Genomic DNA, 55,046 nt, shown 5'->3' on the forward strand with positions numbered 1-55,046 from the left:
GAACTACCTCTCCGAGGAGCGCCGCCGGTCGTTCCGCCGGCAGGCGATGCGCGAGACGCTGGCTGGGGTGTTCGAGTCCGCCGACGAGCCCGCGACCGTCGAGACGCAGATGCCGCAGTGACTGTACCCGCCGGCGTCGCCCCGGTCCGTGCTCCGCGAGGCGAGCGCGTCTCCGACATCGGTCGTCGTGACTTTTACCCGTGTCGAGGAGTGACCGTCGGGCATGGATCTTCAGGTTACCGGCCTGAACGGTCTCGAAGAACGGGTCGAGAGCGCGTTGAACCGACTCGGCGAACTGCAAGCGGGCACGCGAGTGCAGTCGGACGCGTTCTTCTCACAGCCGTTCATGAGCGACCACACCGAGTTCGATTCGTTTGCCGCGTTCTGCGAACAGAGCCCGTGGTCCCTCGACGACGTCAGCGACGTGCAGGGCGTCTCTCGTGACCGACTCAACGGATACGTCGACGCGACGACCGACTTCGAGACGTGGGAGCAGATGAAGACCCGGGCCGCGGAAGAAGAGCTCATCGACCAGATCGTCCCCTGACTAGCCGACGGTGGGAATCGCGGTCAAGACGTGATACAGGCCGTAGCTGATGAGGCCCGCGCCGAGCATCGAGCCGACCCACGAACCGAGGGTAATGCCGACTTTCCGCGGCGAGACGCCGCTCTCGCCGGACGAACTCGCCGCGAGCCCACTGCCGACGATGCTCGCGATCATCACTTTGTTGAACGAGATGGGGATTCCCAGTACGATTGCGAGCTGAGCGATGAGAAAGGCGGGAATCAGGGCGGCTATCGACCGCCGTGGGCCGAGCGAGGCGTACTCGTTCGAGACGGCTTGCACGAGTCGCGGCCCTCGAATCCACGCGCCGAGGAGAATCCCGCCGCCGCCGAGCGCAAGCAGGTAGATAGACGGGAGTTGGAGGTCCGTCTCGAACACCGCTTCCAGTGGGCCGGTCGCCAGCCCGACCTGCGAGCCACCGCTCGTGAACACGACGATGAGTCCTAGCACGACCAGAAACTGATTGATGCCCGCGGTCTCGTCGCGTCGGAGCAACCCGCGCGTCCCGACGAGCGCAACGAGCCCGCAGAGCGCGCTCACGACCACCATGCCGAGGGTGTACGAGCCGCCGACGACCGTCGGAAGAAGCTGGGACGTCGTGGCGAGGTATCGAGCGACCGACCCCTGTGCGCCGCTCGCGGTCGGGATGACCGTGAGTTGGATGTTGGCCAGCGCATAGCCGACTGCGCCGCCGAGGACGGGGATGCCGACGGTTTCGGGGATGGCGTCGCTTCGAAGCCCGCGCGCGAGGCCGTACGCGAGGACGGCCTCAACGATGGGAATCGCGAACCAGAATCCGAGGATGACGACGTACTCGTCGACGGCGAAGCCGCCGCCGAGGGCGATACCGGACCCGATCATCGCTCCAGTGACGGTGAACGCCGACGGTATCGGATAGCCGTAGGTGTTCCCAATCGTGATGAGGGTCGCGGCGGTCAACAGGGCCGCCGCCGCCGCTATCGGCGTGATTGCCACGCCGGTCACGAGGTCTTTACCGATGGTCTCGGAGATACTTCCCCCCTGGAGAATCGCCCCGAGCCCGGCGACGATGCCGACGAGCAGGGCGGCTCGAAGAACCGACAGCGCGTTGGCTCCGACGGCGGGCGCGACGGGGGCCGAGTTACTGTTCGCTCCGACGGTGAACGACATGAACAGGGCCGCCAAGAGCGCAATCGAGAGCACGAGCAGGACTGACGCCATGCTCACCTCACCCGACGCGGTCTCCGGTGGTGTGGCGTCCGGAACGGTCGACGACGGCTACAGAGCCTCATTTGAATGAAAACCGGCCCACGAGACTGATGAACCCATCGAAATCACGTATATCGGCTGATAGTGAGCCAATCGTCTCCATAAGTAATGCGATGCATACGAGTGCCGAATCCCGCTGATGGTGACGCGGGGTTTAGCGAGTCGCGGGTGACGCGCGAGGGCCCGAAACTCGAAAGCGGTCCGTTTCATCGAGATAGGCGTCTCGACGTTCAGAGGATATCGGAGCCGATAAATCGTATAGCGCGATACGTAACTGAATCACGGCGGACCAAATTCGAGCGCACCACGACCCCGAAACACGTGAGTGGGAACCCCGCCGGTGTTCGACGGCACAGTCCATCGAGACGGACAATTTGCCCGTCAGAGCCGGGAGAATCCGACGGACCGGTCGGTCCATCGGGGACTCGTACGCCCAATAATGACGACGGGTCGACGTTTTTGTTACACAGCTACCCTTGTAAAGTATAGTGACGTTCGTTTCGGCGAACAAGAGACTGTGGAACGTTGAAACGCCGTCCAAGACTCTTCAGACGGGCCTCTCCTGTGACGAACCCGTGTTAAATCGGGCGGGCACAACAGATTCAATCAGCCGAGACTGTGGCGAACCGACCGATGCGCCCGGTTTCCCACAGCCCGACGCCTCCGCCTCGCCGCAGACGGGACCGCGTCGCGCCTCGCCTCCGAATTGGACTCGATGTGGCCACTGTCACGCCCGGACAGACGCGATGGCGTCGTTCGTTCCGAGCTAACCCTAACCTATCCCGCGATTTCCTCGGCGGCGAACGCCTCGCGGAGCCGGTCTTCGTCTTCGGGCGAGAGGTTCGTCTCGATAATCTCGAACTCGTCGCCCGACAGCTCCTCCTTGATTCGGTCCATCTGCGCGCCGCGGGACAGGAGGAACAGCGCCGAGTTCCCGGGTTCGACCGTGTTCGCGACCTCTTTGATGAACGCGTCGTCGATGCCGATGTCGGTGAACTTCCCGCTGAGCGCGCCCGTCACCGCCCCGACGGCCATCCCGAGCCACGGCATCCAGAAGATAACGCCGATGAGGAGTCCCCAGAACGACCCCCCGAGCGCGCCCACGCCGACGAGACTCTGTGCCTGCTTGACCTTCACCTGCCCGTTTTCTTTTCGGACGGCGATGGCGGCGTCCTCTATCGTTATCAGTTCGCGCCGCTGGAGGTGGTACAGCTTCTCCCGCATGTTCTCCGCACCGTCCATCGTATCGAACGCGAGTACGACTAGTGAACTCATCTCATCAACTCACACACACGTAAGCAGGAAACCATAATAAACTGCGTTTACCGCGTCGCTGACTGTCTCGGAGCCAGTAATTCGTCGCGTACGAAACGGTCAGCCAAGTCCCTCGAACGAGTGTCCACTGGCGAGGTCCGAACGCGGCCTCGTTCACCCGCGGCGACCTGCGCCTCTATATTCGTCGCCCGCCAATCGTTCGGTATGACTGACCGGAAGGCGTTCACGCCCGAGGAGTGGCGGACGCTCGCGCAGACGCCGGTCGAGGTGATGTACGGCGTCGTCGTCGCCTCGAACGGTGGCCTGCGACGAGAGCTCAAAACGATTCGTCGGACCCTCCGGCACACGGACGAGTTCGAACCGGAGTCGGAACTCGTCACGCACCTCGCCGGGTTCGTCCGGGTGAACGCCGACCGGGTGCGACGCGACGCGGAGACGCACGATTTCACTCGCGCGGTGGCAATCGCTCGCGCGCACGACTACTGTCGGGAGGCGTCGGGAATCGTCCGAGCGCGAGCGACCGCGGCGGAACGGGCCGAGTACGCGCAGTTCGTCCGTTGGTGCGCTGAACGGGTCGCAGACGCCGGCGTCGAGGGCGGGCTACTGGGGTTGGGCGGCCGGCGAATCAGCCCGGCCGAGCGGGAATTCATCGACGCGATCGGGGAGACGCTCGCAATCGCCGACGGGGAACGCGAGACAAGCGAGTAAGCTATCCTATCAGAGCACTCATGCTTTTTGCACTCTCGCGACGTTGTAGTTCGTATGCGACTCGTTCAGGTGTTGATACCGCAGGGGAGTCGAGAGAGCGTCCTTGAGTCGCTCGACCGACAGGGCATCGACTACGCCGTCTTCGAGGAGGTCGGACGCGGCGAGTTCGAGGCGATGGTGCAGTTTCCGGTCCCGCCCAGCGGCGTCGAGACGGTGATAGAAGAACTGACGACCGCCGGCGTCCGAGACGACAGTTACACCATCGTACTCCCCACGGAGACGGTCGTCTCACAGCGCCTCTCGGCCCTGAAAGAGCGCTTTCCCGGACTCCGAATCTCCCGCGAGGAACTCCACGCGAGGGCGGAGGACCTCGCGCCGGCGAACTCGACGTTCTTCAGCTTCCTGATTCTCAGCACGGTCATCGCGGCAACGGGCCTGCTCCTCGACTCCGCGGCGACGATTATCGGGGCGATGGTCGTCGCCCCCCTGATGGGGCCGGCGGTTTCGGCGTCCGTCGGGGCGATACTGGCCGACAGGCGGATGGCGTCTCGCGGCGTCGTCCTGCAGGTGACGGGCCTCGCGGCGGCCATCGCGACGGCCGCCCTCCTCGGAGTGATACTCCAGCAGACGATACTCATTCCGCCGGGCGTCGACATACAGGCGATACCGCAGGTCGCAGAGCGCACCAGTCCGAACGTCCTGTCGCTGTTCCTCGCGTTGGGGTCGGGTATCGCGGGGGCGATAAGCATCATGCGCGGGTCCGGGTCGACGCTCGTCGGCGTCGCCATCGCCGTCGCGCTCGTCCCGCCGGCGGCGACGTCGGGGCTGGGGCTCGCGTTCGGACTCCCCGCGGTCGCCGTCGCGGGCGCGGTGCTCGTCGTCGTCAACCTCCTCGCCATCAACCTCTCGGCGCTGATTCTGTTCTATCTGTCGGGTTTCACGCCGCTGGACGCCGACGAGCGGGAGGGCGTCAGAGCGTCCGTCGCCTCCCGAATCGCCGTCCTCGGCGTTGCTATCGCCGTCCTCTCGCTCGTCCTCGCCGGCGTGACGTACGCGTCGTTCCAGACCGCGTCGTTCGAGCAACAGACGCAGGCCGAACTCCAGCGACAGTTCGACGAGGCGGACATCGAGGGCGTCGAACTCGTCAGCGTCACGGTCGACTACAGGCCCGTCGACTACCTCCTCGGGAATCAACCGCGGGTCGACGTGCTCGTGGGGATTCCGCGCGACCTGCAAGCGCCCCCCGACCTCGCACAGCGATTCGACGACCAACTGACTGAAGGGTTAGACCGGGACGTGGTCGTGAGAGTCGGCTTCGTCGAGGCGCAGGTCTCCGACGACGCGGCGACGAGAGCTTCGACCGCCGGGCTCGCTCCCGCGGGTACTCCTCTCGACCGACCCTCAGTCCCCCTCAACCGCGTTTCAGTCGTCCTCGACCGACCACCATTCCTCCACGCTCCGGAGGGTCGGCCGTGACCGACGCGTACTACTTCATCAGCGACCTCCACATCGGCGGCGACGAGCAACTGGGGAAGGTCGATTTCCTCGACGAGCTACTGACGTTCCTTCGGACGCTCGAAGCGACCGACGAGGACGCCGAGCTAATCATCAACGGCGACGCGTTCGGGCTGTGGGAGTTCACCGGCGTCGACGGACTCGACAAGTTCGACGCGCTCGTCGACCTCTATCCGGAGCTGTTCGACCAGTTCGAAGCGACGGGCGCGCGAACCCCCATCACGCTCATCCCCGGGAACCACGACTACGAACTCGCGGCCTACCCGGAGTACGTCGACCGACTGGCCGAGTTCAACCTCACGCTCCGACAGGAGGTCTCGATAACCCGGCGCGTCGGCGACGCCGTCGTCTACGTCGAACACGGGATGCAACGGGACCCGAACAACCGGATTCCGGACTTCGGAAACCCCTACGCGAACCCGCCGGGCTACTTCGTCAACAGGCAGGTCACGAGTCGCGCCGGCCGGCTCTCCGAGCGGGGGAAGTTCAACTGGCTCAAAGACGTACAGGCGGTGACGCCGATGACGCAGATTCCGGCGTGGATGCTTTCGAACTACTTCTACCGGGAGATGAGCCCGTGGCTCAGATACGTCTCCGCCCCGTTTCTCCTCCTGTTCAACGTCGGGTTCCTCTACGTGCTCGCGTTCGCGCTCGACGCCGCCGGTCTCTGGTCGCTCCCGATGGACCTCATCGAACGGTTCCTCGGGCTGTTCGGCCCGGTCGGGACGCTGGTCGACCTGCTTTTGACCGCGAACCTCGCCGTCACGCTGTTGTTGCTACTGGTCGCGATACCGCTTTTCGTCCTCGCGCGAGACGTTCGAAAGACGCTTCGGCGGTTCGGCATCGACCGACCGGAGGAACGGGAGTCGTCGGCGGACACCTATCTGACGGCCGCCAGAGAGCTGTTCGCGTCCGACCCGACGGTTGCGGTGTTCGTCTACGGCCACACCCACCGGCCCGCAGTCACCGAAATCGAAGGCGGGGTCGTCGTCAACACGGGGACGTGGCTGAAGCGACTGCGACGCGTCGAGTCCGCGTTCGGCGTCCTCCCGCCCGTGTTCTACTCGTGGTATCAACTCAACTACGTGCGCGTGTCGGCGACGGACGACGGCGGGGTCGCCGTCGACTACGAACTCGTGGAGAAGCCCGCGCCGAACGAGGAGACGTGGTTCCAACGACTCGTCACGTCGACACCGAAGCGAGGGACCGCGATTCCGTCGCGGACGGTCGTCCGGCCGACGACCGAGGCGAGCGAGTCGGTTGCGGCGGAGACCGACGCGAGCGACCGCTGACGGTCCGGACCGCTCTGTCGAGGGGTAACGACATATGGCTCGGCGGCGATGGTTGGACATGACGCAAACGCCCAGAGACCAGGTGTGGACGGTGGTCGACCCGGATTCCGAGAACCGCTGGGGCGAACGATTCGAACGCCTCGTGTTCGTCCTCGCGTCGGCGAACGTCGCCGCCGTCGTCCTCTCGACGGTCGAGTCGCTGTACGAACGGTTCGGAGCCTACTTCGAGGGCCTGCTCGTCGCGTCCATCGCGCTGTTCACGTGCCTGTACGTCGTCCGGCTCTGGGCCGCCGGCTCGGCCGCTCCCGACGCCGGACGGAGTCGGTTCGCGTTCGTCCGCGACCCCATCTCGGTCGTCGACTGCTTCGTCATCGCGACGTTCTGGACCGGGCTCCTCTTCGAGATACGGCTGTTCGAGTCGGGGCTGTTCCGCGTCTTCTGGCTGGCGCGCGTGCTGAACCTCTCGTGGTTCAGACGCTCCCGGCGGCGGTTCAAGCGCGTCCTCGACGCACAGCGCTCCGACCTCGGGGTCGCGTTCACCGGGGCCGGGATGTTGGTCCTCGTCTCGTCGACGCTCATGTACTTCGTCGAGGGAAGCGTTCAACCGGACGCGTTCTCGTCGATTCCGGAGACGCTCTGGTGGGGGGTCGTGACGCTCACCACGGTCGGCTACGGCGACGTCGTGCCCGTCACGCCGCTCGGGCGCCTCCTCGGCGCGGCAACCATGCTCGGCGGCGTCGCCTTCTTCGCGCTCCCGTCGAGCATCTTGGCCGCGGGGTTCTTCGCGGAGCGGACGGGAGAGCAGGCGCGGACCGGCGACGGAGCGCAGACGGGGACACAGACGCAGACGGCCGGGAGACCGAACGTCCAGTGGTGTCCGCACTGCGGCGAGTCGCTCGGCTCGGAGTCGTCTCACGGCTGACCCGAGCCGACCGGGAGACGGGCCACACCCGCCGTCAGCAGGGTTTATCGAACGGGACGTGGTAACAACAGGGATGGACGCAGACGCGAACGCCCACGGTCTCGAAGCGGGCACGGTGGCGACCGACTCGGCGAGCGGGCTGGCGTACTGGGGGCCGGCCGTGGCGGTGAGCCTCGCGATGTTCATCGGGGTCATCGACTCGACGCTGATGAACGTCGCGATTCCGTCTATCGTCGCCGACCTCGACACGACCGTCACGGTCGTCCAGGGCGCGATTTCGTTCTACGCGATGGTCATGGCGGCGCTGATTCTCCCCGGCGGCAAGCTGTCGTCGATGTACGGGGTTCGACGGCTGATGACCGCGACGCTCCTCGTGTACGGGGTCGGGACGACGCTGGCGGCGCTGAGTTGGAACGTCGCCGTGCTCTACGTCGGCTGGTCGGTCGTAGAGGGGGCCGCCGCCGCCGTGTTGCTCCCGCTTACGTTCACCGTCCTCCTCGTCAGCTACGAGGGCGCAGACCGGGCGAAAGCCCTCGGTATCCTCGCCGGCGTGAACGCCGCGGGTGCCGCGTTCGGACCGCTGCTCGGCGGCGCGGTCACGACGTTCGCGAGCTGGCGATGGGGGTTCGGCATCGAGGTGCTAATCGTCCTCGTCGCGCTCGCGTTCGTCAGGTATCTCCCCGAGGAGCCCCTGAGCGAGACGCCGACGAAACTGGACGTCGGCGGCACGCTCCTCTCGGTGGTGGGGACGACCGCCCTCGTCGCCGGCGTCCTCTTGGCCGGGCGGTACGGCTGGCTGTTGGCCCGCCGACCATTCGTCGTCGGCGACGTGCAGTTGGACCTGCTCGGCGCGTCTCCGACCCTCTGGCTCGTCGGCTTCGGGGCCGTCGTCTTCGCGGGCTTCGTCCAGTACGAGCGCCGCGTCGAGCGCGAGGGCGGGTCGCCGCTCGTCCCGGTCCGGCTCCTGTCGAACGGGCAGTTCACCGCCGGCGTCGTCACGAACGCCGCGCGGTCGTTGGTCCTCGCGGGCTTCATCTTCGTCGTCCCGGTCTTCCTCCAGTCCGGGGCCGGCTACACCGCGTTCGAGACCGGCGTCGCGATGCTTCCGTTCTCCCTCGCGACGTTCGTCGCGTCCATCTTCACGACCGGCTGGCGGCGGTTCGTCGCGCCGAAACTGCTGATTCAGGGCGGCATCGTCCTCACGGGACTCGGCGTGCTCGCGCTCGCGTCGCAGACGGCGCTGGACGCGACGGTCGCACAGCTCGCCGCGCCGATGGCGCTCATCGGTCTCGGACTCGGCCTCGTGATGGCACAGCTCATCGACATGACGCTCTCGGCCGTCGAACGGCGGGACTCGGCGGCGGCGTCCGGCCTGTTGAACGCGACGATGATGCTCGGCTACTCGTTCGGGACCGCCATCGTGGGCGCGTACCTGCTCGGGCGCTTTTACGGCGGCGTCGTCGACGGCGTGTTGACCGCCATCGACGCGGGCGTGTCGGCGAGCGAGCGAGGGGCGCTCGTCCTCGCGCTGGAAAACGCCGCCGAGACGGCGACCGAAGAGACCCAACGGGCGTTTCTCGCCGGCCTCACACCGGCGCAACGAGAACTGCTGGCCGACGTGTTCGACGCCGCGATAGTGCAGGCACAGCGGGAGACGCTGTTTCTCCTCGCGCTTTTCGTGTTGCTCGTGCTCCTCGTTTCGACGCTCCTACCGGACGAAGGGACCAGCGGCGACCCGTGAGCCGTGAGCACAGCGTCGTTCGCTGTCGCCGCTCTCATCGCTGTCGTCGTCTCAACAAACAATGCGTTGAGTGAGCAGACTGACGTGAGTCCACCATCCAAAATATTTGTTTTGATAACATCCTCACCAGTAAGTATTGAATGGAAATAGCAATATTGAATTTAGAGGCGACTGAGAAGATTTATCTAAATACCCCGAATCAACCCTCAAAGCCACAAATTCTAGAATTTGTGAAATTTTTTCACATATAGTCGAGTGAGTATTTAACACAACAAAATTGGATTCGAAACTATAGTTTAAAATATTTGTATTCAGAAGTCAGATTTTATTCGGCATCGTTATACAATATCCCCGTTAGTCTGTATCGACCAATTATCGGACGTGAATCCGTATTTGGCAGTAATATGGAATTTAAGGGACTCAGGGGCCACAGCAGGACGGACGGAGAGGCGAACAGTCGATGACGGGAAGGCGCGGAATAACGCGACAGCGGGTGAGCACACTCGTGTTGGCGTTGATGACGGTGATTTCGCTCGTCGCGTGGGTGCCGGTCGGCGCGGCGGCGGTCACGAACGGCGCGGACATCGCGCATTCGAATCTCTCGGTGACGCCGACGACGCTCTACGAGGGAAGCGCCGTCACCGTGAACGTCACCGTCGAAAACACCGGGGCGTCACAGCAACCGTACAACACGACGCTCACCGTCGACGGCGCAGTCGTGGCGTATCAAACCGGGACGCTGAACGCGAGCGAAAGCCAACAGCTCACGTTCACGAAGACGCTCTGGGGGGCGGGGACCTACGACGTCGCCGCCGGCGGGCTCGCCGCACAGACCGTGACCGTCGAGGCGGCCAACGCGAAGTTCCACGGCGGACCGGGCAACCTCGGGTACTACCCGAATCAGGAGGGCCCGCTCACGGAGCCCACCGAGGCGTGGAACATCACCGACTCGAGTCCGCAGGTGATGCAACCGACCATCGTCGGCGACACGCTTTACACCGCGTTCCACAACGGCGGCAGTCTGTACGCGTTAGACCCCGAGACGGGCGCGGAGAAATGGAACGCGACGCCCGGCGGCCTCGACGGGTCGACGTGGACCACACCGGCCTACGCCAACGGCGTCCTCTACCTCGGAAGCAACGACTACAAGCTACACGCGATAAACGCGACCGACGGCACCGAAATCTGGAACTACCAGACGCAGACGAACGTCCGGTCGGCCCCCGCGGTCGTCGACGGCGTCGTCTACTTCGGAAGCAACGACGGGAACCTGACCGCGGTCGACGCCGACACCGGCGAAGAGCTCTGGTACTACACGATGTACCAGCCGGTGCTGGTGGAGTCGAACCCCGCGGTCGTCGACGGCGTCGTCTACGTCTCGGCCGACGACGATAACCTGACCGCGCTGAACGCCACCACCGGGGCGAAACTCTGGAACTACACGCTCCGCGACGAGAGCCAGTCGGACCCGACGGTCGCGAACGACACGGTGTTCGTCGGGAGCGACAGCACGATGGGCGAAACAAGCGGGAACGGAAGCGTGTACGCCATCAACGCGACCGACGGCACCAAGCGCTGGAACTACTCGATGACGGGCGACGTGGATTCGAGTCAGGTGTACGCCGACGGCGTCGTCTACGCCGGGAGCCGCGGGGGCGACCTCGTCGCGCTCGACGCCGCCGACGGAAGCAGACTCTGGAACGCGTCCGGAAACAGCTTCCGCGGCGCGCCGGTCGTCGCGGGCGACGTGCTCTACATCTCGGATTTCGGTGACGACACCGTCCACGCGTTCAACGCGACCGACGGGACGGAGCTGTGGTCGTACGACTCGCCGACGAGCACCCTCTACCCCACGCCGCTCGCGTGGAACGGCTACCTCTACTACGGGAGCGGCAGTCAGTTCCACGCGCTCGCGGAACCGGCACCCGCCGTCTCCGCGGTCAACGCGACGAGCCCCTCGGGGCAGAACCTCTCCGTGTCGTTCGACTCGTCGCAGGCCCTGACGAACGTCTCCGTCTCGGTCTCCGGCCCGAGTTCGACGACGTTCACCGAGGCCGACTTCGCGGAATCGGGGAGCGGGCCGTACACGTACGCGCTCGCGTCGCCGTACGAGACCGGGAGCGACGGTACCTACACCGTCACGGTCGAGACCGCCAAGAACGCCGACGGGCAGGACGGGGCCGCAAGCGAGTCCGACAGCGTCACTATCGACACGGTCGCGCCCGTCGTCGACGCGGGAGCGAACGCGACCGTCGACGAGGACGTCGCGCTCGACTTCAACGCGACGGCGACCGACGCCGTCGGCGTCACGAGCACCTCGTGGGACTTCGGCGACGGCTCCGCGAACGCGACCGGCAAAAACGCCACGCACACGTTCGCCGACCCCGGCACCTACACGGCGACGTTCACCGCCACCGACGCCGCGGGAAACGAGGAAACCGACTCGCTGGTCGTGACCGTCAACGACACGACCGCACCCACCGCAGACGCGGGCGCGAATCAAACCGCCGACGAGGACACCGCCGTCGACTTCGACGGCTCCGCCTCGACCGACAACGGCGTCATCGACAGCTACGAGTGGGACTTCGACGACGGCTCCGCGAACGCGACCGGAGCGACTCCGAGCCACACGTTCGCCGACCCCGGTACCTACAACGTCACGCTGAACGTGACCGACGGCGGCGGTAACGCCGACGCCGACACGCTCGTCGTGACGGTCGACGACGCGACCGCACCGGCCGCAGACGCGGCGCGGACCAGACCGTCGACGAGGACGCCACCGCCGAGTTCAACGCGACGGCGACCGACGCCTCGGGAGTCGCGACCTACGAGTGGGACTTCGGCGACAGCGCGAACGCGACCGGCGAGAACGCCACCCACGCGTTCGCCGACCCCGGCACCTACACCGTCACGCTGAACGTGACCGACACCGTCGGCAACAGCGCGTTCGACACGCTCACCGCGACGGTCAACGACACGACCGCGCCGACCGCCGACGCCGGGATCAACCAGACCGTCGACGAGGACACCGACGTCGACTTCGACGGCTCCGAGTCGACCGACAACGGTGCCATCGACAGCTACGAATGGGACTTCGGCGACAGCGCGAACGCGACCGGGGCGACGCCGAACCACACGTTCGCCGACCCCGGCACGTACGACGTGGTGCTGACGGTGACCGACGGCGGCGGCAACGCCGATTCCGACTCGCTGGTCGTGACCGTCAACGACACGACCGCACCCACCGCCGACGCCGGCGACAACGTGTCGGTCACGGAGGGGACCGCAGTCGAGTTCAACGCCAGCGGGTCGACCGACAACGGCGTCCTCGACAGCTACGAGTGGGACTTCGGTGACGGCGCGAACGCGACGAACGCCACCGAGACGCACAGCTACGACTCGACCGGCACCTACACCGTCACCCTGAACGTGACTGACGCCGCCGGCAACGTCGATTCGGACACGATGACCGTCACCGTGACCGAAGAATCGTCGTCATCGTCGTCCTCCTCGTCGTCGTCATCCTCGTCCTCGTCTTCGTCGGGGACGACCGAGGAGACGGGCGACGACGCGGAGGTCGTCGTCGAGACGGCGAGCGAAGGGACGACAAAGCGGTCGGACGTGGCGGTGACGAACATCGACACGAGCCGCCCCGTCGTCATCCCGCTCGAACCGCCGGCGGGCGACACCGAAACCGGCGGGGCCGAGACCGACGACTCCGGGACCGCCGGCGACTCGTCGTCGTCAACCGACGAGACCGTCTCGGTCGCACAGCTCTCGATGAACGTGAGAAACGGGGACGACTTCTCGCTGGACGTCACGACGTACGAGGCGTCCGAGGACGAAGCCACGAGCGAGCGCTTCCAGCGCGAGACGGGAGCGAGGCCGGCGGGCTACGTCGTTGTCGGCCACACCATACACGACGACGACATCGAGGACGTGACGTTCACGTTCAACGTGCGGAAGCGCTACTTCGAGGAGACGAACACCGGACCGGAGTCGGTCGCGCTCTACCGCGACGAACAGACGCAGTGGCGCAGACTCGACGCCAGTCTCGTCGATGAGTCCGAGATGCGCTACGTCTTCGAGGCGACCTCGCCCGGCCTGTCGCGGTTCAGTATCGGCTCGACCGTCCCCGTCTTCGAGACGACCGCCGCCGATATCACCGAGACGACCGTGTCGGTCGGAGAGGAAGTCGAACTCTCGGTCGACGTGGCGAACCGCGGCGGCGCGGGGGGGTCCCACGAACTCGACTTACTGGTCGACGGCGAGCGCGTCGCCGGCCAGACCGTGGGGCTCGGCGCGTTCGAGAACGGGACGGCCACGCTCAGCTACGCCTTCGACGAGGCCGGAACGTACGAACTCGCGGTCGGCGACCGGGTCGTCGGCAGTGTCACCGTCGAGGACCCAGGCGAGACCGAGACGGCGGCGTCGGTCGACGACTCGACCGCCGGGGCTGACGGCGGCGAGACCGATGGCGGTGCGGCCGACGGCGACGAGACCGGCGACGACGGCGGCAACGCCACCGGATGGACGCTGGCCGTCGTCGCCGTGCTACTCGCCGCCGGTCTGGGCATCGCCTACCGGCGGCGAGAGCGCGACGAGTAGCCCCGAAGCGTCCCGATTTTTCGGCGGCTCGTGAACAGAGCTATTAGCTGGGAGACACGAACAGACGTATGACCGGATTTCGCCCGCCGACCGGCCTCTCGTGGCGACGGCGGTACAGCCTCGTCGGCGGCCTCGTCGCGGCGGCGCTCGTCTCGTGGAGCTATCTGGACGGGCGGTCGGCGATGTCGCTGACCGCGGTGTTCTTCGCCGGCCTCGTCGTCGGCGCGGTGGCGAAGCGACGGCACGGAACGGCGACCGGCGTCGGCGTCCAGACGGGGCTCGTCGGCGGCCTCCCCATCCTGTGGGTGCTGTTCGACGTGCTCGCGTTCGCAAGCGGGCTGTCCGGCCCGACGTGGTTCGTCGTCGCGGGCTGGCTGATGGTGCTCGGCGGGGTCGCCGCGGTCGGCCTGCTCGGGTTCGGTCTGTCGGCGCTCCTCGGCGGCGCGGGCGCGAAGGTCGGCGCGGCGTTGACGGCGTCCGACCCGCCGTCACCGACGGCGACGAGCGAGTGAGGGCGCAGGCGGTGCCGACCTAAAGAAGAACCCGACGTCAGCGCTGTTCGCGCGCGGCTTCGACCGACGCGAAGAAGCCGAAGTACGCGACGACGCCCGCACCCATACAGAGGTAAAAGGCCCACTGCGGCCCGTCGAGAACGTCGAACAGGACCGAAACGACCGTCACCCACACGAGGGCGAAAAGCAGGTCGGTCAGCATACCCGAGCGGTGTTCGCGCACGTGGGTTCGAATCGTCTCCGCGAGGCTCATCGTCGGTCCACCCCGTCGGGAGCCGCGAGTGGCGCGTTCGTCCACGCGTGGGTCGTGTCGTACATGGGTTACGCTTCTGCTTCCGCGTCTGTTTCCGCGTCCTTTTCGTGGACGTCGACGACGAGCACCGGGAGCCGCGTCCGCCGCAGGACGCGTTCGGTCACGCTCCCGAGGACGACCCGGGAGAGACCGGAGCGACCGTGCGAGCCCATCACGACGAGGTCGATGTCGTTGTCGTCGACGAACTTCCTGATGGCGCGCGCCGGTTCGCCCGCGACGACGTGCTCGCGGACGGCCAGTCCATGTTCGGCCGCGGCGTCGGCGACGTAGCCCGTGGCCTTGTCGGCCGCCTGCTTCACTTCGGGCATGTCGTCGAGGCGGCCCTGCCGGATGCGGTCGACCTGCTCTGTCCCAAGCGAGTAGCTGGTGGCGTCGACGTCGACGACGTACAGCGCGTGGACCGTCGCGCCGTACTTCGAGGCGAGGTCGACCGCCTGTTCGACGGCGTACTCCGCCGCGTCGCTTCCGTCAGTCGGAACGAGGATGTGTTCGTACATTGGTTAGTCGTCCGCGGGGGACTGGCCCCCGTCGGCGCTCATGACGACGTCTTCTGCGGACTGTTGCTGGCCCATCGGTTCCGGGCTGTGACACTGCCTGACCATCTTCTTGATTCGCTCGGGCGGTTCGTCCGTCGCCATCGAGACGGCGATGGTGACGACGAACACGAGCGGCGTGCCGACGAGCGCCGCGCCGATGGCCGGCACGAACTCGGCGAAGGCGTCGCTGAAGTGGAAGATGAGGTCGTTGACCACCGCGGCGACCCAGAGCGTGAGGCCGACGCTCATGCCCGCGAGCGCGCCCTGACGGTTGGTGTTCTCCCACCAGAGACCGAGGAAGAACATCGGGAACAGCACGATGGCCGCGAGCGAGAACGCGAGCGCGACCAGTTCGCCGACGAGCGCCGGCGGGTCGAACGCGGTCACCGTCACGATGATACCGAGCGCGACAATGGTCGCCCGACCGACGAACACCTGCTGGCGCTGGGTCGCGTCGGGGTTGATGATGTTCGTGTAGATGTCGTGGGAGACGGCGGACGAGGCGGTGATGAACAGCCCCGCCGTCGTCGCGATGGCGGCGGCGATGCCGCCGGCGGCCACGAGGCCGACGAACCACGTCGGCAGGTTCGAAAGCTGTGCCGCGAGCACCACGATGAGGTCGCCCTCGCCGCCGCTCATGCCGCCGTTGGCCGCGAACGTCGGGCCGTACTGGGAGGCGTCGTAGAGGTCGACGCCGAACGCCGCCAGCGCCGGGGCGCTCCAGTACAGGAGCAGGATGAAAAACAGCCCCCAGACGGTCGACTGCCGCGCCGTCTTCTCGTTTTCGACCGTGTAGAACCGCACCAACACGTGCGGGAGGCCGCACGTCCCGAAGATGAGCGAGAACGCCGTGGCAATCCAGAGGTAGAACCCCGCGTTGGCGAACGGTTCGGAGAACTCCGCGGACAGTTCGCCGATGAGTCGGCCGTACTCGATCTGCGGGAGGACGGTCGAGTAGCCGCCGATGAACCCGACGACGTAGACGGCCGTCAGGAACGCGACGATGAGGATGACGTACTGGACGGCCATGTTCTTGGTCGCGCCCATCATGCCGGAGATGGTCAGGTAGCCGACCGTAATCGCCATCATGACGACGACCATCGTGACGTAGTCGGTCCCGAAGACGTACAGTCCGACGAGGCCCATCCCGCGGGCCTGTCCGACCGAGTAGACGAACCCGATGAGGATGGTCGTCAGCGCGCCGATCGCCCGCGCCGTGTCGGAGTTGAACCGGTCGCCGACGAAGTCGGGGGCCGTGTACTTCCCGAACCGACGCATCTGCGCGGCCAGGAAGATGAGGAGGACGAAGTAGCCGGCGGTCCAGCCGATGATGAACGCGAGCCCGTAGAAGCCCGCGAGAGCGACGAGCCCCGCCAGTCCGAGGTACGAAGCCGCCGACATCCAGTTCGCGCCGATAGCCATCCCGTTTTCGATGTTGCCAATCGACCGACCGGCGACCCACATCCCCTCGGTGTCGGCGACTTTGAACACGTAGCCGATGGCGAGAAGCAGGGCCAACATCCCGACGACCATGACGGCCGGCACGAGTTTGAACGAGATGTTGAGCGCCTCGGGAAGCAGGTCGCCCGACTGGAGGAACACGCTCGGCGTCATTCGACGCGTCCCCCGTCGGCGACGGCGGCCTCACCCTCTCCCGTCGAGCGCGGCGTCGACGCCGCGTGGTCGATGCCGTAGCGCTTGTCGAGCTGGTCGCGCTTGCGCGAGTAGACGAACGCGAGGACGAGCGAACTCGTCGGCGACAACACGGCGACGAGGAAGTAGTGCGCCGGGAAGCCGATGACCGGAAGCTCCGCGGTCATCGTCGCCGGTGCGAAGTAGGTGAGAACCGGCGGGCCGAACGTGAGAAGCGCCCACGCGACGAAACCGGTCCAGATTACTTTCAGGTGGTCTCGCATGAACGGGGTACTCGGTTTCAGCAGGTTCACCTCCCGCGAGAGGTAGTCTATCTCCTCGTGGTCGGAAGCTGTGCTCCGGTCGGCGTTCGGTGCGTGTGAGTCGATTTCTGACTCGGTGGTTTGGCTTGACATAGATTCGCTGGCTGATGATTACACTCGATACGCTCGGCCGGTGAGGGCCGTTCAGTCGCTCTGTGCGCGGACCTTCGCCGCGATTTCCTCGACGACCGCCGGGTTCCGGAGCGTCGAGGTGTCACCCAGTTCCGCCCCGTTCGCCACGTCTTCGAGCAGGCGGCGCATGATTTTGCCCGAGCGCGTCTTCGGCAGTTCGGGCGTGAACACGACCTGTTCGGGGCGAGCGATGGGACCGATGGCGTCCTCGACGCCCTCGATGATTCGCGCCCGGAGGTCTTCGCCCTCCTCGTACCCGTCTTCGGTGATGACGTAGGCGTAGACGGCCTCGCCTTTCACCTCGTGGTTCCCGCCGACGACAGCGGCCTCGGCGACGCCCTCGACGCCGACGATGGCCGATTCGATCTCCATCGTCCCGAGGCGGTGGCCCGAGACGTTGATGACGTCGTCGACGCGCCCGAGCACGGTGACGTAGCCGTCGTCGTCGACTTTCGCGCCGTCGCCGGTGAAGTAGTGCCACCCGTCCACGTCGAACTTCGCCGCGTCCTCACCCCACCGGTGGCCGCGTCGCAGTGCGAGCGGCATGCCGGGCCACGGGCGCGTGAGGACGAGATACCCGGCCTCGTTCGCGGGCACTTCCTCGCCGCGGCCGTCGACGACCCGAGCGCCGACGCCGGGGAGCGGCGGGCCGGCGGAACCGGGTTTCATCTTCTTGACGCCCGGCAGGGTCGTTATCATCATCCCGCCGGTCTCGGTCTGCCACCACGTGTCCACGACCGGGCAGGTCCCGTTGCCGACGTGTTCGTAGTACCACTTCCACGCCCGCGGGTCGATGGGCTCGCCGACCGTCCCGAGCAGGCGGAGACTCGACAGGTCCCGCGACTCGGGGAGCGACGTGTCCCACTTCATGAACGACCGAATCGCCGTCGGCGCGGTGTAGAACACGTCGACTGCGTTCTCCTCGATGAGGTCCCAGATGCGGTCGCGCTCCGGGTAGTTCGGCGTCCCCTCGTACATCACCGCCGTCGTCCCGAGCGCCAGCGGCCCGTAGACCACGTAGGAGTGGCCGCTAATCCAGCCGATGTTCGCCGTACAGAGATACGTGTCCTCCGGCTTGAGGTCCAACACCGCCTGCGACGTCCACGTGACGTGGGCGAGGTAGCCGCCGGTGACGTGTTCGACGCGCTTCGGTTCGCCCGTGGTCCCCGACGTGTGGATGAGAAACAGCACGTCGTCGGCCGCCCGCTCGACCGGGGCGACCTCCGCGCCGGCGTGAGCCTCCACCAGTTCGTCGTAGGTGTGCTGTCCCGCGCCGAGGTGTCCGGTCTCGCCGAGGTGCTCGACGACGACCATCTCTTCGAGGTCGTGAGCGGCCTTGAGGCGGGCGTCGTCGGCCTTGCTCTTCAGGAAGATGGCGCTCCCTCGCCGGTAGTAGCCGTCGCAGGTGACGAGGAACCGGGAGTCCGCGCTCTCCAGCCGCGTCGCCAGCGCGTCGGCCGACAGCCCCGCGAAGACGACGTTGTGGGGCGCGCCGATGCGGGCGCACGCGAGCATGGCGATGGGAAGCTCCGGAATCATCGGCATGTAGAGCGTGACCACGTCGTCCTCCTCGACGCCCTGCGCGCGGAGCGCGGCCGCGAACTCGTTGACCTCGCGGTAGAGGTCCTGATACGTGTACGTCCGCGTCTCGCCGAGGTGGCTCTCCCACTTGATGGCGACGCGGTTTTTCGCCCCGGCTTCGACGTGGCGGTCCACGCAGTTGTAACAGGCGTTCAGCGTCCCGCCGGCGAACCACTCGAACGGAGGTTCGTCGTCCGGGAGGACCGACTCGTACGGGTCGAACCAGTCGAGCGTCGCCGCCGCTCGGTCCCAGCAGTCGGGCCAGTTCACCTCGAACTCGTCGTAGACCGAGTCGTCGGTGACGGTGGCCTGGTCGACGAACTGCGGCGGAGGCGGAATCTCCTCGTCTCCGGCCATCCTCGTTTCGAAGTCCGGCCCGCGACGGTTCGACATACAGGTGGTACGTCGGCCTCATCGCATTAAAACGTTCGTCGGGAGAGGCGACCCGGGGCGTCGCGTCGAGCGCGTCCGCCAAGCTTCTTGTGTCAGCCAGTCCCAGCCCACGTATGCCGACACCGTCCCCCTTTTCCCGACGCATCGGGAGCGAGCGCGTCGCGGGAACCCGCGAGTCCGTCATCCGGGAGATGACCCGCGAGGCGCACGAACACGACGCCATCAACCTCTCGCAGGGGATTCCCGACGAGGACGAGACCCCGGCGAGCGTGAAGCGCGCGGCGAAAGACGCCATCGACACGTCGAGCCAGTACACCATCACGTGGGGCCTGCCGGAACTCCGCGAGGCGGTCTCGGAGCGCTACGCTGAGTGGAAGGGCGTCCGCTACGACCCCGAAACTGAGGTCACCGTCACCACCGGGACGAGCGAGGCCGTCGTCTCGACGCTCCTCGCGCTCTGCGACCCCGGCGACGGCGTCATCTACTTCGAGCCGACCTACGAGAGCTACATCCCGGCCGTCCAGTTCGCCGGGGGCGAGCCGATGCCGCTCGACATCACAGACGGCCTCGAACTCGACGCCGACGCGCTGTGGGACGCCGCCGAAGAGGCGTCCATGCTGATTCTCAACCACCCGCACAACCCGACGGGCACCGTCTTTTCGCCCGCCGAACTCGAACTCGTCGCGGCGGTCGCCGCCGAGGAGGACCTCGTCGTCGTCACCGACGAGATATACGAGCATATCGTCTACGCGGACGACTACGTCAGCCCGGTCGAAATCGACGGCCTCGCCGGGCGGACCGTCGTCTGCACGGGGCTGTCGAAGACGTACTCCGTGACGGGCTGGCGCGTCGGGTTCGCGCTCGCGCCCGAACCGCTTTCGGCCGAGTTGCGGAAGGTCCACGACTACACGAGCATCTGCGCGCCGACGCCGTTCCAGCGGGCGGGCGTCGAGGCGCTGTCGCTCCCGGCGGACTACTACGACGACCTCTCGGACTCCTACGAGCGCCGCGGGGAACTGCTGTACGACGGCCTCCGCGAAGTCGGCCTCGACCCCGTGAAACCGGACGGTGCGTACTACATGCTGACGCGCTATCCGGGCGACGCCGACGACACCGAGTTCGCCCACAGGCTCGTCCGCGAGGCCGGCGTCGCCGTCGTCCCCGGGAGCAGTTTCTACACCGAGGGCTCCGCCGACTGGGTCCGCTTTACGTTCTCCCGCAACGAGGCGACCGTCGAGGAGGCGCTCCGACGACTCGACGAGAACCGGTTTTGGTAGCTGGCGGCGGTCCAGTCGCGGCGTGGTCGACCGTCGTCAGGCATCGTCCGACGACGCCGCGTCCGCCTCCTGTGCCGAATCCTCGGCGCGCCCGACGCCGCGAACCACGAACCGCGCGCCGGCGTCCGGGGCGTCCTCGTAGCCGACTGACCAGCCGTGGGCCTCGGCGATGGACTCGACGATGGCGAGGCCGAAGCCGGTGCCGTCGTCGGCCGTGGTGAAGCCGGACTCGAAGAGCTTCGGGCGGTCGGCCGGCGGCACGCCGGGGCCGTCGTCCGCGACGAAAAAGCCGTCGCGGGTCGCGCCGACCGTGACCGTCACGCCGTCACCGACGTGTTCGACCGAGTTGCGAAACAGGTTCTCGAACAGTTGGAGGAGCCGGGTCCGGTCCGCGGCGAACGACGCGCTCCCCGCGGTATCGAGCGTGGCGGTGCCGGTTTCGACGTTCGTCCACGCCTCCGCCGCGACGGCGTCGAGCGAGACCGTCTCGCGCTCGTCGACCGTCCCGCCGCGGGCGAGCGCGAGCACGTCGGCGATGATTTCGCCCATGCGCTCGTGGGCCGCCTCGATTCGCTCGACGTGGTCCGGGTCCGGTCGGTCGGCCTCCTTCACCAGTTCGAGGTAGCCCTCCGCCACGTTCAGCGGGTTACGCAGGTCGTGAGAGACGACGTTGGCGAACGTTTCGAGCTGTTGTTCGTGCTTCCGTCGGTCGGTCACGTCCTGGGCGTTGACGACGACGCCGCCGACGACGGGGTCGTCGAGGAGGTTCCGACACCGCACGCTGAAGACGCGCCACCCGCGGGTCGAACTGCGGAACCGGAGTTCGGCGGTGGCGTCCTCGTCGGGGCGCTTCATCGACTCCCGGAACGTCTCGACTGCGGCGTCCTCGTCGTCCGGGTGGAGGAACCGCGCCAGCGACCCCACCTCGCTCGGGTCCTCGTCGGCCCCGAGCGTCTGGGCGGCCGAGTCGCTCAGGTAGGTGACCGAGCCGTCGGCGTCGAGGACGAAGATGAGGTCGGAGGCGTTCTCCGTGAGCGCGCGAAACCACCGCTCGCGGACGCGGCGCTCGGTGATGTCGTGGAGGATGTGCAGGTGTCCGCGCACCGCGTCTCGGCCGTCGGTCACGGCCGACCGGTCGACCTCGAAGTGCCGCGCCTCGCCGTTGTCGTCGACGACCCGCAGTTCCCCGCCGGCTTCGAGCGCCGACGCGGTCTCGGCGCCGAACACGTCGGCGACGGGGGAGCCAAGCGACGAGGGAGAGCCGTCGAAAAGCGCCCTCGCCGCCGGGTTGCTGTCGGCCAGTCTGCCCTTTCTGTCGACGACGACGACGGGGTCGGCCATCCGTTCGATGACGAGGTCGCGCGCGATGGGGCTGATGTCGAGGATGCGGTACCGCGAGAGGCCGACCGCGAAGAGCGACGACGTGACGGCGAACGAGACGGCGATGGGGTTGGCGGGCATAAACGGGCTCAGGAGATAGGCCGAGCCGACGACGGCGGGAGTGAGGATTGCGACGAACAGGACGAGCGCCTGTTTCCTGTATATCTGTCGGCTCCGGAGACAGTGGATGCCGAGGACGACGAGCGCGGCTCCGATTGCGACGTAGCTGTAGGCCACGTCGACCCAGAACAGCGGCCCGGGAACGACCTCGGTCGCGGTGATTCCGCCGACGGTCGCAAACGACAGCGACTCCCACAGGAGCGCGTGGACTCCGAGGGCGTTCGTCGCCACTCCCGTGATAACCAGCACGGGCCACACGGCGAGAAGCGCGGCGGTCCACCGCGAGACCCACCGCTCGTAGCCCGCGGTTTCGAGGGCGAAAAGCAGGGTGAAAAACACCGACCACTCCGCGGGAACCGACTCCAAAACGAACCACAGGAACCGGGCGTCCGGCGAGTCGGCGAGGAGGAAGAGCATCTCGAAAAGCGACCAACAGCCGGCACTCACGGTGAGGGCGATGAACCAGCGTCCGCTCGGCTCGTCTCGGTACCGCCACCCGTAGCTCGCGACGCCGGCGGATAGCACGGTCGCGAGGACGAGCGCGCCCACGTACGGTGACGGCAAGAGAGACACGTGTACTCGGGTACCCGATTCGGGTACTTAGAAACACCGGCAGTCGGGCGGGGTGAGACGCCCCCACAGAGCCGTTCGCGGTCCAAAGCCTCTTAACTGACCAGTCAGTAAGTCGGGGCAGAAGATGGACGGAGAGACCAGAGCCGAGATACTCGATGCGACCAATCGGGCGCTCTGCGAACACGGGTACGCCGGCCTGACGGTACAGCGAATCGCGGACGAGTCGTCGATGACGAGCGCCGCGATTCACTACCACTTCGACACGAAAGAGGAGCTCCTGAACGCGTTTCTCGACGACCTCATCGAGCGGTTCGAGTCGAAGCTACCGTGCGGCGCGGCCGACCCGCGAACGCGTCTCGACGGGGTTCTCGACGCGGTTTTCAGTCCGAAGGACCCCGACTCGGACGGCTTTCCCGTGGCTATCATGGAGCTGAAGGCGCAAGCGCCCTACCACGAACTGTTCCGCGAGCGCTTCCTCGACTTCGACGGCGTGATGCGCGGCGTCGTCGCCGACATCGTCCGAGACGGCGTGGCGGCCGGGCACTTCGACGAGGCCGACCCCGAAGAGATTGCGCGGCTAATCACGACCATGAGCAACGGCGCGCACGCCCGCGCCGTCGCACTCGACGAACACCCCGCGGAGACCCGCCGGGTCGTCGAGGACGCGCTGGAGCTCCACCTCGGCTGGACGCCGGGTGAGGGGGCGGACGAATGAGCCTGTTCAAGGGACAAGAGGAACTCAACCTCACCGAGGGCGGCATCGTCAGGCCGCTTCTCTACCTGTCGCTTCCCATCGTCGTCACGAACCTCCTCCAGACGGCGTACAACCTCGCGGACACGTTCTGGCTCGGCCAGTATTCGACGGAGGCGCTCGCGGCCATCTCGTTCGCCTTCCCGATGGTGTTCCTGCTCATCTCGCTCGGGATGGGACTGTCCGTCGCCGGGAGCGTCCTCGTCGCCCAGCACACCGGGGCCGAGGAGACGGACAAAGCCGAGTACGCGGCCTCGCAGACCGTCACGTTCGCGTTCCTCGGGTCGGCGATACTCGGCGGGCTCGGCTACCCCGCCGTCCGGCCGTTCCTCGACTTCCTCGGGGCCTCGCCGGACGTGTTGCCGGGCGCGACGGCCTACATGCAGGTCATCGCGCTCGGCCTCCCGTTCATGTTCGGCTTCTTCGTGTTCATCTCGCTGATGCGCGGGGCGGGCGACACCATCACGCCGATGCTCGTGATGTTCGGGACCGTCGTCCTCAACGTCGTCCTCGACCCGTTTTTCATCAACGGGTGGGCGCTCGGACCGGTGCAGTTCCCCCAGCTCGGGATTCAGGGCGCGGCCATCGCCACTGTCATCTCGCGGGTCCTCGCGATGGTCGTCGGCATCGCCATCATGGTGTCGGGGAGCAGAGGCATCCAGATTCACCTCGCGGACATGCGGCCGGACTTCGAGTACCTGCGGAAGATTCTCCGCATCGGCATCCCCGCCAGCATCGAGGGGACGGGTCGCGCGCTCTCTATCAACGCGCTTCTCATCGTCGTCGGGCTGTTTTCGACCTCCGTCGTCGCGGCGTTCGGCATCGGGACCCGCGTGTTCTCGGTCATCTTCCTCCCCGCTATCGCCGTCGCCCGCGGCGTCGAGACGATGTCCGGCCAGAACATCGGCGCGGGGAAGTACGACCGCGCGGAGCAGGCGAACTACGTCGCCGCTAAGGGCCTGTTCTTCGTCCTCGGCCTGCTCGGCGTCGCCATCTTCCTCGTTCCCGAACCCATCGTCTCGGTGTTCACGACCGACGCCGAGGTGCTCGAAGTGGGCGCGGAGTTCCTGCGGTACGTCTCGCTGTCGTTCGGCTTCATCGGCATCATGCGGGCCTTTTCCGGCGGCTTCCGGGGCGCGGGCAAGACCCTCATCGCCGCGGTGATATCGGTCGTCACCCTCGCCGGCATCCGGCTTCCGGTCGCCTTCGTCGCGTCGCAGGGACTCCTCCCGACGGACTTCTGGTTCCTCGGGACCACCGACGTTCGGGGCATCTGGATCGCCTTTTTCGTCTCGAACATCGTGGGCGCGACCATCGCGTGGCTCTGGTTCCGCCAAGGAACCTGGCGCGAGGGCGACGTCCGCGGGTCGCCGGCCGGCGGCGAGTTGGAGAACGACGACGTGGAGCTATCGAGCGGGATGGACTGACCCGGAAAAAGAGCGGTCCGAACCCGCTACTCCGCCGAGATGCTGAACCCGGAAAGCGAGTCCTTCGCGTCTTTGACGAACGTGTGTTTCCCCGTGATGCGGGCCGACCCGGTGATGAGCGGTGTCGTCAGCGTCACGCCGTCACGCTCGTCGGCCGCGACGAGTCTGCCTTCGAAGCGCGTACCGACGATGCTCTCGTGGAGGTACGACTCGCCGATATCGAGCGCGCCGGCGTCGTGGAGGAGCGCCATCTTCGCGCACGTCCCGGTCCCACAGGGCGAGCGGTCGACCTGTCCCTCGCCGAAGACGACGATACTTCGGTCCACCTCGTCGGGCGTGCCGTATATCTCGGTGATCGAGACCGACCCCTCCTCGCCGGTGAGCGGGTGGACGATATCGAGGCGCTCGTTGACGGCGTCGCGGATTTCGAGGCCCCAATCGACGAACGTCGCCGCGTGCTGTGGTTCGACGGGTCGGTCGAGTTGGTCGCTGTCGACCAGCGCGAAGAAGTTGCCCGCGTAGACGACGTCGACGCGGAGCGGCAAGTCGAGAAACGAGACCGGGACAGTCACCTCGTCGTAGACGAAGGACCGAACGTTCTGTATCGTGACGCGCTCGACGCCCCCGTCCGGCGCGTACTCGGGCGTCGCCTCGACGAGTCCGGCCGGCGTCTCGACGCGGACGGTCTCGCGCCGGTCGAGTCGACCCAGTTCGAGGAGGGCGGAGACGACGCCGATGGTCCCGTGGCCGCACATGTCGAGATAGCCCCGACTGTCCATGAAGAAAACGCCCACGTCCGCGTCGGGACGGGTAGACTCGACGACGACGGCCCCGAACATGTCGTCGTGGCCGCGGGGCTCTCGCATCAGCAGGTCGCGCACCCAGTCGTGAGTCTCGGCGAACGAGTCGCGGCGCTCCCGGACGGAGTCGCCCGTGACCGCCGAGCGGTCGATGCCGCCGACGACGATACGGGTCGGCTCGCCCTCGGTGTGCGTGTCGATGGTCGTGAACGACGCGTCCGTGGTGAGTTCGTCGAACGCGAGGTCGTCGCGCGCGCGGACGAACTCGGCGTCGGCGTCGGTTTCGGAGCCTGCGTCGGAGTCCGAGTTCATTCGTCCACCAGTTCGAGCCGAGCGATTTGCTCGTCGGACCAGTCGTAGTGCGACTCGTCAATCTCCCGGAGCGTCCGCACGCACTCGTTGTGGCGCCGACGGGCAATCGGTGCGTAGGGGTCGTCGGGGTTCGCGCGAATCCACTCGCGGAGGTCGGAAAGCGCCCGCGGCGAGTAGCTATCGACGTCGTCCTGCTCCCGCAAGAGCGCGAGTTTGCGCTCCTCGGTGCGGAGCGACCTGACGAGGACCGCGGCCGCGACGCCGGGCAACAGGAGGAGCGAGATGACCATCGAGACCCACGTGAGCGTCGAAAGCGCCATCTCAGTCGTCACCTCCCGGGACCGTCGCGGAACCGGACGGTGGCTCGTCGCCGACGACGCTCATCACGGCCGTGCTCGCGGCGACGAGCGCGGCCATGAACGCGACGCCGAGTAGCATCAGCCGCTGGTTCGGGGTGCCGATGCTGGAGTAGACGCCGTAGCCGAGGATGAACACCATCACGACGGGAATGACGTACTTTACGACCGGGTTCCACCACGAGCCGACGTAGACGCCGGCGTTACGGTTGAGGTCGATGACGCGGGCGCGCTCGGGACCGAACTTCCACGCGACGAGCGCGATGATAGACAGCGTCGCCAGCGGGAGGCCGAAGCTCCCGAACATGAAGTCCATCTGCCCGAGGAACGCAGAGGAGTAGGCGCTCGGGAGACCGAACAGCCAAATCGCGCCGCAGGACGCGAGCACGGCCCCCGTCCGCGAGAGGCGCGTCTCCTCGGAGACCGTGGTGACGGCGACTTCGGTGATGCCGAGGCCGGAGGTGAACGTCGCGAAGAAGAAGGAGACAAAGAACACGATGGCCCACAGACTCCCGCCGGGGAGTTCGGGGAACACCTGCGCCATCGAGATGAAAAGCAGGTTCGACCCGGCGCTCGGTTCGAGTCCGAACGCGAAGACGACGGGGAACGTGGCGAACACCGCGAGCAGGCCGATGCTCGTGTTCCCGATGGCGGTGAACAGGCCGCCGCCGAGCGGCACGTCGTCGTACCGACTGAGATAGCTCCCGTAGGTCAGCGCGATGCCCCACCCGAGGCCCGTCGAGAACAGCGCCTGACTGAGCGCCGCGACCCACGTGCTCCCGCGGGTGAGGTACCCCCAATCGGGCGTGAAGACGAACGCGACGCCCTCCATGCCGCCGGGGAGCGTGATGCCGCGAATCGAGACCGCCACGAGCGCGACGACGAGCAACGGGATCATCCACTTCACGACGCGCTCGATGCCCCGGCGGATACCGAACACGAGAACGCCGGCCAGACCGGCCATCGTCACCGTGTGCATCCCGACGACGAGCGCCGAGTTGTTGATAAAGCCCTCCCAGAACGCCTGCGGCAGGAACCCCGGCTGGGTGAACGTCATGAGCACCGAGTGGCCGGCGTAGTAGAGCGCCCACCCGATGATGGGCGCGTAGTACGACATCAGCGCCACGTTGACGACGAGGACCACGAGTCCGAGGCCCTGGGCCCGCTTGCTCCCGAGAACCTTCCTGAACGCTCCGATAACCCCGTGGTTCGTGTAGCGACCGATCATCGTCTCGGCCATCAGCCCGGGGACCGCGATGAGATACAACAACAGAATGTAGGCCACGAGGAAGGCACCGCCGCCGTTTTCGCCCGTCGTAAACGGCATGCGCCAGATGTTGCCCGCGCCCACCATCGCGCCGAGCATCGCCATGAGGAAACCGAACCGGCTTCCCCACTCTTCTCGCGCCGTTCTCGCCTCTGAGTCTGACATGATAATCCTACCCAAACGCTTGAACAGAAGGTAGTTATACGGATGTTCTACTATGGTCGGGGTCGTCAACGAAAGATGTATGGAAACGCTGTTGGGACGATTCGGTAGTTATCGGTAGATACCGCAAATCCGAACGTTTCAGACACCCGAAGCAGAGTCTAAGAGTTCGGCACCGAGTGTCAGGTAGTGAGAATATTTCGACCCGGACAGCCGACCGAACCGTATCATAGTCGGGGATGTGTATATAACCGAAAAGCGGACACCACCGGTATGGTCACGACCAGCGACGAGCGAGCCGAAGGCGACCGGACACCGGGAGACGAGCGTGGGACGAAACGCGAGTCGGAAGCGCGTCGGTGCGCGTGAGAGACGAGCGGACGGACGAAGTCGAGCGGGCGGTACTCGCGCTTCTCGACCGCCGGGGCCCGACGCCGATAGACGAGATACTCGCCGAGGTAGACGGCCATCCTATCGAGATAGAACACGCCTGTAGCCGACTCCAGCGCGCGGGCGAACTCCGAAGTCGGAGTTGCGGCGTGTACGACCGCCCGAGCGACGACCGCGAGCGGCGACGCGCGCGTTGAGCGACCCGCGAGAGGACCACCCTCCCATGGACAGACATGAGTATAACTCACCCTCCGCCGAGAACTCAGCTATGACGAACTCAGTCACGGAGCGACTGTCGGCCCGGCGGTGCCCGGAGTGCGACTCGGAGACGCGGGTGAGACACGGAATCGAACGCTGTACGGACTGCGAGTGGCGCGCGCCACAGGGGGCTGACTGAGCGAGACGACGTGGCCGCGAGCACAGACGCGACCCGGTGGGGACACCACCGCGCCCGGAGTAAACCGGCAAGACAGTTATCGAATCGGATAACGAATCGTACCGACGGCGTTACGGACCGGGGTCCGCGTACTGGTTGAGGAGTTTCGCCTCGGCCTTTCGGAGATGTTCGAGCAGTGTGGTCTTCGAGATGTCGAGTTCGTCGGCCAGTTCCCGCGTCGTCGTCTCCCGCGGCCACGCGTAGTAGTCGCGCCGGCAGGCCAGTTCGAACACCTCGCGCTGGCGGTTCGAGAGCTTGTCCAGTTGGTGCGAGACGTGGTTTTTCGCGCCGGCGACGGAGGTGACCTTGGTGACGATGATTTCGGCCTGATTCGCCGCCTCCAACGAGTCGAGGCGCTCGCGGAGGTCGTCCCGGTCGGCGGTGTCGATGACCGGCCAGTACTCCCAGCCGTCGTCGACGCGGACGGGCGCGTCGTGGACGAAGCCGTGGGACAGAAGCGAGTCAGTCATGCTGTTTTCGGGGTCGTACTCGACCATCAACTCCCGCGTCGTGTTCCCGACGTTCGACGCGCCGTTGTCGAACTCGTGGCGCGGACTCAGCTCGGAGACGGAGTCAGTCAGCCGCGACCGCTCTGTCGCGCGGACGAAGTCGTCGATGTCTTCGACCCGGTCGGCGTAGACCGTGAAATGCCCCTTCACGGTGTCTTCGGGTGTATTGTACACGGTGTGGGCGGTGACGCCGGCGTCGACGCTCTCCGTCACCTCCAGCGTCCAGCAGTCCGGGTGCCAGACCTTGAGCGTGAGTCGGGTCGGACCCGTGAGTTCGGAAGTCGGTGCGCTAGCGTTCGACATGTGAGGAAGTTATTTTTCCGTGACGTATATATCCAACCGACCATGGGAGGCTGACGCATCGAGTGCGATCACACGGTGTTCCGGCGAGTTCGGGCCGAACTGCGTCTCAGATTCGAGAACAACGTGGTTGCGGCGACCGCGACGGCCCGGCGGGGCGACACCGAGCCCACCGAGCGTCACCGCGGCCGGGTTCCGGCGGAGGGAAGCGTTGATAACGACCGCTCGAATAGGGGCGAGTGAATGCCCGCAGACTCCCTAGAGACGTTACTGGACAACCCGGCGATGCGGGAGGCGCTCTCGGTCGTCGTCGAACGGTCGAAACAGGGGACCGAAGAGCTCCGCTGGCGCGACGTGAACGACGCGCTGTCGAGCGGTCAGTGGGGTCGCCTCATCGAGCGGGGCGTCCTGACCGACGCCGCGGCCGGCGGCTTCGTCCTGTCCGACCCGGACCGAATCGCCTCGAAACTGCAGTCGCGCGACCCCGGCGCCGGAGACGAGAGCGACGACGCCGAGTCGTCGTGGTCTCGGTGGGACAAGCTCGGCGCGCTCGGCGTCGTCGTCCTGTTCGCCGGCTACTGGAACGCCGGCGTCCGAAACGCGGTCGCCGGCATCGACAACGTCGTGCTCGGGGCGCTGGCGCACTCGATACCGTTCTACGCCGTGGTCATCGTCCTCGCCGCGGCGACCGGCCTCTACACGACCGTGATGCAGGACCGGCTGAAGGACACGGAACTCCTCGAACGCCACCAGGCCCGGATGGACGACCTGAAGTCGCGCCGGGAGGCGGCGAAAGAGCGCGGCGACGACAACGCGCTCGAACGCATCGAGGCGGAGCAGATGGAGGCGATGGGCGACCAGTGGAGCGTGATGAAAGCGCAGTTCAAGCCGATGGTCTGGATAATGCTCGTCACCATCCCGACGTTCCTCTGGATGCGCTGGAAGGTCCGCGGCGGCCACGTCGCCGCCGGCTCCGCGCACGTAATCCTCCCGCTCGTCGGCCGGGTGGGCTGGCAGGACGCCGTCTTCGGCCCCATGCCCGCGTGGATCGTCTGGTACTTCCTCTGTTCGTTCGCCGCCAGACAGCTCTGTCAGAAGTTCCTCGGAATCGACCCCTCCGGGACCGATCGCCCGGACTCGGAGTCCACGACCTCGTCCTGAGCGACGCGAAACCGCCCCTCGAAGCGTGCGTCGCGGGGGGCCGTGACAATCCCTTAGTGGTTTTCAAACCGGTTCGTATAAACCGACGCCGCGACGAGAGTTCGGCATGGACCGCGACGAACCCGAGCGGCGAGAGCCGAGCGACTCGCCCGCGACGACGACCGAACTCGACGAGGCCGAACTCGAAGCGCTCGTCGAGTACGTCGGAAACGGGCGCGACCGCGGAGCGCTGAGCGGACGCCGCCGCGTGGGTGAGTACCCCGACGGCGACGATGGAAACGGCGACGGCGAGTTCGGCGACCGCGACGGTGACGGGCTCGACCGCGAGGCGGCGATCGCCCGGTTCCGCGGGCCGGACGAGGTGCTCACGCGAGTCGTGCCGCACGCGGGCTACCTCGAAATCCACAAGCGGACGCCGTGCGCCGAGGGCTGTGCGTCGTGCCCGCACGGGCCCGCCGTCTACCACGTCCGGTGGGAGCGCCACCCCGGCGGCGAGGACCGACTCCACTGGGTCCTCATCGGTCCCGAGGTCGGCGCGAACTGATTTTCCGCCGGCTCGGCGGTCGGCTCAGCGGTCTCCCGCCGCGGTGGGGGGCGCCGCCCGCGACTCCGACTGCGCCCCCTCGTCGCCTCGGCGACAGCGCATCGGCTCGACCGCCGACTCGATGGGGATGTCGTCGTAGGCGTCGAGCACGTCGCTCCGCGTGACGATGCCGACGACCGTCGCCCCGTCGACGACCGGGACGCGGCCCACGTCGGCGGCTTCCATCGCGTCCACGACGTGGAGGAGGTTGCTGTTCGGCGTCGTCGTGACGACGGTCCGCGTACCGACTTCCTCGACCGGCGGGTCCGCCGCCGGGTCGTCGTCGCCGTCGAGGGCCTCGATGTTCTCGGTCAGATACCCCTGAGCGTCGCTCTGGACGACGATACCGGCGAGCGACTCGTCCGCTTCGACGATGGGAAGCCCGCCGTGGTCTGTGTCGCGGAGCCGATTGACGGCCTCCGAAAGCGGCGTTCCGACTTGGACGGTGTCGACGGCGGTCGTCATCACGTCGGCGACGTGGACGTCCTCGATGCTCCCGATGCGGCGCTCTTGGACCGTGTAGCCGAGGTCTCGGAGCTTCTGGGTGTAGATGGTACTGCCGTTGAGGAGGTAGCTCGCGATTTCGCTCCCGACGACGCTGACCATGAGAAGCGGGAGGATGATGGTGTACTGGCCGGTGAGTTCGAAGATGATGATGATGGCGGTGAGCGGCGCGCCCGCGGTCGCGGCGAAGATGCCGCCCATCCCGACCAGCGCGTACGCGCCCGAGGGGGCCGTCCCGGGGACGAGCGCGTGGACCGCGAGGCCGAACGCGCCGCCGACGGTGGCACCCACGAACAGCGACGGCGAGAACACGCCGCCGGAACTCCCGCTCCCGACCGACAGGGAGAAGCCGACCGCCTTGAGCACCGCCAGCGCGACGAGCGCGCCGAAGAGGAAGCCGCCGTCGATGCTCCGGTGGACGACGCCGTACCCGACCCCGAGGAGGAGGCCGGCGGCCTCCCCCGGGGCGACGCCGAGGACGACGGTCCCGACGAGGACGCTCACGCCGAGCAGGAGTCCGCCCAGCGCGGGCTTGAGATAGCCCGGCGCGTCGAGGCGCTCGAAGAAGTGCTCGACGCCGTAGAGCAGTTTCACGAGGCCCGCGCCGACGAGGCCGACGACGGCCCCCAAAAGCAGGTAGATGGGGAGTTCGACCGCCGGCGTCACCAGCTGGTAGGACGCCGGCACGAGGAACTCGCGGATGCCGGGCGTCGGCGAGAACTCCAGAATCGGGCGGGCGACCGCCGTCGCCGTCAGCGCGGCGAGGACCACCGTGATGACGTGGCCGAGGTAGTACTCCGCGAGGAGGATTTCGAGCGCGAACATGATGCCCCCGATGGGCGTGTTGAACGTGCCCGCGATGCCCGCGGCCGCCCCGGCCGCGACGAGCGTCCGCGTGTGCCGCGAGCGAACGAACCGGCCGAAAAAGGACCCGGCGGCGCTCCCGATTTGGATGATGGGCCCCTCGCGGCCGAGCGACGCCCCGCTCCCGATGGCAACGCTCGATGCGAGCGTCTTGTAGAGGGCGATTTTCGGGCTGATGCGGCCGCCGCGGTTCAGCATCGCGTCGAGGACGCTCGGCACGCCGTGGCCCTTGACCGCGTCGGTCGTGAGCAGGACGACGACGCCGACGAGGAGGCCGCCCAGCGCGGGGATGGCCGCGTAGCGGAGCGGCCCGAGCGGGGACAGGAGGTCGAAGGCGTTGGTCACGGGCACGAGCGCGAACGAGACGTTGCCCGGGTTGAGCGAGGTGCCGTAGAGCAGTTCCTGGACGACCCAGATACCGACGCGGAAGACGACGGCCCCGAGCCCGGCGACGACGCCGATGGCGACCGCCAGCACGTTCATCGCGATATCTTCGTACCGCGGTTCGACCTCCGCCGACCGTATCGCCCTGCGAATCCGCTCGCGCAGGGTAGACTCGTCACTCGGGTTTTGGGGCATCCGAGTCACTCTTGCTCGATGGGGCGTTTGTCAGTTTCGTTTCGAACGCCGAACCGGCGAGCGGCCGCGAGGCGGGTCAGAGGGCGGCGCGCACGAGCGCGGCGTGCGTCGCGACGACACAGCCGCCCGCGACGACGCCGACCCACATCAGGAGGTGACCCACACCGAGGTCGAACGACACGCCGACGAGCCACAGGCCGACGAGGGTACCCGCGGACTTCGTGGCGTAGGAGAGGCCGCCACGCGCCGCGAGCTGTAACAGGCCGGTGCAGGCGACGCCCAACAGGAGGACGCTGACGACGACGTCGTCGCCGACCTCCGCCGGGGGGCCGCGGAACACGACGGCCGCGACGGCGAGCGCCGCCGCCGACGCGAGGTCGACGCCGAGCGTCGTTCGAGCGAGCGAGCGTTCGACCGGCAATCGTGGCTGTGTACTCGTCATGGGTGTCGAGCGCGCACCCGCCGACGCGATGCCGAAACAAGGGGACTGCGTCGGATGGGGTGTCGCGTGTCGAAGCGGTCAACGGTGACGACACCGGGCAGGCTCTATCACCGAAGGGGCTATCAGATCGAAGACGATGGGTAGCGGTTGGCCGCTTCGTGGCCGTGAAACACGGCAATCGGGGGTTTCGCGTGGACTCTTATAGTCTTTTTCAAGGAGGGAGTCTCCGAAACATCTGGCAACCACTTAGTGATTGCCAAACCGAAAACAACACCGCGACTGACCGACCACAGCACACCGATGAACCGCGATTCCGTCGCCCGCCTCACTCGTCTCGTCACCGCGCTCGGAGCCGTCCTCGTCCTCCTCGGACTCGCCGTGCAGGTCACGACGCTTCGACTCGGACTGCCGCATCCCCCGTGGGAGCTACGGGCCGCGAGCGACGCCGAAGTGCTGGGCGTCGGCCTCTGGTGGGTCGCCGTCGCCACCCGGCTCGTCGGGCCGCGTCGCGCTCGGCGACGCGGCGGGGCGGAGCGCGAGGCGGTGTACGTCACGCGCGGACTGCTCGACGCGCTGTTGGACCGGGCGGCGCGCGCCGAACCGAACCGTGAATCGCTCTCGCTCGGCACGACCGCCGCGGGCGAGTTAGACGGGGGGGAGTCGCTCGACGAGACCCGACGGGTGTTCAGCCACTTCGTCCACCCGAGCGCCGGCGCGGCGGTCCGGGGCGTCTTCGGCGTCGACCTCGCGACCGCGCCGGGGCGGACGCCGGGGCAGTTCGTCTCGCACCCGTGGGGGCCGCTGGCGGCGACGAAGCGCGACACGCTCCGCGAAGTCGTCCTCGTCGCGGTCCCGCCGTGGGACGACGACTGCGTGGCCGCGTTCGACCGGGCGGGGCGGCGGCGTCCGCTCCGCGTCGTCGACGCCGAGCCGCGCGAATCGTTCGACGAACCGGTTCCGACGGCCGGGTCCGCGGCGTCCCCGTCGGCACCGACGCCGGCCGACGGATAGTCACCGCATCGATACAATTATACGCGACGACTGGCCACGACTGACTGAAACGCCGATTCGCGAGCACAGCGACGGCATCCCGTGCGGACGCCGCTCGCGTAGTGACGACGCCGGTCGGCGCAACAGACCATGCAATCGCCAACAGCCACTCGCAATCGACCATGAGTTGGAAAGACACCGCAGCACCGGTTCTGAGTCGGATGCCCGCCGTGGCCCGCCCGGACGGCCACGTCCCGTTCCGCCGAAAGCTCGGCTGGACCGCCGGGATTCTCGTCCTGTACTTCTTCCTGACGAACGTCACGCTGTTCGGCGTCGGGACGGGAAGTCAGGACATCTTCGGGCAGTTCCGCTCCATCCTCGGCGGGGGACAGGGTACCATCCTCCAGTTGGGTATCGGTCCCATCGTCACCGCGAGCATCGTCCTCCAACTGCTACAGGGCGGGGACTTGCTCGGCCTCGACACGGACGACCCGGGCGACCAAATCCTCTATCAGGGCCTCCAGAAACTGCTCGTCTTCGGGATGATCGCCCTCCAAGGCCTCCCCATCGTCTTCGCCGGGGGCTACCTCCCGGCCGACCCGGCGGTCGCGAGCGCCCTCGGCGTCGGAGCGGTCGGCGTGAAGTGGCTCATCTTCGCGCAGATATTCGCCGGCGGCGCGCTCGTGCTGTTCATGGACGAGGTCGTCAGCAAGTGGGGCGTCGGCTCCGGCGTCGGCCTGTTCATCATCGCCGGCGTCAGCCAGCGTCTCGTCGGCGGCCTCTTCGCCGACCCCGCCTTCGGCGCGTCGACGACCGGCATCGTCTCCGAGTGGGTCCACGTCCTCGCCGGGACCGAGACGGTCCCGTCGCTCGCGACGGCGAGCGGGATACAGGCGCTCCTGTTCGGCGTGGGCGGCATCGTCCCGCTCATCACGACGCTTCTCATCTTCGGCATCGTCGTCTACGCCGAGAGCGTCCGCGTCGAGATCCCCCTCTCGCACGCCCGCGTCAAGGGCGCTCGCGGTCGCTTCCCCGTGAAGCTCATCTACGCGAGCGTCCTGCCGATGATTTTCGTCCGCGCCCTGCAGGCGAACGTCCAGTTCCTCGGGCGCATCCTCAACAGCCAGTGGGTCGGCATGCCCGCGTGGCTCGGCCAGTACACGAGCGGACAGGTCACCGGCGGCCTGTTCTACTACCTGAACCCGATTCACGCGCCCAGCCAGTGGATGTGGTGGCTCGGGTCGGCGTCCCAAGAGCCGTGGCAGATTCTCGTCCGCGTCGCCATCGACCTGACGCTGATGCTCGTCGGCGGGGCCATCTTCTCCATCTTCTGGGTCGAGACCGCCGACATGGGTCCGGAGGCGACCGCGCGGCAGATTCAGAACTCCGGGATGCAGATTCCCGGCTTCCGCCGCAACCCGCAGGTGATAGAGCGGGTCATGGAGCGGTACATCCCGCAGGTGACGGTCGTCGGCGGCGTCCTCGTCGGCCTGCTCGCCGTCATGGCGAACATGCTCGGCACCATCGGCGGCGTCTCGGGGACCTCGCTCCTCCTCACGGTCTCTATCACGTACAAGCTGTACGAGGAAATCGCCGAAGAACAGCTCATGGAGATGCACCCCATGATGCGGACGATGTTCGGCGGGTAGCGCGCCGAGCCGAACCCGGCCGAGAAAGACCCGCATTCTGTGGGTGAGAACCCGACGACGGCGGCTCGAATCCGGGCCGTCACCCATCGGGGTTTTTCTGCCCGCCCTTCGAGAGTCCAACTGATGGCCGACACGCAATCGACCGCCGGGGGCGGCGACGCACCCGGTGAAGAGTCGGTGGAAACGGAACTCTCGCGCGACATGAGCCTCGCCGATATCACGTTTATCGGCGTCGGCGCGATGATCGGCGCGGGCGTCTTCGCGCTGACCGGATTCGCGGCTGGGCTGGCCGGCCCGGCGCTCACGGTGGCGTTCATACTCAACGGATTGGTGGCGATGTTCACCGCCGTCTCCTACGCCGAACTCGGGGCGGCGTTCCCCGAGGCGGGCGGCGGCTACCTCTGGGTGAAGGAGGCGCTGGTCGACCCAAACGGCTTCTACGCCGGGTGGATGAGCTGGTTCGCCCACGCCGTCGCGTGCGCGCTCTACGCCGTGACGTTCGGCGTCTTCCTCACCGAGTTCTTCGTGGTGTTCGCCGGCCTGCCCGACGGGTTCGCCCTGTTCGGCCTGCTCGACCGCCTGCTCGTGGAGAAACTGCTCGCGGTCGTGATGGTGCTCGCGTTCGCCTACATCAACTACCGCGGGGCCGAGGAGACGGGGAAGGCGGGCGTCGTCGTCACGACCATCAAGATTCTCATCCTCGGCGTCTTCGTGGCCTTCGGCATCCTCGCGACGGTGCGCGAGCCGAACTGGACGGCGACGTTCCTCGACAGTCCGTCGTTCGCGCCCAACGGCCTCGTCGGCGTCATCGGCGCGATGGGCTTTACCTACATCGCCTTCGAGGGCTACGAGATAATCGTCCAGTCGGGCGAGGAGGTCGTCGACCCCGGCACCAACGTCCCGAAGGCGGTGTTCTACTCGATGGCAATCGTGGTTCCCATCTACGTCCTCGTCGCCTTCGCGGCCATCGGCGGTATCGACGTGACCGCCGAACTCGCGAGTCGCGCGGGACTCACGACCGCCGCGCCGACGTGGCAGGTCCTCGGGAACCTCGGCGAACTCGGCATCATCGAGGCCGCCGGGCAGTTCGTCCCGTACGGCGTCCCACTGCTTCTGTTCGCCGGGCTCGCGGCGACGATGAGCGCGCTCAACGCGACCATCTACTCCTCCTCGCGGGTGTCGTTCGCCATGGGCCGGGACCGCGTCCTCCCGGGCTTCTTCGGGCGCATCCACGGCGACAAGCGGACGCCCCACTGGGCAATCGGCCTCTCGGCGGTCCTCATCGGTCTCATGGCCGTGTTGCTCCCCATCGAGAGCGTCGCGGCCGCCGCCGACATCATGTTCATCTTCCTGTTCATCCAGGTGAACTGGACCGTCGTCAAGATGCGGGCGACCCACCCCGACCTCCCGCGGACGTACGAGATTCCGTACATGCCGTGGCCCCCGCTCATCGGCATCGTCCTCCAGTTCATCCTGACGCCGTTTTTGCTCCTCGAACTCGGTCTGACGCCGGGGCTCGGCGCGGGGTCAGAGGGCTTCGTCGCGCTCGTGACCACGGCCGTCTGGATGGCGCTCGGACTCGTCGTGTACTACGGCTACTCCGAGGGCAAAGAGGCCGAGAAGCTCGAAGAAGAGACCCCGACCGTCGTGACCGAACGCGCCCCCGAGCGGCGCGAGTCGCAGGTGCTCGTCCCGATCGCCAACCCCGACAACGCGGCGCAGTTGATGCGGACCGCCATCGACGTGGCGCGCGACCGCGACGCCGAGATTCTCGTGATGAGCGCCGTCGAGGTGCCGTCGCAGACGCCGATTTCGGAGGGGCGGCGGTTCGTCGACGAGAAGCGCGGGACCATCGCCGCCGTGATGGAGCTGGCGACCGACGCCGACGTGCCCGTCAGCGGGACGGTCAGGCTGGGCCACGACGCCGGAACGGCCATCCTCAACACCATCGAGGAACACGACAGCGACGTGGTGTTGATGGGCTGGCGCGGCCGGGGTCGCCGCCGCGACTACATCCTCGGGAGCAACGTCGACGAGGTCGTGACCAAGGCCCCCTGCGACGTGCTCGTCGAGCGCATCGGCCCGACCGACGGCGAGGTGGACTCGATTCTCCTGCCGACCGCGGGCGGCCCGCACGCCGAACTCGCCGCGGAGGTGTGCCGCGCCATCGCGCGGACCAACGACGCCACGGTCCACGTGATGAACGTCGTCGCGCCCGACGCCGACGAGAGCGCCCGCGAGGACGCCCAGCGCCGGGTGAATTCGACGGCCGCCGCGGTCGGCGACGACGAGTTGGTGACGACGTCGGTCCGGGAGGGCGAGGACGTGGCGGCGACCATCGTCGCCGCGACCGAGGAGTTCGACCTGACGGTCATCGGGGCGACCAGAGAGGGCCTGCTCCAACAGCTCGTCTTCGGCGCGATTCCGGAGACGGTCGGCCGCGACGCCGCGAGCACGGTCATCATGGCGAAGCGCGACCTCGGCGTCATCTCGTGGGTGACGCGGTGGTTCAAGCGCCGCCGCGACGACTATCACATCCGGAACGGCGACGGCGAGTGAGCGGCCTCACTCGCGCCACGGGAGCAGTCGCGCCGAGAGCGCGAACAGCGCGACGGCGAAGCCACAGAGGATAGCGAGGTCGGAGAGCGCGGTCGGGAGCTGGCCGCCGGCGACGGCGGCGCGCACGCCGCGCGCGAAGTAGGTGAGCGGGAGCGCGTCGACCACCGGGCGGAGCGCCGCGGGGAGTCTGGACGCGGGAACGAACGTGTCCGCGAGGAGGACCATCGGGATGCCGACGGCGTTGCTGGCGGCGATGACGCCGTCTTCGGAGTCCGCGAGCGAGCCGATGAGCGAGCCGAGCCCGCAGAACAGGGCGATGCCGACGACGAGAAAGGCGACGACCAGCGCGTCGCCGCCGAGCGAGGGGGCCGCGCCGAGGTCGCCGACGGCGGCGAGGACGCCGACGAGCAGGACGCCCGCGAGGCCGATGAGCGCGACGTTCACGGCCGCGTGCGCGGAGAGCCACTCCAGACGCGACAGCGGCGTCGTCGCCAGCTTCTCGAAGCGTCGGGACGCCCGGTTTCGCGCGACGGTGCTCCCGACCCGCGACAGGGGCGTCAGCACGACGACGACGCCGAGATACGCGGGCAGGTAGTACGCGTCCGGGCGGGAGAACAGGCCGCCGGTCGCGCCGGTCTTGACGAGGACGCCGAAGATGAGGACGATGAAGACGGGAAAGAAGAACGTGAAGAAGACGGCCGTCCGCCGCCGGAGGAACGCTCGCGTCTCGGCGACGGCCTCCGCGCGGACCCGGCGGGCCGCCTCGGCGAGCCCGCGGGTCTGACTGCCGTCGGCCGTCTCTCTCGTCTCGACCGCCGCGGCCGTCTCAGCCGCCGCGGCCGTCTCGTCCGTTCCGCCCGTCTCCGCGGCCGTCATCGCGTCACCTCGGCGTTCCCGGCGAGGCCCGCCGGACCTGCGCTGGCGATGCAGTCGTGGCCGCGCTCGCTGGCGAGGTTGAGGTACACGTCCTCCAGCGTCGGGCGGACGAGACTCACCTCCTCGTAGGCGATGTCGGCCGCGTCGAGGTGGTCGAGCATCGCGGTCAGGTCGTCGGGACCGGCGTCGAAAAAGCGGTACTCGTAGTCGCCGTACCGCCGGCCGTCGAGGGGCGTCGCGTCGAGGTCGAGCGCGCGGGGGCGCTCGGTCCGGACCGCGAGTCGGGTCTCGCCGCCGAAGCGCTGGACGAGGTTCCGGGGCGGACCGACGCGGACGAGTTCGCCGTCAGTGAGGAGCCCGACGCGGTCGGTGAGGTGCTCGGCTTCGGCCATGTAGTGCGTCGTGAGCACGACGGCGGTCCCGCCGTCGGCCAGCGAGTCGACGAGGTCCCACACGTCGCGGCGGCCCGCGGGGTCGATGCCGGTGGTCGGCTCGTCCAGAAACAGGAGTTCGGGGTCGTTGACGAGCGCCGCGCCGACGCAGACGCGGCGCTGTTGACCCCCCGAGAGGTCGGTGTAGGCCGTCGCCGCGTCCTCGGCGTCGAGACCGACCCGGTCGAGTACCTCGTCGACCGACAGCGGGTCCGGGTAGAGCCCGGCGTAGTAAGAGACGAGTTCGCGGCCCGAGAGTCGCCGGTGGGGCGAGAACTCCTGCGGGAGCACGCTCATCCGCGAGCGGTCGACCGCGGTCGGCGACTCGCCGAACACCCGAACCGAACCCTCGGTCGGGATTCGCGTCCCCGTCAGCAGGCCGAGGAGCGTCGATTTCCCGGCCCCGTTCGGGCCGATGAGACCGAACACCTCGCCCTCGTGAACGTCGAGCGACACGTCCCGAACCACGACGGTGTCGCCGTACTGCTTCCTCACGGCTGTCGCCGTGACCGCCGGGCGCGTCGACTCGGCGGCCGTGTGTCCAGACATAGCTCGTGTTCGAGTCGATATTGACAACGGCTTAGTCCTTGTCAAATCGGCTGGGGACGTGTCGGTGACACAAGTATATCAACCGTCGGGGCGACCGTAGCGTATACAATGCCGAATCGGCGACACCGGCGGACGGCCCCGACGCGCCGCGAGTTACTCTCGGTGACCGACGAGTTATCGCTCGCGCGGAAGGGAGAACGCATCCTCGAACGACGACGCGACAGTCTCGTTTTCGTCCTTCTCGACCTGTTAGACCGATGGACGGAACTGCGCCGCGAGACCGACGAGGCGTTCCGCGACGCGGCTGAGCTCCACGTCTGGGGCGCAGAGCGGGAGGGCGAAATCGCGCTTCGCGCGCTCTCGGAGGCGCGGAGCTCTCACACGGAGCTCATCGTCTCCGAGACGAAGCTCGTCGGGCTGACCGTCCCGTTCTTTCTGAGCACGTCGGCGCGGCGGTCGCTCGACGGGCGGGGGTACGGCGTCCTCGGCACGAGCGCGCTCGACGACGAGCTCGTCGGGTCCTACGAGTCGGTCGTGGAGGACGTCGTCAGGCTGGCGGAGATGCGGGCGGTCCTCCTGCGACTCCTCGCGGAGATTCGACGGCTTCGGCTCCGCGTCAACTACCTCTCCCAGCGGCTCATCCCGGATTTGGAGGTGGAAAAACGGCATATACGGCGGTACCTCGACGAGCGCGAACAGGAAGAGCGCTTCCGACAGTTCCGGACCAAACAGCGCAACGAGCGACGGCAAGCCGAGCGACGGGAGGCAGAGCGACGGGAGGCAGAGCGACGAGAAGCAGAACAGCAGGAAGCGGAACGGCGGGAAGCAGAACAGCAGGAAGCGGAACGGCGGGAAGCAGAGCGACAGGAAGCGGAACGGCGGGAAGCAGAGCGACAGGAAGCAGAACAGCAGGAAGGCGAGCGGCGAGTGGAGACGCAACAGACAGACGACAGCGGCCGGGAATGAGACGAGGTTGCCCGCCAAGCGTAGTCTTATTACCGTCGCGCCACCAGTTTCGTGCAACGAGACAATGTGCAAGGTCGACGTGGCAATCGAACGGTACGGGCTCGCCGCGCCGACCGGCAGGTACGACTCCGTCGACGACTATCTGCTGGCGCGGTGGACCGGGGCCGACGGCGGCGAAAGCGAAGGGTACAAGTCGCTCACGACGTGGTTCAACAAGCGACTGCTCGCGCGCGTCTACGAGCGGAACGGTCGCGACGTGACCGACGTGCGCCTCGACGCGGAGTACGAGGCCCTCGTCGGCGACGACGAGCTCGACTACGGGGACGTGGCCGCCGACCTCGCGACGGACGGCATCGACGCCGACGAGCTGACGGGCGCGATGGCGTCGTGGAGCACGATGCGACGCCACCTCAACGACTGTCTCGACGGCGAGAAGCCGACCGTCGAGGCGTCCTCGGACTGGGAGCGAAACAGCGTCGACATCGCGCGCGAGACGGTCAGACAGAAGGCCGAGTCGGCGCTCGCGTCGCTGGGGAAGAAAGGGCGGCTCGCCGGAGCCGGAGACGCCGGCGTCGACGTGCAGGTGAAGGTGTCCTGCGCGGAGTGCCCGACGCGGGTCCCGCTCGAAGACGCGCTCGACCGCGGGTTCGTCTGTCAGGAGCACCACGCCGGTGCCGACGAGATGGCTGAGGAGGCCGTCCGCGAGACCGGCGTCGCGCCCGACGGCGGGGCCGACTCGGGCGGGCGGCTCCGGGCGGTGCTCCCCATCGGCGCGCTCTCCAGCGCCGGCCTCGCGCTCGGCGAGTTCTCCGGAGCGGCGCTCGAACTCGTCGCGGCCGCCGGAATGGCATGAGCTGGCGGCTCGACGTGGAGAACGTCGCCGGGATTCGACGCGGGAGCGCGACGCTCGAACCCGGGTTGAACGCGGTCCGCGCGAGCAACTGGCAGGGGAAGTCGAGCTTCCTCGCCGCGATAGCGACCGCCTTCGGGACGGCGTCGCCGCTGACCGAGGGCGCGGCCGAGGGGCGCGTCTCGCTTTCGACGGACGAAAGGGAGTACACCGTCGAGTTGACCCGGGACGGACGGCACGTCCGGACGACCGGCGAGCCGTACCTGTCCGACGAGGTCGACCGCGTCTGCGCCGACCTGTTCGCGTTCCTCGGCGAGGAAAACGAGATTCGGCGGGCCGTCCGCGAGGGCGACGACCTCGAACCCCTCCTGACGCGCCCGCTCGATTTCGAGGACATCGACGCGAACATCGCCGAGGCGCGCCGCGAGCGCGACCGCGTGGACGAGGCGCTTTCGGAGGCCGAAGACGCGGCAGAACGCCTGCCGACGCTGGCCGGTCGGGTGTCGGAACTCGAAGCCGAGGTCGAGGAGTTGGAAGCGAAGCGCGCGGCGTCCGCGGACGCCGCCGGCGGCGACGAGACGCGCGAGGCGCTCAGCGACGCCCGCGCGGAGCGCTCCCGCGTCCAGAGCCGCATCGACCGGCTCGAATCGACCGCCGAGCGGGTCCGAGAGCGACTCGAATCGAGTCGCGAGGAGCTCGACGGACTCGACGTGGAAGACGACGATGAGCTGGCGCGCGAGCTCGACGCGGCGAAGCGGGAGCTCCGCCAGCAGGAACGCGATATCGAACTCCTTCGGGACGTCTACGACGCGAACCGCCGCGTCGTGGCCGAAGACCGGGCCGAACTGCTGACCGACGTGACCCACGGCCTCGTCGACGACGACCTCACGTGTTGGGTCTGCGGTGCCGAGACGGACGCCTCGTCTGTGACGGCGCGGCTCGACGACCTCGCCGAGCGAATCGACCGCCGCACCGAGGCGGCCGAGGCGAACCGCGAACGCGTCGAGGAACTCACGGAGCGCGTCGAATCGCGCGAGAAGCGACGCCGACGCGAACGGGAGCTTCAGACCGACGTTCGGGAGCTCCGCGAGCGCCGGTCGGACCTCGAACGCCGCCTCGACGACGCGCGCGAACGCGACGACGAACTCGCCGAGCGAATCGACGACCTCCGCGAGCGAATCGAATCGGATGCCGAACAGGTGACCGATATCGAAAGCGACCTGAAGTACGCAAAGGCGCGCCTCGACGACGCGAAGTCGGAACTCGAATCGGCCGAATCGAAGTCCGAGGAGCTCGAATCACTGCGTTCACAGCGTCAGTCGCTCACCGAAGAGATAACCCGCCTCCGGCGGCGGAAACAAGAGATAAAGAAGGAGACACGAGACGCGTTCGACGACGCGATTCGGGACATCGTCCCGCTGTTCGAGACGGGGTTCGAGAGCGCGCGACTGACGAGCGAGTTCGAACTGGTCGTCGCCCGCGACGGCCGCGAGGCGTCGCTCGACGCGCTCAGCGAGGGCGAGGTCGAACTCCTCGGACTGGCGACGGCGCTCGCGGGCTACGAGGCGTTCGACGTGGTGGAACGCGTGCCGGTCATGCTCGTGGACCGCCTCGGCGGCATCGCCGACGAGAACCTCGGGCGACTGACCGACTACCTCTCCGGGAGGGCGACGTATCTCGTCACGACGGCGTATCCCGAACACGGCGCCGTCGAGGGACACGACATCGACCCCGCGGACTGGTCGGTCGTCTCGGACTCGGCCGCACGGCGAGCCGAGTGAGGCCCGCATCGACGGCGTCGGCAGGCGTGAGGCGGTTCCCGCGGCCGGTCACTCAAGCGTGAGCGAAAAGCCCCACGCCGCCTCCTGTCTGTCGTCTCCGTCGGAAGCCCCCGAGAGGCCGCCGACGGCGAAGGCCGCCTCGAAGCGAAACTCGCCGACCGGGAGACAGCTCGCTTCCTCGCCTTCGGGCTGGGCGACGCCGTAGAGGTCCACCAGTTCCGACCGCGACTCGCCGGGTTCGAGCGAGAGAATCCGGTACTCCTCGGTCACGGCGATGTGGTCTTCGAGCCGCCAACAGCCCGCCTCGGCGGGGTACTCTCCGTCCGCGGGGAGGAAGATGAGGTCGTTCGTCGTGTCCGAGACGTACTGGAAGAAGACCGTTCTGCCCTCGCCGACCTCGACCGTCTCGTCGCCGGTGTTCGTCAGCGTGATGCGGACTTGCGGCGGATGCTCGTCGGTCGCGAGGTCCTCGGTTATCTCGACTTCGTGTTCGACCGGCACGTCGGGGGCGTCGTCGACGCTGACCAGTGAGATGCCGGGACCGCCGGACGGACGAGTGCCGCCGGTTCCGTCGTCGGTGCCGTTTCCGTCCGGAAGGTCGTCTGTCGTGTCCGTCGGCTCGTCGGTCGTGGGGTCGTCAGTCGGCGTGTCCGTCTGTTCGTCGTCAGTCGTCGCGCCGTCGTCCGACCCGCCGTTGCCGACACAGCCGGCGAGGAGGCCGAACGAGAGGAGGGCGGTCGAACCGAGGACGGTGCGTCGTGTCAGGGACATACCCAGTAGTCGTCGCGGACGGGAATAACCCTACGCGAGAGTCAAATCGCGGTTTGAGTCACGGGGCGGCGTCGCGGTGGCGGCGGTAGTGCTCCCACTCCGCGTCGGTGCCGTAGTGGACGACGAGGTCGGCCGCGGTCTGCTCGGCGACGCCCGACGCGCGCCTGAGCGCGGCGGTGTTCCGTTCGAGCACCGCGGCCGCGACGGCGTCCGCGCTCCCGAAGTGCTCGAACAGCGCCCGCGAGACGCGGTCGCCGGCGTTCGGAACCGGCGCGCAGGCCGTCCGGATGCGCGCCCGCTCGGCCCGGTCGTCGACGCGGTCGACCCACGTCTGGGCCCACGCGGCGACCGCCTCGCGCTCGGCGTCGGACGACGGCGGCTCGAACTCGCGGACCGAGTCGTCGACGACGCCGCCGAACCGGGCCGACACGGAGAGGCCGTCCGGATGCGGGAGGACGTGCACGCCCGGCGAGTCGCCGGAGTCGATACCGACGAGCACCGCGGGGACGGCCTTCTCGAAGCGGAGCGCGAAGTTCGCCGGGCGCGGCTCGCCGAGCGGGTAGATGACCCACTCGTCGCTCGGCAGTTCGACGCGCTCCGGAAGCCAGCCGAGCGCGTCGCTCTCGGCGGGAGCGGAGGCCTCGTCGGTCGTGGAATCTGTATCGCGTGTCACGTCGGTCCCTCGGTCCGGGACGTCGGAAATCGACGCCCCGCCGCTCGTCGCATTGAGGGTCCGACGGAGAACTGATAAGACACGCGGTTGTGACCGGCGCGCGGCGCGGAGTGTCAGTCGCGGTGACCGATTGCGACCGAAACACCCGATTACTCACACCCGGTCGCTCAAGTACGTCGAGCACGAACGCGTCTCTATGCCCGTCGTAGAAGTCAATCTCCCGGACGAACTGCTCGTCGAGTTCGAACAGCTCGTCGACGAAGAGTTCATCAGCGAAGAACAGGCCGTCGAGGAGCTCCTCTCGATGGGAATGGACGCCTACGGTGCCCCCGTCGACGACGAGGACGGCGTCCAGTCCGACTTCGTCCAGAGCGCCCAGAACAACCTCTTCGACACCGCCGGCGACCCCGGCGGCCTCGACGACGACGTGCTCTGAGGCGGCGGTCAGCCCGCGCCGCCCGAGGCGTCGCCTCGCTCGGCACCGCGCCGAACTGTTCTTCGGTCGAGAGCTCCCGCCTCGCCGACTCGACAGGTCGGCCGACCGGGGCGACGGTTTCGCCAACTCCCCGGTATGCTGTGGATAACCGACCCGAAACCGTCTGATTACTCGACTTTCACGAATCGAATCCGGTCGGGCGCGTGGGAATCCACAGTTCAGTCGCCGACGGCGCTCGCGCGCGGCGGCGCGGTCCCGCCCTGACGCGGGCGGCCGACCGCACTTCGGCCGCCGAGTCGAGCGGTCGGAACCGCCTCCCGTCACCGACCCTGAGTCCGTTAGCGAACCCATACTAATTCCGCCACCGCGCGACGGTTCAGGCATGTCCAAACGCGCGCACGCCCGAGAATCAGTACTCGTTCCATCGGGCAACTACACCTGCGTCCGGTCGCTCGGCGAGCGGGGCGTCCACACGGTCATGGCCTCCGAACACGACGACACGCCGGCGGCCTCGTCTCGGTTCTGCGACGAACTCGTCCGCATCCCCGCACCGAAAGACGACCTCGTGGCCTACAAGGACGCCCTCGTCGGCATCGCCGCCCGACCGGACGTGAAGACCATCATCCCGACGCGGCCGGAGGACGGCTACGTCTTCTCGAAGTACCTCGACGAGTTCGAGCAGTACGTCGACCTCGTCGTCCCCGACTTCGAGACGCTCCGCCGGGTCCACGACCGAAAGCTCCTCTACGAGGCCGCCGTCGAGGCCGGCGTCCCCATGCCGCGGACCCGCCTGTTCAGCGAGATTGCGGCGTTCGACAAGCCCTCGATTATCAAGCCGCGGTACAACGTCGTCGCCGGCGAGTACGTCGACAGCTACGACCCCCACGAGTACGACATCGTCAAGAGCGTCCGCCACGTCCGGCCCGGCGACCGCCCCGACGCCGACGAGATATACGCCGAGATGAAACACGACCCCATCGTCCAGGACTACGTCCCGACCGAGGACAAGTACATGTTCGCGGCGCTGTACGACCACGGCGAGCCGCTGGCGACGTTCCAGCACCTCCAGATTCGCGGGAACTCCTACACCGGCGGCGGCGGCGTCTACCGGACCTCGGTGTACGACCCCGAACTCGAAGCCGTCGCGCGGAAGCTCCTCGGCCACATCGACTGGCACGGCCTCGCGTGTATCGAGTACCTCAAAGACGCCGAGACGGGCGAGTTCAAACTCATCGAAATCAACCCCCGGATGTGGCAGTCGCTCCCCTCGACCGTCCGCGCCGGAGCTGACTTCCCGTACTACTACTGGTTGCAGGCGACCGGGCAGAAACACCGCATCGAACCGGGCTACGAACTCGGCGTCGGCACCCACTACCTCTGGGGCGAACTCGGCTACGTGATGAGCGTCCGCCGCGACGACTCGCCGCTCGTCGAGCGCCCGTCGTTCGTCAAGACCGTCTGGGAGGTCGCGTCGTCCATCTACCGCGAGCCGAGATTCGACCTCGCGCGCCTCGACGACCCGGTCCCCTTCGCCCGCTACGTGCACCACGCGGTGTTCAACCGCGGGGGCGACGAGGCCGAGGCGGAATCGACCGGCGACCGCGACCGCGGCGGTGACGAATCGGAAGAGCCGAGGACCGGCATCACGCTGACGCCGGGACTCAACTTCAGGGGTCGCTGAGTCGGCCGACGGTCGTGGCGTCGCCGCTTTCAGCGGGGGCTATTGAGATATCGCGCGTGTGCCGAAGTGGTGTGCTGACGGAGAGAATGCAATCAGCACCACGGTGATTTTATTCCGGTCGGAATCGTCTGAACCGATTGAGAGAGTAGAATGCGTATTAACGGGAGATGCCGATAGAAGAACGAGCGCGAGTACCACGAAATGTCGTCATCTGAGTCCACTACTGAGGGGGCGGGCGTTTCGCTCCGCAACGCGGTTTTAGTTGTCCCGCTCCTGTTCATGTTTCATCTCGGAAGGGGGTGGCCGCGGGGACTCGTGGAAGGGAACTACGCGAGAGGCGTCGTGGGCCTGGCGCTGACTCTGGTGCCGATAGTCTTGCTACTGTTCGTAATCAGGAAAGGCGTATTTCTGAACGCGCCGGTGTCGACGAAGACGCTCATCCGTACAGCACGTCGTCGATGTCCCCTTCGGTCGTCGTGACGCCGGACGAGACCATCCCGTCGTGGAACCGCTCGCGCTCGGATTCCGAAAGCGGGACGCGCTTCTCGCGGAACGGGTCGATGAGGTCCGCCTTGGACTCGACGGCGTTCTCGACGAGCCGCGCCAAGACCTCCTGCTGGGTCACTCGCTTCCCGGTCTTGAGCCGAATCTCGGTCTGTAACCGTTCGAGACGGGACTTCGTCTCGTCGTCTATTTTCACCGATGTGGCCATATTCGCTAGTAGAATAGACGACTGGTTGAGGTTTGCTACCGTTCTGACCGGCGTCATACCGACCTGTCTGCGCGCGCTTGCCAGCTCGGCCACGACGGAGTGCCGACGGCTGAGGGTTCGGACAGCGCCGTCGCCGACCGAACCACTCACTCGTCGCGGAACGCGCAGGTCGCGGTGTAGGACACGTCTTCGAGGACGAGCTCGGCGTTCCGACTCCGGGTCGGCGGGCCGCTGACGTTGATGCTGGTGTTTTCGACCGAGCAGTTCGACGCGCGGTTGACGAGCACGCCGCCGACCCGGCCGTTCGGCAGGTAGATACAGCTATCGACGATTCGGGAGCCGTTTCGGTTCTCGTCGATGACGACCGCCGAGCCGTAGGGCTGGCTCTCGCACGCCCCCGAGATGGTGACGTTTTCGAGAATCATCCCCCACGGCTCTCGCGCGATGTCGGTGTCGACCGGCCCCGCGTAGATGGTCTGGACGCCGGTGTCGTTGACGATGCGGCAGTTGCGCATCGTGAAGCCGCCGTGGCTCCCGTAGGTCGGGACGGTGATGATGCCCGGCGAGGACGGACTCGACCGGTAGACGAAGTCGCAGTCCTCGATGAGGACGCCCGTGTACCCGTGGCCGGTGGAGTCGATGCGGAGCCCCTCGGGGCTGTCGAGTCGGTCCCCCTCGCGGGCGTGTTCGTTGAGGTTATCGGCGTCGACGATGACGGTCGCGCCCTTGATCCACGAGGTCTTCGTGGGGTGGTCGCCCGCGGAGATGCGCATGTTCGTGTTGTCGTTGTTCTTGAACAGCCCGCCCTCGACGCGGAGGACGCCGCGGGTGTGGGTCGCGCGGAACGACGACGAGCCGCGCTGTTCGATGTGGCAGTCTATCATCCTGACCTCGCCGACGGACCGCTCGGTGATGCGAATCCCGGCGACGCCGTTCGGATAGCCGGGGAGCGCCGCGCCCTCGCGCATGTAGACGCGGCGGATGACGTTGACGCCGTCGACCGAGGTGCAGTCGAAGAGGAGCAGTTGGTCGCGGGCGTGGTTGTCGGTGGGGGTGCGACCGAGCCACTCGACGTCCTCGATGAGCGCGCCGTCGTCGTTGGCGAGCCAGATATCGGCGCTCGTGGTGTCGTCGTCGGTCTGCTGGATAGAGAAGTTCTGCAGGACGTGGTCCGTCCCGCTCGTGATGCGGAGCATCCGGAACTGCTCGCCGGGGTCCGCCGGCGGGAAGACGAACTGCACGTCCTTGTGCGAGTCGCCGAGGCCGACGAGCCGGAAGTTCGAGACGCCGCGGTCCCAGTCGTGCTCGCGGGTGATGAGGTAGTCGCCCGGCGGGAACTCGATGGCCGTGTCGTCGCCGTACGTCCGGTCGAGGATGTCGTCGACCGGCTCTTGGCCCGTCGGGTCCATCCCGAGGTCGCCGACCGCGTCGAGGACGGTGAGTTCCGGTTCGGGCGTGGGCGTCGACTCGGTCGGCGTCGGCGTCTCGGTCGGCGTCTCCTCGTCCGGCGTGTTACAGCCGGCGAGCGCGGCACCGACGCCGACGGCACCGAGCGTCCGCAGGTAGGTTCTGCGCTTCACCGGCGGGGGACCTCCGCGCGGTCGGGGCGTTCCCGGTAGCTGTCGGGCATCCGTCGAGCGTCGGCGTCACATCGCCACGGGGAGCGAGGTGAAGGTGGGAGAGAGAGGGACCACCGTCGATTACACATGTTTCCCGTCAGTTGGACCGGGAAGGTGATTGGTAAACGGTGTGTAACCGCGGCTAACGCCGCGAGGGGCGGGGAATCAAGGCTCGTCGGCGGCGGCGAAACCGGGAAAGTGACGTTCGGAAAGACCGGTCAGAATCGGCGTATTCGCGGTTCTCGACGGTTTCAGTCCGAGACTACTGAAATTACGAGTCGCATTACTATCAACTCGTGGCGACAGTTATTCGTATGGATTTGTCACGGCGTTCATATCTCGGGCTGAGCGCCGCCGTGCTCAGCGGGTGCGTCGCGAGGGGTGGGGAACCGGCCGGCACGCCTCCGGCACCGCCGACGAGCGAGCCGCCGACTCCGGCTCCGACCCCGCGGTTCAGCTACGACGACCCCAGCGTCGACGCGGCGGGCGACCCGCTGGCGGTCGCGTTCAACAGTCGAGAGCGGTTCAGAGACGCGGGCTGGCTCGTCGACGACTTCGAGGACGAGCGGCTCTGGGGGACGTTCGCGGGGCGGTACGCCGTCGAAGAAGACGTCGTCTACTGCGGCTCGCAGTCGCTCCGCCTCGAAGCGACGCCCGCCGACGAGCGGGTGTGGATTTACCGGACGTTCGACGGCGGCATCGACCTCTCCGATGCGGACCTGTCGCTGGCCGTCAACCTCGAAACGCCCGACACCGAGGGCATCACGGTTCGCCTCGCCGCGCCCGACTACGACAACACGCTCCTTCTCGGCCGCCACGTCTGGGCGGCCGGCTGGCAACGCCTCGACCTCGGCCCGCGGCGCGTCACCGGGTCGCCGGACCTGTCCAACGTCACCGAGATAAGCATCCAGCTGTACACCGGCGGCGGCACGACGGCGCGGTTCTACGTCGACTCCCTCCGGGCCACGCCGCGCGCCGACGCGGGCAAGGTGATGATTACGTTCGACGACAACACCCGGAGCCAGTACGACACGGCGTATCCGATACTGGAGTCCCACGGCTTCCCCGGCGTCGTCGGCGTCATCCCGTGGACCGTGGGGTCGAGCCACCGCATCCCGCGGTCGGGGATGGACGAGATGGTCGACTCCGGCTGGGACATGGTGAGTCACCCCCAGCGGTCGGACTCGTTCCGCGACCTCTCGCCAGCCGACCAGCGCGCGAGCATCAGGGAGTCGAAGGCGTGGCTCGTCGAAAACGGGTTCGAACGCGGGGCCGACTTCATCATCTGGCCGTACGGCCGGTACAACGAGTCGGCGCTCGCCGCCGCGAGCGACTACCACTACCTCGGGTTCGTGACGGTCGGGGGGCCGACCGGCGCGATATCCGACCCGCAAATCGTCGGCCGAACCGACGGCGACGACGTGCAGAAGGCGAAGCGGGCGCTCGATTTCGCCGCGCAGTACAACCAGCTCGCGGTGCTCATGTACCACGACGTGACCGGGGAGGGACGCTCCGTCAGCCCGGCGGCGTTCGCCGAGACGATGGACTACGTGGACGAACTCGGGTTGGACGTGGTCACGGCGTCCAGCTACTGGGAGTCGATTCGAGACTCCGTCTGACGGGGCGACTCGCCCGGTACGGAAACGCGGTCGCACAGAAACCCGCTCGGAGCGCCGACCCGAGTACGTCGATATAACATTTTTCTAGACAATCATTTCGAACGTTATTTAGATTCTGTCAGTCACGTTCCGAAGAACGTTAGACACCCGTTCTAACCGTCCGAAGCGCCTGAAATTCGCGTTTTCATACGTGTTGCTGACGACTAACAAAGACCCGAACGGCCCAATCAGCGGATCGAAGTATCAATGTTCCTACGCACTCTCCGACTCAATTCGTCGCCGCCGGGAGCGCCGTCCCATGGCGGCCGGCCGGCCGACGCACGGCGTACAACACAGGGGTCGCGCGCGAGGGGCGATGTATCGCGGTAACGCCGTGGGCGTCGTCGTGCCCGCGTACGACGAGGCGCGGTTCGTCGGCGGCGTCATCGACACGCTCCCCGTGTTCGTCGACCGCGCGTACGTCGTCGACGACCGCTCGACCGACGGGACGTGGGAGGTGATTCGGCGACACGCCGCCCGCGCGAACGAGCGAGTGGCCGCGCCCGTCGTCGCCGCGGCCGACGGCGGCGCGTCGCTCGACAGGCGCGTCGTCCCGATTCGGCACGCGGTCAATCGCGGACGCGGCGCGGCCGTCAAGACCGGCTACGAGCGCGCGCTCGCGGACGGGATGGACGTCGTCGTCGTGATGGACGGCGACGGCCAGATGGACCCGGACATCATGCCCGCCATCATCGACCCCGTCGTCGACGGGGACGCCGACTACGCCGTCGGCGACCGACTCGCGGCGCGGGACACCCGCCGGGGGATGCCGCCGTGGCGGCTGTTCGGCAACCTCCTGTTGTCCGGGCTGACGCGCATCGCCAGCGGCTACTGGCACATCCGCGACCCGCAGAACGGCTACACGGCCGTCTCGGCGGACGCACTCTCGGAGCTGGAGTTCGACCGGCTGTACGACCAGTACGGCTTCCTGAACGACCTGCTCGTGAACCTGAACGTCGCGGGAAAGCGGGTGGCAACCGTGCCGATGCGCGCCCGCTACGGCGACGAGGAAAGCGGCATCAGGTACTCGACGTTCGTCCCCGGGCTGTCGTTCCTCCTGCTCAGGGACTTCCTCTGGCGGCTCCGCGTGCGGTACCTCGACGGCGGCGTCCACCCGGTGGCCGCCCTCTACGCGCTCGGCGTCGTGGGTCTCCTCGCCGGCGCGCTCCGGTTGGTCGGTGGGGTCGCGTCGAAGAACCGCGCGAATCGGCGGTCGCTCGCCGGGTCCCTCGCTTCGGCCCTCATTGGGGTCGGGTCGCTCGGGGGCGCGATGCTCCTCGACAGCCGCGAGAACGAACGGTTACGGGTCGAGGCGGAGCCGTCTGCGTCGTTCGAGCGGGGCGCACCGAGCGACGCGCGGCCGGCTCGCGGCGGCGGCGGTGCCGGCGAGGGCGACGAGCGCGGAGAACGCGCGTCCGACGGCGTCACAGAGCGCGATGTGGCAGGGAGTTAGTCACCTCGTACCCGCGAAAGCGTGGGTGTGAGGATATCAATAACAACAGCCTAGTCGCGTCATCTATCCAGTAATGGGGTCCACATCACACAGCAAAGGACGGTTAAACCGGGCGCTCGGCGAGCTCTCGCTGGACGTGCCCTTCGCGCTGGTCATCGTCGTCGCGAGTAGCCTCGTCGCGGTTCTCGACGTCGTTTCGACCGTCCAAGCCCTCGTCGGACTCCCCGTACTGCTGTTTCTGCCCGGCTACGCGCTGTTGCTCGCGCTGTTCCCCGCCGGGTCGTCGGGTGGAGCCGTCGAAGGACCGTCGTTCGGTCGGTTCGAGTGGCAACCGAACCTCGGCCTCGTGGAGCGCCTCGCGCTCGCCTTCGGAATGAGCGTCGCGTTGCTCCCAGTCGTCGGGCTGTCGCTCCTCTGGGCCGGCGTCGGACTGGCCCCCGCGCCCGTCATCGCCGCGCTGTCGGCGGTCATCGTCGGCGGCCTCGCAGTCGGCGAAGTCCGGCGGCGGCGACTCCCCGAAGCGGAGCGGTTCCACGTCCCGATTCGGCGCTGGTACGCCGACGTTGTCCGGTCGTTCGACCAGCCCTCGCGGGTCGATTCGCTTCTGAACGTCGCGCTCGCCGCCGCCATCGTCTTGGCCGTCGCGAGCCTGAGCTACGCGCTCGTCGCGCCGGGAACGGGCGAGTCGTATTCGAGCCTGTCGCTTCTCACGCGGGACGCCGGCGGCGAGTTCGCCGCCGCCGACTACCCCGAGGCGCTGACGGTCGGCGAACAGAGCACGCTGTTCGTCTCCGTCGAGAACGACGAGGGCGAGGCGACGAGCTACACGCTCGTGGCCGAACTCCAGCGCGTCGAGCGGGTGAACGGCGAGACGACGGTCGTGGAGCGACAGGCGCTCGGGTCGCGGACGGAGACCGTCGAAGACGGCGAGACGTGGCGGACCCGCCACAGCTTCGCCCCGACGCTGACCGGCGAGGACCTCCGACTCACGTACTTCCTGTACGAGGGCGACGCGCCGGCGGAGCCGAGCACCGACACGGCGTACCGCTCGGCGTACGTCTGGGTCACCGTGACCGAAGAGCCGACCGGCGGCGCGGACGCCGGCGACGACGCGGCGTAACTCGGTCCCGCGAGCGACCGCCACGCCGTCGCGGAACGCGGCGGCCGCTCGGCTGTCGCGTGGAACCTCAAAAAACCGCGTCGAAATGCGAAAACGGGTGCCTCTGTCGTCTGCGGCGTCGCCGCGCGGGCGGCACGCCGCGTGTAGTTTCTGTGTCCGTGCTGTGCTGTCGTGCCGTGTTCCTGCCGTCGCCTCAGCCGTCGTTGTCCTCGAACGTCAGCGCCGCGTCGCCGACCAGGTTCATCTTCTTGATGTCGCCCGAGAACCGGAAGGCGTCGATACCGTCCGTGACCGACCCCTTCGCCTTGCCGTTGGTGAGGCTGTCGTCGCTCTCCGTCGCCCCGACGAGCGGGTCGTTCAGGATGTCGCCGGAGACCATGAATTCGTACGTCGTCTCCGCGCCGTCGCCCTCGACCACGAGGGTGTTCGGCAGGGAGAACACCGCGGGGTCGACCCGCGTGCCGTTGACGTAGACCTCGGCCTCGCCTTCGAGGAACGACAGCGACGTAATCGTGCCCGTGAACGCGTACGTGTCCTCGACGCCGTCGGTGGTTACCCAGCCCGTCGCGGAGCTTTCGGACACGTCGTCCCACTGTTCGACGGTGTCGCCCGAGGCTTCGAGCGTGCCGCTGACGGCGACTTCGTACTGCGTCTCGACGCCGGTGCCGACGAGGCGCAGTTCGTTCTGGCTGTCGGTGGAGTCGGTCGTCGAGTCCGTCGAGCCGTCCGTGCTCGAATCGGTCGTCGCGTCCGTGACCGTGCTCTCGGTCACCTGCTCGCCGT

At 67.5% G+C, this 55,046-nt stretch carries 46 protein-coding genes and 4 pseudogenes (1 of these 50 cut by a window edge); 29 read left to right on the plus strand and 21 right to left on the minus strand.

Annotated features, from left to right (window positions below; genetic code table 11):
• A protein-coding gene (locus tag C441_RS18070; protein WP_007276399.1) for a tyrosine-type recombinase/integrase crosses the window boundary here: on the plus strand, nucleotides 1-121 show its 3' portion. The gene continues 1,130 nt to the left of window position 1, outside the view; 121 of the gene's 1,251 nt are visible here — the last part of the coding sequence; its start codon lies off the left edge, out of view; the stop codon is at nucleotides 119-121.
• 102 nt (nucleotides 122-223) lie between these two features.
• Nucleotides 224-547, plus strand: a complete 324-nt coding sequence (locus C441_RS18075; RefSeq protein WP_007276400.1) for a hypothetical protein — start codon at nucleotides 224-226, stop codon at nucleotides 545-547.
• Here the strand turns inward: C441_RS18075 and C441_RS18080 are convergent, their stop codons facing one another.
• Nucleotides 548-1,765 carry an inorganic phosphate transporter gene (locus C441_RS18080; protein ID WP_007276401.1) on the minus strand — a complete coding sequence of 406 codons (1,218 nt, stop codon included), beginning with the start codon at nucleotides 1,763-1,765 and terminating at the stop codon, nucleotides 548-550. It abuts the gene before it with no gap.
• A gap of 825 nt (nucleotides 1,766-2,590) precedes the next feature.
• Nucleotides 2,591-3,055: a DUF1269 domain-containing protein gene (locus C441_RS18085; protein WP_007276402.1), complete on the minus strand. Its 465-nt coding sequence runs from the start codon at nucleotides 3,053-3,055 to the stop codon at nucleotides 2,591-2,593.
• A 237-nt stretch (nucleotides 3,056-3,292) separates the two neighbouring features.
• On the opposite strand from C441_RS18085, the gene C441_RS18090 reads away from it, so the two are divergent.
• The 9 genes and pseudogenes from C441_RS18090 to C441_RS18120 all read left to right on the plus strand — a co-directional run bounded on the left by C441_RS18090 (nucleotide 3,293) and on the right by C441_RS18120 (nucleotide 14,386).
• Nucleotides 3,293-3,796 carry a hypothetical protein gene (locus C441_RS18090; protein ID WP_007276403.1) on the plus strand — a complete coding sequence of 168 codons (504 nt, stop codon included), beginning with the start codon at nucleotides 3,293-3,295 and terminating at the stop codon, nucleotides 3,794-3,796.
• Nucleotides 3,797-3,850: 54 nt separating this feature from the next.
• Nucleotides 3,851-5,272 carry a TIGR00341 family protein gene (locus tag C441_RS18095; RefSeq protein WP_007276404.1) on the plus strand — a complete coding sequence of 474 codons (1,422 nt, stop codon included), beginning with the start codon at nucleotides 3,851-3,853 and terminating at the stop codon, nucleotides 5,270-5,272.
• Nucleotides 5,269-6,603 carry a metallophosphoesterase gene (locus C441_RS18100; RefSeq protein WP_007276405.1) on the plus strand — a complete coding sequence of 445 codons (1,335 nt, stop codon included), beginning with the start codon at nucleotides 5,269-5,271 and terminating at the stop codon, nucleotides 6,601-6,603. Before C441_RS18095 ends, C441_RS18100 begins: the two co-directional genes overlap by 4 nt.
• 58 nt (nucleotides 6,604-6,661) lie before the next feature.
• The gene (locus C441_RS18105) at nucleotides 6,662-7,525 is read left to right on the plus strand and encodes an ion transporter (RefSeq protein WP_049920690.1); all 864 of its coding nucleotides are present in this window, start codon (nucleotides 6,662-6,664) and stop codon (nucleotides 7,523-7,525) included.
• A 73-nt stretch (nucleotides 7,526-7,598) separates the two neighbouring features.
• On the plus strand, nucleotides 7,599-9,266 hold the full coding sequence (locus tag C441_RS18110) for an MFS transporter (RefSeq protein ID WP_007276407.1): 1,668 nt from the start codon (nucleotides 7,599-7,601) through the stop codon (nucleotides 9,264-9,266).
• A 517-nt stretch (nucleotides 9,267-9,783) separates the two neighbouring features.
• Nucleotides 9,784-11,925: pseudogene (locus C441_RS20390) on the plus strand (outer membrane protein assembly factor BamB family protein); the annotation flags it as partial.
• Between the two features lie 149 nt (nucleotides 11,926-12,074).
• A pseudogene (locus C441_RS20395) lies at nucleotides 12,075-12,176 on the plus strand (PKD domain-containing protein); the annotation flags it as partial.
• A 9-nt stretch (nucleotides 12,177-12,185) separates the two neighbouring features.
• Nucleotides 12,186-13,874, plus strand: coding sequence for a PKD domain-containing protein (locus C441_RS20400; protein WP_007276409.1), 1,689 nt, complete (start codon nucleotides 12,186-12,188; stop codon nucleotides 13,872-13,874).
• A 68-nt stretch (nucleotides 13,875-13,942) separates the two neighbouring features.
• The gene (locus tag C441_RS18120) at nucleotides 13,943-14,386 is read left to right on the plus strand and encodes a DUF5518 domain-containing protein (RefSeq protein WP_007276410.1); all 444 of its coding nucleotides are present in this window, start codon (nucleotides 13,943-13,945) and stop codon (nucleotides 14,384-14,386) included.
• Between the two features lie 37 nt (nucleotides 14,387-14,423).
• On the opposite strand, the gene C441_RS18125 is transcribed toward C441_RS18120, so the two are convergent.
• The 5 genes from C441_RS18125 to acs all read right to left on the minus strand — a co-directional run bounded on the left by C441_RS18125 (nucleotide 14,424) and on the right by acs (nucleotide 19,260).
• Nucleotides 14,424-14,639, minus strand: coding sequence for a hypothetical protein (locus C441_RS18125; RefSeq protein WP_007276411.1), 216 nt, complete (start codon nucleotides 14,637-14,639; stop codon nucleotides 14,424-14,426).
• 68 nt (nucleotides 14,640-14,707) lie between these two features.
• The gene (locus C441_RS18130; RefSeq protein WP_007276412.1) at nucleotides 14,708-15,196 is read right to left on the minus strand and encodes a universal stress protein; all 489 of its coding nucleotides are present in this window, start codon (nucleotides 15,194-15,196) and stop codon (nucleotides 14,708-14,710) included.
• A gap of 3 nt (nucleotides 15,197-15,199) precedes the next feature.
• Nucleotides 15,200-16,849 (minus strand): VC_2705 family sodium/solute symporter, encoded by a 1,650-nt coding sequence (locus tag C441_RS18135; protein WP_007276413.1) that lies wholly within the window; start codon nucleotides 16,847-16,849, stop codon nucleotides 15,200-15,202.
• Nucleotides 16,846-17,283, minus strand: coding sequence for a DUF4212 domain-containing protein (locus C441_RS18140; protein ID WP_007276414.1), 438 nt, complete (start codon nucleotides 17,281-17,283; stop codon nucleotides 16,846-16,848). The genes C441_RS18135 and C441_RS18140 overlap by 4 nt, the downstream gene beginning before the upstream one ends.
• Before the next feature lie 51 nt (nucleotides 17,284-17,334).
• Nucleotides 17,335-19,260, minus strand: a complete 1,926-nt coding sequence (gene acs / locus C441_RS18145; RefSeq protein WP_049920700.1) for an acetate--CoA ligase — start codon at nucleotides 19,258-19,260, stop codon at nucleotides 17,335-17,337.
• Nucleotides 19,261-19,409: 149 nt separating this feature from the next.
• Between acs and C441_RS18150 the strand changes: the two genes are divergently transcribed.
• Nucleotides 19,410-20,573, plus strand: a complete 1,164-nt coding sequence (locus C441_RS18150) for a pyridoxal phosphate-dependent aminotransferase (RefSeq protein WP_007276416.1) — start codon at nucleotides 19,410-19,412, stop codon at nucleotides 20,571-20,573.
• Nucleotides 20,574-20,609: 36 nt separating this feature from the next.
• Here C441_RS18150 and C441_RS18155 read toward each other — a convergent pair whose 3' ends face one another.
• Nucleotides 20,610-22,622, minus strand: coding sequence for a sensor histidine kinase (locus C441_RS18155; RefSeq protein WP_007276417.1), 2,013 nt, complete (start codon nucleotides 22,620-22,622; stop codon nucleotides 20,610-20,612).
• A gap of 148 nt (nucleotides 22,623-22,770) precedes the next feature.
• Between C441_RS18155 and C441_RS18160 the strand changes: the two genes are divergently transcribed.
• The gene (locus tag C441_RS18160) at nucleotides 22,771-23,361 is read left to right on the plus strand and encodes a TetR/AcrR family transcriptional regulator (protein ID WP_007276418.1); all 591 of its coding nucleotides are present in this window, start codon (nucleotides 22,771-22,773) and stop codon (nucleotides 23,359-23,361) included.
• On the plus strand, nucleotides 23,358-24,824 hold the full coding sequence (locus C441_RS18165; RefSeq protein WP_007276419.1) for an MATE family efflux transporter: 1,467 nt from the start codon (nucleotides 23,358-23,360) through the stop codon (nucleotides 24,822-24,824). Before C441_RS18160 ends, C441_RS18165 begins: the two co-directional genes overlap by 4 nt.
• Nucleotides 24,825-24,850: 26 nt before the next feature.
• Here the strand turns inward: C441_RS18165 and C441_RS18170 are convergent, their stop codons facing one another.
• Genes C441_RS18170 through C441_RS18180 form a run of 3 tightly spaced genes read right to left on the minus strand, consistent with a single transcriptional unit; the run spans nucleotide 24,851 to nucleotide 27,724 of the window.
• Entirely contained in the window at nucleotides 24,851-25,936 is a 1,086-nt protein-coding gene (locus C441_RS18170; RefSeq protein ID WP_007276420.1) for a proline racemase family protein, read from the minus strand.
• A complete protein-coding gene (locus C441_RS18175; RefSeq protein ID WP_007276421.1) occupies nucleotides 25,933-26,256 on the minus strand; it encodes a hypothetical protein in 324 nt (107 codons plus the stop codon). The genes C441_RS18170 and C441_RS18175 overlap by 4 nt, the downstream gene beginning before the upstream one ends.
• Before the next feature lies 1 nt (nucleotide 26,257).
• Nucleotides 26,258-27,724 (minus strand): sodium-dependent transporter, encoded by a 1,467-nt coding sequence (locus tag C441_RS18180; protein WP_083874956.1) that lies wholly within the window; start codon nucleotides 27,722-27,724, stop codon nucleotides 26,258-26,260.
• A 356-nt stretch (nucleotides 27,725-28,080) separates the two neighbouring features.
• Here C441_RS18180 and C441_RS18185 point away from each other — a divergent pair, with 356 nt between their 5' ends.
• Entirely contained in the window at nucleotides 28,081-28,308 is a 228-nt protein-coding gene (locus C441_RS18185) for a hypothetical protein (RefSeq protein ID WP_008572498.1), read from the plus strand.
• A gap of 310 nt (nucleotides 28,309-28,618) precedes the next feature.
• On the opposite strand, the gene C441_RS18190 is transcribed toward C441_RS18185, so the two are convergent.
• Nucleotides 28,619-29,359: a helix-turn-helix domain-containing protein gene (locus C441_RS18190; protein WP_007276424.1), complete on the minus strand. Its 741-nt coding sequence runs from the start codon at nucleotides 29,357-29,359 to the stop codon at nucleotides 28,619-28,621.
• A gap of 240 nt (nucleotides 29,360-29,599) precedes the next feature.
• On the opposite strand from C441_RS18190, the gene C441_RS18195 reads away from it, so the two are divergent.
• Together C441_RS18195 and C441_RS18200 are read left to right on the plus strand one after the other, a co-directional pair.
• Nucleotides 29,600-30,517: a DUF106 domain-containing protein gene (locus C441_RS18195; protein ID WP_049920691.1), complete on the plus strand. Its 918-nt coding sequence runs from the start codon at nucleotides 29,600-29,602 to the stop codon at nucleotides 30,515-30,517.
• Between the two features lie 106 nt (nucleotides 30,518-30,623).
• Nucleotides 30,624-31,061 carry a hypothetical protein gene (locus tag C441_RS18200; RefSeq protein ID WP_007276426.1) on the plus strand — a complete coding sequence of 146 codons (438 nt, stop codon included), beginning with the start codon at nucleotides 30,624-30,626 and terminating at the stop codon, nucleotides 31,059-31,061.
• A 24-nt stretch (nucleotides 31,062-31,085) separates the two neighbouring features.
• Here C441_RS18200 and C441_RS18205 read toward each other — a convergent pair whose 3' ends face one another.
• Nucleotides 31,086-33,047 carry a chloride channel protein gene (locus C441_RS18205; RefSeq protein ID WP_007276427.1) on the minus strand — a complete coding sequence of 654 codons (1,962 nt, stop codon included), beginning with the start codon at nucleotides 33,045-33,047 and terminating at the stop codon, nucleotides 31,086-31,088.
• Nucleotides 33,048-33,123: 76 nt separating this feature from the next.
• Complete coding sequence (locus tag C441_RS18210; RefSeq protein WP_239640858.1) at nucleotides 33,124-33,489, minus strand: hypothetical protein; 366 nt, start codon at nucleotides 33,487-33,489, stop codon at nucleotides 33,124-33,126.
• 300 nt (nucleotides 33,490-33,789) lie between these two features.
• On the opposite strand from C441_RS18210, the gene C441_RS18215 reads away from it, so the two are divergent.
• From C441_RS18215 to C441_RS18225, 3 genes are all read left to right on the plus strand, one after another.
• Nucleotides 33,790-34,500, plus strand: a complete 711-nt coding sequence (locus C441_RS18215) for a hypothetical protein (RefSeq protein WP_007276429.1) — start codon at nucleotides 33,790-33,792, stop codon at nucleotides 34,498-34,500.
• 161 nt (nucleotides 34,501-34,661) lie between these two features.
• The gene (secY, locus tag C441_RS18220) at nucleotides 34,662-36,128 is read left to right on the plus strand and encodes a preprotein translocase subunit SecY (RefSeq protein ID WP_007276430.1); all 1,467 of its coding nucleotides are present in this window, start codon (nucleotides 34,662-34,664) and stop codon (nucleotides 36,126-36,128) included.
• 123 nt (nucleotides 36,129-36,251) lie between these two features.
• Entirely contained in the window at nucleotides 36,252-38,687 is a 2,436-nt protein-coding gene (locus C441_RS18225) for an amino acid permease (RefSeq protein WP_007276431.1), read from the plus strand.
• Nucleotides 38,688-38,693: 6 nt separating this feature from the next.
• Here C441_RS18225 and C441_RS18230 read toward each other — a convergent pair whose 3' ends face one another.
• Nucleotides 38,694-39,563 carry an ABC transporter permease gene (locus tag C441_RS18230; protein WP_007276432.1) on the minus strand — a complete coding sequence of 290 codons (870 nt, stop codon included), beginning with the start codon at nucleotides 39,561-39,563 and terminating at the stop codon, nucleotides 38,694-38,696.
• On the minus strand, nucleotides 39,560-40,543 hold the full coding sequence (locus C441_RS18235; RefSeq protein WP_007276433.1) for an ABC transporter ATP-binding protein: 984 nt from the start codon (nucleotides 40,541-40,543) through the stop codon (nucleotides 39,560-39,562). Before C441_RS18235 ends, C441_RS18230 begins: the two co-directional genes overlap by 4 nt.
• Before the next feature lie 108 nt (nucleotides 40,544-40,651).
• Between C441_RS18235 and C441_RS18240 the strand changes: the two genes are divergently transcribed.
• The 3 genes from C441_RS18240 to C441_RS18250 all read left to right on the plus strand — a co-directional run bounded on the left by C441_RS18240 (nucleotide 40,652) and on the right by C441_RS18250 (nucleotide 44,140).
• On the plus strand, nucleotides 40,652-41,509 hold the full coding sequence (locus tag C441_RS18240) for a V-type ATP synthase subunit D (protein ID WP_007276434.1): 858 nt from the start codon (nucleotides 40,652-40,654) through the stop codon (nucleotides 41,507-41,509).
• Between the two features lie 64 nt (nucleotides 41,510-41,573).
• Nucleotides 41,574-42,362, plus strand: a complete 789-nt coding sequence (gene rdfA / locus C441_RS18245) for a rod-determining factor RdfA (RefSeq protein WP_007276435.1) — start codon at nucleotides 41,574-41,576, stop codon at nucleotides 42,360-42,362.
• The gene (locus C441_RS18250) at nucleotides 42,359-44,140 is read left to right on the plus strand and encodes an archaea-specific SMC-related protein (RefSeq protein ID WP_007276436.1); all 1,782 of its coding nucleotides are present in this window, start codon (nucleotides 42,359-42,361) and stop codon (nucleotides 44,138-44,140) included. Before rdfA ends, C441_RS18250 begins: the two co-directional genes overlap by 4 nt.
• 48 nt (nucleotides 44,141-44,188) lie before the next feature.
• On the opposite strand, the gene C441_RS18255 is transcribed toward C441_RS18250, so the two are convergent.
• Nucleotides 44,189-44,911, minus strand: a complete 723-nt coding sequence (locus C441_RS18255) for a hypothetical protein (protein ID WP_007276437.1) — start codon at nucleotides 44,909-44,911, stop codon at nucleotides 44,189-44,191.
• 58 nt (nucleotides 44,912-44,969) lie between these two features.
• Nucleotides 44,970-45,584, minus strand: a complete 615-nt coding sequence (locus C441_RS18260) for a hypothetical protein (RefSeq protein WP_007276438.1) — start codon at nucleotides 45,582-45,584, stop codon at nucleotides 44,970-44,972.
• 196 nt (nucleotides 45,585-45,780) lie between these two features.
• On the opposite strand from C441_RS18260, the gene C441_RS18265 reads away from it, so the two are divergent.
• The 3 genes and pseudogenes from C441_RS18265 to C441_RS20650 form a co-directional block, all read left to right on the plus strand.
• Nucleotides 45,781-46,020: a DUF7120 family protein gene (locus C441_RS18265; RefSeq protein ID WP_004978002.1), complete on the plus strand. Its 240-nt coding sequence runs from the start codon at nucleotides 45,781-45,783 to the stop codon at nucleotides 46,018-46,020.
• 382 nt (nucleotides 46,021-46,402) lie between these two features.
• Nucleotides 46,403-47,701 carry a carboxylate--amine ligase gene (locus C441_RS18270; protein ID WP_007276439.1) on the plus strand — a complete coding sequence of 433 codons (1,299 nt, stop codon included), beginning with the start codon at nucleotides 46,403-46,405 and terminating at the stop codon, nucleotides 47,699-47,701.
• Nucleotides 47,702-47,902: 201 nt separating this feature from the next.
• Nucleotides 47,903-48,109 (plus strand): annotated as a pseudogene (locus tag C441_RS20650) (hypothetical protein); the annotation flags it as partial.
• A gap of 28 nt (nucleotides 48,110-48,137) precedes the next feature.
• Here the strand turns inward: C441_RS20650 and C441_RS18275 are convergent.
• Both C441_RS18275 and C441_RS18280 read right to left on the minus strand, forming a co-directional pair.
• Nucleotides 48,138-48,413 (minus strand): hypothetical protein, encoded by a 276-nt coding sequence (locus tag C441_RS18275; RefSeq protein WP_007276440.1) that lies wholly within the window; start codon nucleotides 48,411-48,413, stop codon nucleotides 48,138-48,140.
• Between the two features lie 146 nt (nucleotides 48,414-48,559).
• On the minus strand, nucleotides 48,560-49,993 hold the full coding sequence (locus C441_RS18280; RefSeq protein WP_007276441.1) for a twin-arginine translocation signal domain-containing protein: 1,434 nt from the start codon (nucleotides 49,991-49,993) through the stop codon (nucleotides 48,560-48,562).
• 395 nt (nucleotides 49,994-50,388) lie between these two features.
• On the opposite strand from C441_RS18280, the gene C441_RS18285 reads away from it, so the two are divergent.
• The 3 genes from C441_RS18285 to C441_RS18295 all read left to right on the plus strand — a co-directional run bounded on the left by C441_RS18285 (nucleotide 50,389) and on the right by C441_RS18295 (nucleotide 54,263).
• Nucleotides 50,389-51,651, plus strand: coding sequence for a polysaccharide deacetylase family protein (locus tag C441_RS18285; RefSeq protein WP_007276442.1), 1,263 nt, complete (start codon nucleotides 50,389-50,391; stop codon nucleotides 51,649-51,651).
• A 355-nt stretch (nucleotides 51,652-52,006) separates the two neighbouring features.
• Nucleotides 52,007-53,143: a glycosyltransferase family 2 protein gene (locus C441_RS18290; RefSeq protein ID WP_007276443.1), complete on the plus strand. Its 1,137-nt coding sequence runs from the start codon at nucleotides 52,007-52,009 to the stop codon at nucleotides 53,141-53,143.
• Nucleotides 53,144-53,216: 73 nt separating this feature from the next.
• On the plus strand, nucleotides 53,217-54,263 hold the full coding sequence (locus C441_RS18295) for a DUF1616 domain-containing protein (protein WP_229722712.1): 1,047 nt from the start codon (nucleotides 53,217-53,219) through the stop codon (nucleotides 54,261-54,263).
• Nucleotides 54,264-54,456: 193 nt separating this feature from the next.
• On the opposite strand, the pseudogene C441_RS18300 reads toward C441_RS18295, so the two are convergent.
• Nucleotides 54,457-55,046 (minus strand): annotated as a pseudogene (locus C441_RS18300) (hypothetical protein); the annotation flags it as partial.

Origin of the sequence: Haloferax sulfurifontis ATCC BAA-897 (assembly GCF_000337835.1) — an archaeon.
Taxonomy (GTDB): domain Archaea; phylum Halobacteriota; class Halobacteria; order Halobacteriales; family Haloferacaceae; genus Haloferax; species Haloferax denitrificans.

Coding starts and splice junctions, on each gene's coding strand:
- C441_RS18075 (WP_007276400.1), top strand. CDS start 224: ATGGATCTTCAGGTTACCGGCCTGAACGGTCTCGAAGAACGGGTCGAG.
- C441_RS18080 (WP_007276401.1), bottom strand. CDS start 1,765: ATGGCGTCAGTCCTGCTCGTGCTCTCGATTGCGCTCTTGGCGGCCCTG.
- C441_RS18085 (WP_007276402.1), bottom strand. CDS start 3,055: ATGGACGGTGCGGAGAACATGCGGGAGAAGCTGTACCACCTCCAGCGG.
- C441_RS18090 (WP_007276403.1), top strand. CDS start 3,293: ATGACTGACCGGAAGGCGTTCACGCCCGAGGAGTGGCGGACGCTCGCG.
- C441_RS18095 (WP_007276404.1), top strand. CDS start 3,851: ATGCGACTCGTTCAGGTGTTGATACCGCAGGGGAGTCGAGAGAGCGTC.
- C441_RS18105 (WP_049920690.1), top strand. CDS start 6,662: ATGACGCAAACGCCCAGAGACCAGGTGTGGACGGTGGTCGACCCGGAT.
- C441_RS18110 (WP_007276407.1), top strand. CDS start 7,599: ATGGACGCAGACGCGAACGCCCACGGTCTCGAAGCGGGCACGGTGGCG.
- C441_RS18120 (WP_007276410.1), top strand. CDS start 13,943: ATGACCGGATTTCGCCCGCCGACCGGCCTCTCGTGGCGACGGCGGTAC.
- C441_RS18125 (WP_007276411.1), bottom strand. CDS start 14,639: ATGAGCCTCGCGGAGACGATTCGAACCCACGTGCGCGAACACCGCTCG.
- C441_RS18130 (WP_007276412.1), bottom strand. CDS start 15,196: ATGTACGAACACATCCTCGTTCCGACTGACGGAAGCGACGCGGCGGAG.
- C441_RS18135 (WP_007276413.1), bottom strand. CDS start 16,849: ATGACGCCGAGCGTGTTCCTCCAGTCGGGCGACCTGCTTCCCGAGGCG.
- C441_RS18140 (WP_007276414.1), bottom strand. CDS start 17,283: ATGTCAAGCCAAACCACCGAGTCAGAAATCGACTCACACGCACCGAAC.
- acs (WP_049920700.1), bottom strand. CDS start 19,260: ATGGCCGGAGACGAGGAGATTCCGCCTCCGCCGCAGTTCGTCGACCAG.
- C441_RS18150 (WP_007276416.1), top strand. CDS start 19,410: ATGCCGACACCGTCCCCCTTTTCCCGACGCATCGGGAGCGAGCGCGTC.
- C441_RS18160 (WP_007276418.1), top strand. CDS start 22,771: ATGGACGGAGAGACCAGAGCCGAGATACTCGATGCGACCAATCGGGCG.
- C441_RS18165 (WP_007276419.1), top strand. CDS start 23,358: ATGAGCCTGTTCAAGGGACAAGAGGAACTCAACCTCACCGAGGGCGGC.
- C441_RS18170 (WP_007276420.1), bottom strand. CDS start 25,936: ATGAACTCGGACTCCGACGCAGGCTCCGAAACCGACGCCGACGCCGAG.
- C441_RS18175 (WP_007276421.1), bottom strand. CDS start 26,256: ATGGCGCTTTCGACGCTCACGTGGGTCTCGATGGTCATCTCGCTCCTC.
- C441_RS18180 (WP_083874956.1), bottom strand. CDS start 27,724: ATGTCAGACTCAGAGGCGAGAACGGCGCGAGAAGAGTGGGGAAGCCGG.
- C441_RS18190 (WP_007276424.1), bottom strand. CDS start 29,359: ATGTCGAACGCTAGCGCACCGACTTCCGAACTCACGGGTCCGACCCGA.
- C441_RS18195 (WP_049920691.1), top strand. CDS start 29,600: ATGCCCGCAGACTCCCTAGAGACGTTACTGGACAACCCGGCGATGCGG.
- C441_RS18200 (WP_007276426.1), top strand. CDS start 30,624: ATGGACCGCGACGAACCCGAGCGGCGAGAGCCGAGCGACTCGCCCGCG.
- C441_RS18205 (WP_007276427.1), bottom strand. CDS start 33,047: ATGCCCCAAAACCCGAGTGACGAGTCTACCCTGCGCGAGCGGATTCGC.
- C441_RS18210 (WP_239640858.1), bottom strand. CDS start 33,489: ATGACGAGTACACAGCCACGATTGCCGGTCGAACGCTCGCTCGCTCGA.
- C441_RS18215 (WP_007276429.1), top strand. CDS start 33,790: ATGAACCGCGATTCCGTCGCCCGCCTCACTCGTCTCGTCACCGCGCTC.
- secY (WP_007276430.1), top strand. CDS start 34,662: ATGAGTTGGAAAGACACCGCAGCACCGGTTCTGAGTCGGATGCCCGCC.
- C441_RS18225 (WP_007276431.1), top strand. CDS start 36,252: ATGGCCGACACGCAATCGACCGCCGGGGGCGGCGACGCACCCGGTGAA.
- C441_RS18230 (WP_007276432.1), bottom strand. CDS start 39,563: ATGACGGCCGCGGAGACGGGCGGAACGGACGAGACGGCCGCGGCGGCT.
- C441_RS18235 (WP_007276433.1), bottom strand. CDS start 40,543: ATGTCTGGACACACGGCCGCCGAGTCGACGCGCCCGGCGGTCACGGCG.
- C441_RS18240 (WP_007276434.1), top strand. CDS start 40,652: ATGCCGAATCGGCGACACCGGCGGACGGCCCCGACGCGCCGCGAGTTA.
- rdfA (WP_007276435.1), top strand. CDS start 41,574: ATGTGCAAGGTCGACGTGGCAATCGAACGGTACGGGCTCGCCGCGCCG.
- C441_RS18250 (WP_007276436.1), top strand. CDS start 42,359: ATGAGCTGGCGGCTCGACGTGGAGAACGTCGCCGGGATTCGACGCGGG.
- C441_RS18255 (WP_007276437.1), bottom strand. CDS start 44,911: ATGTCCCTGACACGACGCACCGTCCTCGGTTCGACCGCCCTCCTCTCG.
- C441_RS18265 (WP_004978002.1), top strand. CDS start 45,781: ATGCCCGTCGTAGAAGTCAATCTCCCGGACGAACTGCTCGTCGAGTTC.
- C441_RS18270 (WP_007276439.1), top strand. CDS start 46,403: ATGTCCAAACGCGCGCACGCCCGAGAATCAGTACTCGTTCCATCGGGC.
- C441_RS18275 (WP_007276440.1), bottom strand. CDS start 48,413: ATGGCCACATCGGTGAAAATAGACGACGAGACGAAGTCCCGTCTCGAA.
- C441_RS18290 (WP_007276443.1), top strand. CDS start 52,007: ATGTATCGCGGTAACGCCGTGGGCGTCGTCGTGCCCGCGTACGACGAG.
- C441_RS18295 (WP_229722712.1), top strand. CDS start 53,217: ATGGGGTCCACATCACACAGCAAAGGACGGTTAAACCGGGCGCTCGGC.